Source organism: Aliifodinibius sp. S!AR15-10, from assembly GCF_031569985.1.
Classification (GTDB): Bacteria; Bacteroidota; Rhodothermia; order Balneolales; family Balneolaceae; genus JAMQKA01.
On record NZ_JAMQKA010000041.1, the window covers coordinates 1 to 54,401 of the forward strand.

Annotated in this window: 37 protein-coding genes; 23 read left to right on the top strand and 14 right to left on the bottom strand. The window is 47.8% G+C overall.

Going from position 1 to position 54,401, the window contains the following annotated elements:
• Nucleotides 1-1,113: 1,113 nt before the first annotated feature.
• From NC796_RS19955 to NC796_RS20010, 12 genes are all read right to left on the bottom strand, one after another.
• Nucleotides 1,114-2,004, bottom strand: coding sequence for a carbohydrate kinase (locus tag NC796_RS19955; protein ID WP_310687098.1), 891 nt, complete (start codon nt 2,002-2,004; stop codon nt 1,114-1,116).
• Nucleotides 2,005-2,075: 71 nt separating this feature from the next.
• The gene (locus NC796_RS19960; RefSeq protein ID WP_310687100.1) at nt 2,076-3,431 is read right to left on the bottom strand and encodes a sugar porter family MFS transporter; all 1,356 of its coding nucleotides are present in this window, start codon (nt 3,429-3,431) and stop codon (nt 2,076-2,078) included.
• A gap of 27 nt (nt 3,432-3,458) precedes the next feature.
• A complete protein-coding gene (locus NC796_RS19965) occupies nt 3,459-5,045 on the bottom strand; it encodes a glycoside hydrolase family 32 protein (RefSeq protein WP_310687101.1) in 1,587 nt (528 codons plus the stop codon).
• A 71-nt stretch (nt 5,046-5,116) separates the two neighbouring features.
• A complete protein-coding gene (locus tag NC796_RS19970; protein WP_310687103.1) occupies nt 5,117-6,799 on the bottom strand; it encodes a glycoside hydrolase family 32 protein in 1,683 nt (560 codons plus the stop codon).
• A gap of 133 nt (nt 6,800-6,932) precedes the next feature.
• Entirely contained in the window at nt 6,933-8,651 is a 1,719-nt protein-coding gene (locus tag NC796_RS19975; RefSeq protein WP_310687105.1) for a glycoside hydrolase family 32 protein, read from the bottom strand.
• Nucleotides 8,652-8,799: 148 nt separating this feature from the next.
• Nucleotides 8,800-10,554, bottom strand: coding sequence for a RagB/SusD family nutrient uptake outer membrane protein (locus tag NC796_RS19980; RefSeq protein WP_310687120.1), 1,755 nt, complete (start codon nt 10,552-10,554; stop codon nt 8,800-8,802).
• Between the two features lie 43 nt (nt 10,555-10,597).
• Nucleotides 10,598-13,753 (bottom strand): TonB-dependent receptor, encoded by a 3,156-nt coding sequence (locus tag NC796_RS19985; protein WP_310687126.1) that lies wholly within the window; start codon nt 13,751-13,753, stop codon nt 10,598-10,600.
• A gap of 321 nt (nt 13,754-14,074) precedes the next feature.
• Nucleotides 14,075-15,115, bottom strand: a complete 1,041-nt coding sequence (locus NC796_RS19990) for a LacI family DNA-binding transcriptional regulator (RefSeq protein WP_310687128.1) — start codon at nt 15,113-15,115, stop codon at nt 14,075-14,077.
• Between the two features lie 277 nt (nt 15,116-15,392).
• Nucleotides 15,393-16,373 carry an NAD(P)-dependent oxidoreductase gene (locus NC796_RS19995; RefSeq protein ID WP_310687130.1) on the bottom strand — a complete coding sequence of 327 codons (981 nt, stop codon included), beginning with the start codon at nt 16,371-16,373 and terminating at the stop codon, nt 15,393-15,395.
• A gap of 5 nt (nt 16,374-16,378) precedes the next feature.
• Nucleotides 16,379-17,767, bottom strand: a complete 1,389-nt coding sequence (locus NC796_RS20000; protein ID WP_310687131.1) for a bile acid:sodium symporter family protein — start codon at nt 17,765-17,767, stop codon at nt 16,379-16,381.
• 222 nt (nt 17,768-17,989) lie between these two features.
• Entirely contained in the window at nt 17,990-19,039 is a 1,050-nt protein-coding gene (locus NC796_RS20005; protein WP_310687133.1) for a porin, read from the bottom strand.
• Between the two features lie 341 nt (nt 19,040-19,380).
• On the bottom strand, nt 19,381-20,181 hold the full coding sequence (locus NC796_RS20010; RefSeq protein WP_310687135.1) for a glucose 1-dehydrogenase: 801 nt from the start codon (nt 20,179-20,181) through the stop codon (nt 19,381-19,383).
• A gap of 206 nt (nt 20,182-20,387) precedes the next feature.
• Between NC796_RS20010 and NC796_RS20015 the strand changes: the two genes are divergently transcribed.
• From NC796_RS20015 to NC796_RS20075, 13 genes are all read left to right on the top strand, one after another.
• Nucleotides 20,388-20,834 (top strand): Rrf2 family transcriptional regulator, encoded by a 447-nt coding sequence (locus NC796_RS20015; protein WP_310687136.1) that lies wholly within the window; start codon nt 20,388-20,390, stop codon nt 20,832-20,834.
• A gap of 6 nt (nt 20,835-20,840) precedes the next feature.
• Complete coding sequence (locus NC796_RS20020; protein WP_310687137.1) at nt 20,841-23,288, top strand: heavy metal translocating P-type ATPase metal-binding domain-containing protein; 2,448 nt, start codon at nt 20,841-20,843, stop codon at nt 23,286-23,288.
• On the top strand, nt 23,279-23,470 hold the full coding sequence (gene ccoS / locus NC796_RS20025; protein WP_310687139.1) for a cbb3-type cytochrome oxidase assembly protein CcoS: 192 nt from the start codon (nt 23,279-23,281) through the stop codon (nt 23,468-23,470). The genes NC796_RS20020 and ccoS overlap by 10 nt, the downstream gene beginning before the upstream one ends.
• Nucleotides 23,470-25,671: a cytochrome-c oxidase, cbb3-type subunit I gene (ccoN, locus tag NC796_RS20030; protein ID WP_310687143.1), complete on the top strand. Its 2,202-nt coding sequence runs from the start codon at nt 23,470-23,472 to the stop codon at nt 25,669-25,671. The genes ccoS and ccoN overlap by 1 nt, the downstream gene beginning before the upstream one ends.
• Nucleotides 25,672-25,675: 4 nt before the next feature.
• The gene (locus tag NC796_RS20035) at nt 25,676-25,858 is read left to right on the top strand and encodes a cbb3-type cytochrome c oxidase subunit 3 (RefSeq protein ID WP_310687145.1); all 183 of its coding nucleotides are present in this window, start codon (nt 25,676-25,678) and stop codon (nt 25,856-25,858) included.
• A 9-nt stretch (nt 25,859-25,867) separates the two neighbouring features.
• Nucleotides 25,868-26,485 carry a cbb3-type cytochrome c oxidase N-terminal domain-containing protein gene (locus tag NC796_RS20040; protein ID WP_310687147.1) on the top strand — a complete coding sequence of 206 codons (618 nt, stop codon included), beginning with the start codon at nt 25,868-25,870 and terminating at the stop codon, nt 26,483-26,485.
• 110 nt (nt 26,486-26,595) lie between these two features.
• Nucleotides 26,596-28,062, top strand: coding sequence for a cytochrome c oxidase accessory protein CcoG (gene ccoG, locus NC796_RS20045; protein ID WP_310687148.1), 1,467 nt, complete (start codon nt 26,596-26,598; stop codon nt 28,060-28,062).
• 42 nt (nt 28,063-28,104) lie between these two features.
• Nucleotides 28,105-28,578, top strand: coding sequence for a FixH family protein (locus tag NC796_RS20050; protein ID WP_310687150.1), 474 nt, complete (start codon nt 28,105-28,107; stop codon nt 28,576-28,578).
• 22 nt (nt 28,579-28,600) lie between these two features.
• A complete protein-coding gene (locus NC796_RS20055) occupies nt 28,601-29,251 on the top strand; it encodes a sulfite exporter TauE/SafE family protein (RefSeq protein ID WP_310687151.1) in 651 nt (216 codons plus the stop codon).
• Nucleotides 29,252-29,566: 315 nt separating this feature from the next.
• Nucleotides 29,567-30,988, top strand: coding sequence for a Gfo/Idh/MocA family oxidoreductase (locus NC796_RS20060; protein WP_310687152.1), 1,422 nt, complete (start codon nt 29,567-29,569; stop codon nt 30,986-30,988).
• Nucleotides 30,989-31,253: 265 nt separating this feature from the next.
• Nucleotides 31,254-32,273, top strand: coding sequence for a LacI family DNA-binding transcriptional regulator (locus NC796_RS20065; RefSeq protein WP_310687154.1), 1,020 nt, complete (start codon nt 31,254-31,256; stop codon nt 32,271-32,273).
• Nucleotides 32,274-32,393: 120 nt separating this feature from the next.
• On the top strand, nt 32,394-36,140 hold the full coding sequence (locus NC796_RS20070; RefSeq protein WP_310687155.1) for an FG-GAP-like repeat-containing protein: 3,747 nt from the start codon (nt 32,394-32,396) through the stop codon (nt 36,138-36,140).
• Between the two features lie 17 nt (nt 36,141-36,157).
• Entirely contained in the window at nt 36,158-37,966 is a 1,809-nt protein-coding gene (locus NC796_RS20075) for a hypothetical protein (protein ID WP_310687157.1), read from the top strand.
• Between the two features lie 287 nt (nt 37,967-38,253).
• On the opposite strand, the gene NC796_RS20080 is transcribed toward NC796_RS20075, so the two are convergent.
• On the bottom strand, nt 38,254-40,515 hold the full coding sequence (locus NC796_RS20080) for a c-type cytochrome (protein ID WP_310687159.1): 2,262 nt from the start codon (nt 40,513-40,515) through the stop codon (nt 38,254-38,256).
• Here NC796_RS20080 and NC796_RS20085 point away from each other — a divergent pair.
• Nucleotides 40,514-40,687: a hypothetical protein gene (locus tag NC796_RS20085; RefSeq protein ID WP_310687160.1), complete on the top strand. Its 174-nt coding sequence runs from the start codon at nt 40,514-40,516 to the stop codon at nt 40,685-40,687. The genes NC796_RS20080 and NC796_RS20085 overlap by 2 nt on opposite strands.
• A gap of 217 nt (nt 40,688-40,904) precedes the next feature.
• On the opposite strand, the gene NC796_RS20090 is transcribed toward NC796_RS20085, so the two are convergent.
• On the bottom strand, nt 40,905-41,087 hold the full coding sequence (locus NC796_RS20090; protein ID WP_310687162.1) for a hypothetical protein: 183 nt from the start codon (nt 41,085-41,087) through the stop codon (nt 40,905-40,907).
• A gap of 308 nt (nt 41,088-41,395) precedes the next feature.
• Here NC796_RS20090 and NC796_RS20095 point away from each other — a divergent pair, with 308 nt between their 5' ends.
• From NC796_RS20095 to NC796_RS20135, 9 genes are all read left to right on the top strand, one after another.
• Nucleotides 41,396-44,395: a TonB-dependent receptor gene (locus NC796_RS20095; RefSeq protein WP_310687164.1), complete on the top strand. Its 3,000-nt coding sequence runs from the start codon at nt 41,396-41,398 to the stop codon at nt 44,393-44,395.
• A 21-nt stretch (nt 44,396-44,416) separates the two neighbouring features.
• Entirely contained in the window at nt 44,417-46,108 is a 1,692-nt protein-coding gene (locus NC796_RS20100) for a RagB/SusD family nutrient uptake outer membrane protein (protein ID WP_310687169.1), read from the top strand.
• Nucleotides 46,109-46,224: 116 nt separating this feature from the next.
• The gene (locus tag NC796_RS20105) at nt 46,225-47,589 is read left to right on the top strand and encodes a Gfo/Idh/MocA family oxidoreductase (RefSeq protein WP_310687175.1); all 1,365 of its coding nucleotides are present in this window, start codon (nt 46,225-46,227) and stop codon (nt 47,587-47,589) included.
• A gap of 57 nt (nt 47,590-47,646) precedes the next feature.
• The gene (locus NC796_RS20110; RefSeq protein ID WP_310687177.1) at nt 47,647-48,714 is read left to right on the top strand and encodes a PmoA family protein; all 1,068 of its coding nucleotides are present in this window, start codon (nt 47,647-47,649) and stop codon (nt 48,712-48,714) included.
• 96 nt (nt 48,715-48,810) lie between these two features.
• The gene (locus NC796_RS20115) at nt 48,811-49,266 is read left to right on the top strand and encodes a cupin domain-containing protein (protein WP_310687178.1); all 456 of its coding nucleotides are present in this window, start codon (nt 48,811-48,813) and stop codon (nt 49,264-49,266) included.
• A gap of 30 nt (nt 49,267-49,296) precedes the next feature.
• Nucleotides 49,297-50,457: a Gfo/Idh/MocA family oxidoreductase gene (locus tag NC796_RS20120; protein WP_310687180.1), complete on the top strand. Its 1,161-nt coding sequence runs from the start codon at nt 49,297-49,299 to the stop codon at nt 50,455-50,457.
• Between the two features lie 26 nt (nt 50,458-50,483).
• Nucleotides 50,484-51,875 (top strand): hypothetical protein, encoded by a 1,392-nt coding sequence (locus NC796_RS20125; RefSeq protein ID WP_310687182.1) that lies wholly within the window; start codon nt 50,484-50,486, stop codon nt 51,873-51,875.
• 2 nt (nt 51,876-51,877) lie between these two features.
• Nucleotides 51,878-52,648, top strand: coding sequence for a 3-ketoacyl-ACP reductase (locus tag NC796_RS20130; protein ID WP_310687183.1), 771 nt, complete (start codon nt 51,878-51,880; stop codon nt 52,646-52,648).
• A 54-nt stretch (nt 52,649-52,702) separates the two neighbouring features.
• Nucleotides 52,703-54,280, top strand: a complete 1,578-nt coding sequence (locus NC796_RS20135; RefSeq protein ID WP_310687186.1) for an SLC13 family permease — start codon at nt 52,703-52,705, stop codon at nt 54,278-54,280.
• The last annotated feature ends 121 nt before the right edge of the window (nt 54,281-54,401 follow it).

Consider the following 54,401-nt stretch of genomic DNA (forward strand, 5'->3'; position numbering starts at 1 on the left):
GCCGGACGATCGATGCGTTCACCAAAGCGCACAATAAACAGGCCGCTCCCTTTGAATGGAAAAAGAAATTCGTCAAACCGGGAAAGCTGTCGGATAATTACGCTGATTTATGAATCTAAGTACTAGTATCTAATAATGAGATGCATTTTCTTAGTAGGTGATGCTGGTTATAACAGGTCGTAAAGTTCAGAAAATCCTTGCTGTGGAAGGAGGGTAAGGCTAACAGAGTCGAAAAGCAGTTTGCTGATAGTAGCATAAAAAGGACAATATCTTGGATTTTCTGATGAATTTTTTGGTAGAAGTTCTTCAGTCCGACTCCCGGCGGATTTTCTTCACTGAAAAAATGAACATTCTCTGATCGAGACTAGTGAGGCTTATATCCAGGTCGGCAATACAATTTCCTCCAACTCGTATTTCCAGCTCATTTGAATAGAAATTTTGTGTAAAGATTCAGTCCCCACGTCGATCTCATCGCTGAAGCTAACCCACAAAGTCACCTCGCGACGACAACTATCATTTTGAGTACTTCTTATCTCGAACCAAGGTTAAAATAAGCCAGCTGTAGGGCACGGTGCACCGTGCCCTTACAATAAGGCTTGATATTCAATTAAATGCCAAACCTCAATCGTTCGGTTAAAGGCATCTCAATCTATCGATTCATGAAAAGTCAATAGTACGACTGATAAAGAATCAACCGATCGATTGGTGCTGTGTCAACCGTACGATTGATGGTAAGTCAACCGATCGATTCATGTTGGATCAACCGTACGAAACTGATGGAGAGTTAATCGCACGGTTGGTACTGAGTTAACCGATCGATTGAAGGAGAATCAACCAATCGATTGAATTGGTATCAACCGATCGATGCACAGTTTGGCCTAAACTGGGTATTCGTCATTGAGGCGGTAACAGAATGGAAGGTAAATAGCGGTGTTCTTTGTATTTTCTTATTGCCGATAACCGTTTTTAGGCAAAGGGAATACCTCCAACTACGAAAAAGGGCTACCGTAATTTTTTTTAGGAAGCTCTAAATAAAAGTCCTTTCTGGAGGGCGGTGACAGGCTGCCGCAATACAGTGACCAGCTGCTGCTGGTAGAGGATTTACAGAAGACTCTAACTTCTTATCATCTCATCCAGAATATCCTTTAGGGAATAGGCGGGGGTAGCTCCATCCTTCTGGGCCACAAACGCACCGGTGGCGTTGGCAAAGGAGAGCACTTCACTGCTTTCGTTGCGATTTTTGATGCCGTATAGCAGCGCCGCCAGGAAGGCATCTCCGGCCCCCACAGCGTCCTTTGCTTTTACGGGGAATCCCTTGTGCTCATACCATTCGCCTTCCCGGTAGATGCCGGCCCCGTTGGCACCACGCGTCACACAAACCAGCCAGCAACCGAATTTTTGGGCCATCTGTTCCACCGCTTTTGAGGTATCACCGGACAGATCATACCAATCCTTCAGTTGATTGAGCTCATCCTCATTCATTTTTACGATGTCTGAGACGGCCAGTGAGTTATAGATGATGTCTTTGTCTACGTAGGGGACGCGGAGATTCATATCCAGAATTTTTTTAGCGTCCAATTCCCACAACTTCTGTATCGTTTTTCGGCTAGCTGCATTTCGCTGCGCAAGAGAACCAAAAACTATTCCCCAGCAGTCTTCAACCTTCTTCTGCAGGGGCTGGGTCAGCTCTATATAGTCCCATGCTACCGGTTCCACGATTTCATAACTTGGATCCCCGCTTTTGTTCAGTTCCACACAGACGAAACCCGTTTCGTGATCATCATCTGTCTGGATCCGATCGGTCACAATTCCTTTCCCGTTGATGCGCCGTATCGCCTCTAATCCAAGCCGGTCATTACCAACCCTGCTGGCGATAGTGGCATTAATACCAAATTGATTCAAATGGTAACATACATTTAGCGGTGCTCCTCCCAGGTATAGTCCGGAGGGCAGGGCATCCCACAAAATTTCGCCAATACACAGTATTCCTTGAGGATTACTCATATCCTAAATTCCAAACTTAAATAATTCCGATTCTTACTCAGTTTTCAATAGTCCAAGCCGGGGCAGGAGCTCTATTCCCATTCGCCCTCAAACTCAGCTTCTTCTGGAAGCAGTTCTTTTTCCAGTTCCTCAAGCGTTTTGCCTTTTGTCTCAGGCATCAGTTTCCACACAAACAGCAGCTGCAGGACCATCATCCCGGAAAAGAATGCAAATATGGTTCCACCCGAAAATGTACTCAGTACGGTCGGTGTAACAAGGGTGATGATGGCCGCAAACACCCAGTGCGTGCCCGAGCCGAGCGACATTCCATAATCGCGGACGGAGTTGGGAAATATTTCTGAAATAAATGCCCAGATGACCGCTCCCTGTCCAATGGCGTGTGAGGCGATAAATGCATTGACAAATAGTACTACAATAGCTCCTTCGGCCCCGGTAAAGAAAGCCCATGAAACCCCAGCGAGCGACAGAATATATCCAATTGAGCCAATGTACATCAGTTTTTTTCGTCCCATTTTGTCAATAAGATACATGCCGAAAAGGGTAAAAATAAGATTCACAATCCCGATCGGGACCGAGGCTCCAAGGACTTCAGAGGCCGCCAGGCCAGCCTGTGCAAAAATTCGCGGGGCATAATACAGTACAAAGTTGATGCCAGAGAGTTGGTTAAAGAAAGCTATGAGGAAAGCCAGTAGAATGGGGAAGCTGTATTTCTTTGACAAAAAGGCTTTGCGGGTCGCCCGTTTTGAAGATTTTTTTATCTCACTGAGGAGTTCTTCAATATTAGCTTTGGGATTGAGTTGCTTGAGGATTTGACGGGCCCCTTCATCGTCATCTCTGCGCAACGCCAGCCAGCGGGGGCTTTCGGGGACGCCCAGCACAAACAGCGAGTAGATGGCGGCCGGAATGGCCTCAACTCCCAGCATCCAGCGCCAGGCGTTGACTTCCACCAATTCCCCAATCAAGTAATTGGAGATATAGGCGATCAGGATTCCGAAAACGATGTTGAACTGGTATGACGCCACCAGCCTTCCACGATTACCGGCCGGGGTGATCTCGGAGATGTAGATCGGGGCAGCCACCGATGAGGCACCGACGCCGAGCCCACCAATGAAACGCGAAAATGAAAAAATGTATGGATCGGGAGCCAGTGCTGATCCGAGGGCAGAGAGGAGGTAAAAAATTCCAATCCAGAACAGGGTTCTGCGCCGGCCCAGCTTGTCGCAGGGAATACCTCCAAAGAGCGCCCCGATGACCGTGCCCCAAAGTGCCATCGACATGATGAACGTGCCGTGGAACAGGTCGCTCATTTCCCATAACCGTTGAATGGGCTGGTCAGCGCCCGAAATTACTATAGTGTCAAAGCCAAACAGAAAACCAGCCAGTGAGGCGGCGATAACAGATACCAAGAGTGATCGTTGGTTGCTCATTCCCTAAAATCCCTTTCAATTTTGTGATTAGTTCCAGCTTGAATTGAGCTGCCAAATATCTAAGCTTTGCAGCTCAGCGGATCCCCCGGTAGTAAACAGTGAGATCCCGTCGCTCCCATCCGATGGAAAGATGCGATCGGTGATGACCACCCGTCCGTCGTTGCCGAACACCTCCACCGAAGAGCGATCTATAAATATATGCAGCTTTACCTCACCTTCAACCTGTTTTAACGGTGCCTTGTGAACACCGGCAAAGTTCTCATTAAAATCGGTTTGGCCCGAGTTCGTACGGTCGACAAACAGGTACCCATTAACTGCATCATAAGCTACTACGGTCTCTTCGCTGGTTCCCTGGGCCACTTTAAATCCCACGGTATCGGCTTCATCCACACTAAAACTGGCGATAACCTCCAGTTGATTTCCATTGCTGCTCACTTCTGCCAACAGATCGGACGCACCGCTAATCTCTTGCTGCTCAAATTGATGGTGTTCGCCGCGCAGCTGCTGGAGCTCCTGAACCGGTTGGTGCACCAGGTGGATGCCATCGTCGAAGGTCTGAAGGCTCAGCGAGCGTGGGATGGTCATGGCACTGCGCCATGGACTGGTGGGAATCTGTTCGGCATACTGCCAGTTATTCATCCAGGAGATCCAGATGCGTCGGCCATTATTCTCCGGGATGTTGTCGTACGACTGCACGGCATAAAAATCCTTGCCGTAATCCACCCAACGCGTTTCGCCTTCCGTGTCGGGATCTTGTGCAAAGGTTTTGCCATCAAATTCTCCCACAAAATACTGCGAGCCGGATCCACCAAACGGCCCGCCGGGATTCAGGTCGACTTGAAGCACCCATTTGGATTGGTCGCTGTCGCCATCCACCGCCAGTTCAAAGAGATCGGGGCATTCCCAGATGCCGCCGGTTGCTCCAGAGGGACCAAACTCGCTTAGTAAGTTCCACTCTTTGAGATTTTCCGAACCGTAAAAGCGGACTTTATACTCGGTGGGAAGGGCCACTACCATCACCCATTGCTGAGAGCCTTCGTGCCATATCACCTTGGGGTCACGGAAGTTGGCCATCTCCTCATCCAGCACCGGGTTGCCTTCATACTTCGTCCAGCTGCGGCCGTTGTCGGTGCTGTAGGCGATGCGTTGGTCCTGCAGTTCCTGGTCGGTGTGGTGCCCGGTGTAGATGGCCACCATCGGCGGGTTGTCGGCCGATCCAAAGCCGCTGGTATTGTTGTGATCCACCACGGCACTGCCGGAAAAAATCATGACATTATTCTCCTCTTCCAACGCTACGGGCAGGTGCTCCCAGTGCACGAGGTCGTCACTTACGGCATGGCCCCAGCTCATGTGTCCCCAGGTGTCGCCAAACGGGTTGTACTGGTAAAACAGGTGGTATTCCCCATCATGGTAGACCAGCCCGTTGGGATCGTTCATCCAGTTTTTGGCGGGAGAAAAGTGGAATTGCGGACGGTATTGTTCATTATAAGTAGTGGCTTCTTGGCTGGCGGTCTCTACCCCTTCCTGTCTGTTTTCACTAGATTGACAAGCCGTTATCAAGATCCCGAATATTAACAGCAGCGATAGTGGATTGGTTATTTTTTTGATATTCATTTCTTTTAAGAATTAGTTGTTAGATTTTTTTATTTTTCCATTAGTAAACAGGCTGAACATCTCGCCGATAGTCATTTGCCGTCCCAGATAGAGGAAAGTTCGTGTACCTCGAAGTTCTTAACTAGCAGTGTCGGATTTCCACGGCCCCGGGCAAAAATATTCACAAATTGTTCGGTATCTACTGAATTGTATTCTTCCACATAATACAATTCCCCATCGTTTACAAAAACCTCGATCCCCATTCGGTCGACAATCAGTTCAAGCTTCAGGTTTTCTTCAATGGGGTAGAACGTATCATTGAGTTTGCTTCTGAGGATATCATAGGTCAGTTCATAACCGTTTACATTGATTCCAAACTGCGTAGCGTCACCTTTGTCAAATTCGGCGATGATATGCTGTTGATCACCGCGTATAGGGGATGAAATTGTAGTATCACTGATGGTTTCGTTTTCAAGCTGGAAACTTCTGTTATGCAGCTTCTCGATTTCATCAATCGGCTGGGGATACAGCAGATATCCATCAGCGTTTTTCTTGAGATTTAGTTCGGCGGGGAAGGTCATGCTCTGGTTAAAAGGCATATAGGGCGTTTCGGTCCGGAACCAGCCAATCTGAATTCTACGCCCGTCTTCTTCAGGTACATTGCTATAGGTTTGGGAGGCATAAAAATCACCGCCGTAGTCAAACTTGCGCAATCCCTGTTCAACGCTAAACTTCTTGCCATCGAACGCTCCAACCACGTATTTGCCATCGGCATCGTACATTACCCATTTACTTGTGCCGTTTTCACCGTGTACCGGGAGTTCAAACAGCTCCGGGCATTCAAAAAAATCGGTCACACCAGACTGGTATGTCCAGTCCGTCAGGTTGGGAGAGGTATAGATAGAGTGCTGGTAAAGGCGGACTTCATCCCCGGAGTCTAGTTTTCTAGTATGGGATTCATCATACACAATCATCACCCAGTGACCGCCGGGCTCATACCAAAAGACTTTGGGGTCGCGCCCCCGGTGCTCCACCACGGGATTGCCTTCATACTCCTCGAAGGTTCGCCCGTTGTCATAGCTCAACGCCAGGTGCTCTCCCGAGCCGGTCCGGGTGTAGGTTGCAATGAGCGGATCGACCCCATCACGCCTGAAACCGAAGGTGTTTTCAGGATCCACAACCGCGCCACCGGAAAACGCCATGTGGTCATGGTCCGGGGAATACAGCGCATCCGGAAGCTCCTGCCAGTGCACCAGGTCGGTGCTTACGGCGTGTCCCCAGTGCATATTTCCCCACGCCCATCCGTAGGGATTATGCTGGTAGAATAGGTGCCATTCGCCGTTGTACCAGATCAAGCCGTTTGGGTCGTTATTCCACCCGCGGCGCGAAGAAAAGTGTACCTGTTGTCGATACCGTTCGTTGTAGATCTCTTTTTCACCCGGGAAAGTAGAATCTGCAAATACCTCGTCTAAGCCCGGTTTTCCCGCGGGGTTGTCCACTTCAATGATAAGCGTTTCCCCGCGATGTTTTTCTATGGGGAAAAAAGCCCACCAGTCGGGATCTCCGTTTGCCAAGCTGATGGAAAACTCATCAAGCACATTCCCCTCATGAATGATTCGCATCATCTGTTGTTCTCCATCGAAGTCGCTACTCCAACCAGATACGGGAAAATTCAGGTAACGATCCTGATTATCAACCTGGATTTCCCTGGCATTTTGTGCTACTACAGGAACTGATATAAATATGAGTAGGATAAAAGCTATTGTTGGTTTCATAGGTCCATTAATTAAGAGTACTGAACATTTCCCAATTTAGGGAAGGTGCCGCAGCTTAGGGAAGAAGGGAATGGTTCCTGCGACACCTTGGGATTATATTCTTTGAGAATTTCATTGGCTTACCTTTGAATATTTAGTTTCCCTTCCAAACTTGTTTCTCATGCCAATCATCAAGTGATATCTCCCACGTATTATTCATCTGCCAGGCGTCAAGTGATATCAGTTCGGCCTCGTTACCCTGTGACCGTAATGAAACGCCGGTGCTTTTTTCCAGTCCTGGGTAAACACGGGCAGCTACGCTCTGTTTTTCATTGACGAATACTTCGACTACACTCTTATCAATAAAAATTCTTAGGTTGACATTTTCGTCCTCCCCGAGCTGGAAAGGCGCTGTTTCAGGGGCACGGCTCTCTGCTTCGGCCAGCGTAGAAGAATAGGAGGTTTCCAGCGTGATAACGCTTTCCCTGACCGGGGCTTTATTACTTGGTGGCGACTCTCCCCGTTCCCGCCAATAATCGCGGCCGCTGCTGTATCCGCGGAACGGATGAATGGCAATGCGGGTGTACTCTTCCTTTTGAGGAGAACGCAAGACATTCAATTCGATCATGTTGGCATTTTGTGGGTCAATTTCAGCGTTTATTTCCATGACATTGCCCTCAATACCTTCAAGCACAATTTCTTGATTTGCAGGAAGAGATCTCGACTCGATTCTGCTGTGATCATAACGCAGCGACTCGATATCTCCTGCGGGTTTCATTCGGATTTCACCATCATCAGTAAGTGAGAGTCGCCGTGGAAGGGTCATAATCTGATTCCATCCCTCGGTAGGATATCCCGGATTCATATTGAAAATCACTATTACATCGTCTCCCAGTTGAGTCGCGGAGGGGGCATGCACGCCGGATGGGGTTGAGGGACCAAAATTAAAATGTCCATGATCACTTGCGATAAACTTATCTCGTTCTTTGTCGTATTCGCCAAGCAGATATTGTCCTCCGCTCATATGGCTGTAGAATGGCATGATGTATCGATCACCAATAGGCCAGAAATAGGGACAGGCATAGTCATCCCCGATCATGGTGAAGTGATCGTCTTCCACAAAAGAGTGCATGTACTGCCAGTGTTCCAGGTCTTTTGAACGAAATAGATATCCTTTTGGAATAGGTTTCCCGGCAGGCCCCTCCTTCGCTCTGCCTCCGGAAATGGAATAGTAGACACCATCCTTTTTCCAGATGTTGGGATCATATACAGCATAAGGCAGGGGAAATCCGGTCGAATCATCGAGGGAGATCACCGCTTCGTCGGTAACCTTTTCCCAGTTCAGCAGCAGTGGATCTTCCGAGACGGCTACCATATTCCCGGCTCGGGGCCCATGATACATCACGATTACACGATCCTCTTCCACCAGTGCTGATCCTGAATAAGAGGCTCGTTCCGGTCCCGGGTAAATAGCCAGTGGCAGATCGCGCCAATGGACCAGATCTTTACTTATGGCATGTCCCCAGTGCTGCCGGGGGTCTTCCGGGGGATAAGCTTGGTAGAACAGGTGCCAGTTTCCATTCCAGAAAGCCAGCCCGTTGGGATCGTTTAAATTTCCTTCGGGATTGACAAAGTGGTAGAAAGGTCTGTAGGGATCATTGGACAGCTTTTTCCGCGATTTTGAAAAACGTTGAATCATCGGATTATTTTTCAGCGCTTCCTCCTGTGCTTCCAATGTTATGGGGAAATCATAGGTGGGAAGTGCTGAAGTATAATCCGTTTTTTCTTCCAAATCTTGAGCAAATGTATCATCCAGGGGAAAGAACAGAGCTAATATCAGGTAAACAAAAATAGATTCCTTTTTTAAAAACATCCTGTTACTCCATGATTTGTTGTTTCGACTGCTGAAAGAATAGAAACCTCTTATACTCTTGTAATCCGGGTTTCCCCGCTAAACATGGCTGTTTAAGATTCGCCGGGAGCCCTGTTGCAAGCTCCCGGCGAAAGACAATTAGAATAGACTAGTAACCCGGATTCTGTTCATACAGACCTTCACTTAAAACGATTTCTTGCTGTGGAATCGGCAGGTACTCGTTCTTATTTGCCACGAATTGGGCTTCCCTGAGATATGTTTTTCTCTGTTGCTCCACTGCGAAGTAATCGTTGAGCACCTCTTCAGCAATACCCCACCTAACCAGATCAAAAAAGCGCCAGCTTTCCATGGCAAACTCCAGTCGGCGTTCCCAGCGTAGGGCTTCTCGTGCGTTTTCTTGTGTCCAGTTTATATTGTCACCATCTTGGTATGGTTCAATATTGTAATCGGCTGGAGCAGAGCCATCAGAATATCTGACCATGTCTGTACTATTGGCGGCCCTGTTTCTGATCATGTTGATGAGCGGCAATGCCTCATCTTCACGACCTAGTTCGATGAGTGCTTCCGCTTTCATTAACAACACATCGTCATACCGGATAACGTCCACATTTTTTGCACTGCCCCAGAATGGTCCCCACGACTGCGTGCCCTGCTGGTCGGGGTGTTGCACTTCTTTCATGGTAGAATGGTGGCCGTAGAGCTCAGGTTGTCGTGCCCATCCTTCTTGATAGAGCCAATCTGAATCATATTTGAACGGATGGCCGGGAATGGCAACGGTGTGGCTGAGACGTGGATCAAACGTTTGCTGAAGATAGGCGTCCGGATCCGTGTCACTTACCATCTCATCATTGAAGGTGTCAAACAACGGCAGGCCGGTATTTTCATCGGTCTTAAACGCATTCACCAAATTGTGGCTTGGAATATGGAACCAGCAGCAGCCATATTCCGAGGCCATATTATAATTTAGTCCATGCTCGTAATTCATCCTCCCGCCTTGTGCAGCGCCATCGTCAAAGGAATGTTGAACGGCGAATACTGATTCGGGTCCGTTATCGTATTCGGTGATGAAATTTTTGCCGAAATCATCAAACAACTGATGTTTGCCGGAATCAATAACATAATCGGCTTCAGCGATAACCTGGTTCAATCTTTCCGTATTGATATTGACCACATTGTGATTTTCATCCTGTTCATAGGCCTGGTACAGGCGGGTTCGGGCCAGGTAAGCAGCGGCCGCAACGGCACTGGCTCGGCCGACATCTTCCTGTTCATCGGGCAGGTTATCTTTCGCAAACTGGAATTCAGCTGCAATTTTATCGAGTAATTGATCTCGTGTGAATTCCACGTTAGAGATTTCCTGTACTGCCTCTGTGGAAACCGTTTCATCAATCCAGGGCACCTGTTTGAACAGTATGACCAGGCGGAAGTAGAAATGGGCTCTCAGGAAGCGCATTTCAGCTATACGTTCCTGAAGGGGATACGACTGATCTTGCACCTCCAGCTCATTGATTTTTCGCAGTGCCAGGTTCGCCCGCTCTATTCCTGCAAACAGAGACTGCCAGGCGCGGTGTTGATATCCCTGGTCTTCCCGAATAAAGACAAATCGTTCATACCAGTCCATCTCGGCCTGGTCACTTAACGCTCCACCGCCTTTGTAGGCATCATCTGAACGGACACTTCCGTAAAGCCAGTTCGACTCATAGGAATACAGCCAGTCCGAGTTGCCAAGTGATGCATACGCAGCAGTAGTTAGTCTTTCGATGCCATCCGCACCACTGATATTTTCTTCGTTTACTACTCCCTTGGGTTTGTAATCCAGGAACCCTTCACAGCCCGAGAGCATAACGATACAAACAGCAACAACAATTACTTTTACAAACGATCTAAACTTGATTGGTAACATAACCTCTACCTCATTAAACTTTTAAGAATCTCAAATTCGTTGATTATATAGCCACGTTGAAGCCGAACGTGAATGTCCGGGGCAGTGGATAAAAAGCACCGGGATTTTCAGGATCTCCACCGGTTGAAAAATCACTCGAGGAGATGGTAAACAGCTCTCCACCTGTTACGTGCACCCGTGCGCTACTCAAACCCAGCCTGTCTTGTAAATCTACAGGCAACGTATACTCCAGCCTGAGGTTTCGGAGTTTTAGATACGACATATCCTCAATCATAAAAGTGGACGCCCGGGACTCATTGTTGGCATCGTCGAGGGAGAGAGCCGGAATATCAGAGTTGGTGTTTTGGGGAGTCCAGGCATCAAGCGCCATGGTGAGTAGATTTTCCCCAGAGTGTGTACCGGCACCGTAGAACAACCTGGATTTCACTGGATTAAACCGATCTATGCCATACACTCCCTGGAGATAGAACGAGAGTGTGAATTGCTTGTAACTGAAATTACCCTGAAGCCCGTATTCCAGGTCTGGCGATTCATTTCCAAGCCAATCCTGGTCGAGGGTGTTAATCACCCCGTCACCATTCAAGTCTTTAAAGCGTAGCCGTCCAACACCTTTACCAGGTTGATCGGCGTGGTTGTCCACCTCTTGCTGGCTTTGGAAAATACCGTCGGCCACATAACCAAAATTGGAGGTAATGGAACGGCCGATGATGGTTTTTTCCACATTGCCCGGAAAGTCACGGACTACAGATTCGGGAACAAACGTCACTTTATCGCTGGATGAAGAAAGGGAGGCATTAAGTCCATAGCCGATATCTCCCGAACTATTATTGTAGCCTAATCCAACTTCCCAGCCGCGGTTTTCCATCGTAGCGCCGTTTTCCCACCTGTCGGAGCCTTCCCCGAGTACAGCCAATCGAGGTGGCAGGACCAAAATATCGCGGGTTTCCCGGAAGAAATAATCAAACGAGCCGGTCAGCCTCTGGTCGAAAAAGCCGAGGTCAACGCCCACATTCAGTTCGTCTGTTTCTTCCCAGTTTAGGTTGGGATTGGCTCTTTGAACTTGTTTAACGCCGGATGGAAGTTCCCCGGTTTGCTGCCCTCCAAGGGCGTAAGCTGTACCGGTAGGTCGGCCAAATGCGCCACAGCACAGAAACTCGGCGGTGCCGTAGGCAGGGGTAAAGAAGGCAAAGGGAGCGTTGTTATCGATACGCTGATTCCCCATTTTTCCAGCTCCGGCTCTTATTTTGAGATCGGATATAAAGTCAAGACTCTCACTATTTCTGAAGAACTCTTCATTGGTAATTCTCCAGCCAATGGAAAAGGCGGGGAAAAATCCAAATCGCTTGTCTTCTCCAAAACGGGAGGAGCCGTCATACCGAAATGTTGCCGTAGCGAGGTATCGGTTGGCATAGTCATAATTTACCTTGGAGAAGTAAGAAAACAGCCTGAAGCCGGTGGCAGTGCCAGAGACCGTCATAGGGCCGGTTCCCGCATCAAATTGCCAGAAATCATCGGTTTCCAGCAAAAAATCCTGGCGTTCGGCCATTAAGAAATCAGTGCTACTGCGAGTTGCTTCTACGCCGGCCAGTATTTCGGTGCTGTGTTCTCCAAGATCGAATGAGTAGTTCAGCGTGTTATACCACGTCCAGTTGGAGGTTGTACGGTTATCTTGCACCAATCTATTTGGGTCACGAGAAAGAAATCCAATGTTAAACTCCTCAAGGGTTACGGTCTGGACTTCCTCGTCATAATCGACAGCAAAATTGGAACTGAATTCCAGGTTCTCCGTTATGCTCAAATCCACGTAAAAATTCCCGTAGACTGATCGTACCTCATTTTTGTCATCCCTTTGAAACGTTGAGGTAGCCAGTGGATTCAACCGGTCGGACAAGCCTCCACCAATTGGACCAGCGAAGCTGCCATCTTCAGCATATACGGGTATGATGGGATGGAGCAGAGTAGCTGTGCTTAATGGATTTCCACCGAATACGTAATCTGAAAAAGGCGTTTGTTCACTTCTGGCCAGCTGCATGTTTTCTCCGATCGTCAATTTGCCATCCAGCAGGTCCATTGAGGAGTTCAAGCGGAAGGTATACCGCTCAAAATCATTATACTTAACGACCCCTTCCTGGTAATTATGACCAACAGCGGCCAGTAAACTATAATTATCTCCTCCGCTCGACAATGAGAGGTTATTTTCGGTACTTATCCCGTTTCGGGTAATCACATCAAACCAGTCGGTATCGGCAGCTCGAATACCGCCCTGGACATTTTGGTCTAGCCATTCCACCGTTTGGATGCTGTTAAGCACCGGTTGGCCATCCTGCATTGCCCAGTCATAGTCGTAATGAACTTGATCGTTTGGATTCGCACCGTCGTTTACCGATGCACGCCAAGCCGCTCTCCCTCTTTGTTCGGTATTCATCACATCTACCGTGGGATACTGGCTTTCAAAGGTGGTTCTGGAGTTAACTTCCAGTCTCAACTCCCCAGGTTGCCCTTTTTTTGTGGTGACAATGATCACCCCATTTGAAGCTCTTGACCCATAAATCGAGGCTGCAGACGCGTCTTTCAGCACCTGTATAGACTCAATTTCATTGGGTGATAACAGGTCAAACCGTCTTCTTTCAACGGGTTGATCATCAATGATATAGAGTGGTTCGTTATCTCCGAGCGTACTTCTTCCCCGAATAAGAACCTGCTGGGTACCGCCCCCCGGCGTCCCGTCCCTGGTAATCTGCAAGCCGGCCACGCGTCCCTGTAAGCCCTGCAGTGGGTTATGGGTAGACACCTCCGCTACATCTTCCGGGTCGACGCTCGACACAGAACCGGTCAATTCTCCGCGGGTCTGCGTTCCATAGCCCACCACCAACAGCTCTTCACCGATTACTGTCTGAGAAGCAAGTGCAACGTCAATTGTTGTTCTCCCCTGGATTGGGACTTCTTGAGATTGATATCCTATAAAGGAAAAAACAAGAGTATCACTCAATGAGGATACATTTAAGCTGTAATTTCCCTCTCCGTCCGTTGAAGTACCACTCGTGGTTCCTTTTACCAGAATATTCACACCCGGCAGTGTGCTTCCATCGGTTTGATCCGTTACGGTGCCACTGACGGTTTGCGTATTCTGTGCGAATGCCTGTGTGCTGGCCATAAATCCAGCCAGGCACAGGTATATTGCAATTTTGAAGATATTCATAACTTTCCCCTTAGTAGTTGGCATTGTATATGTGAAATGGAAATGCGTGATTTGTTGAAATCGTAAAAACCCTGTCGTTTCCCGTTCCTTTCTTTTTTTTGTTACTGTTCCCTGTTTATCCCTGGCAAGTAATGTGAAATCTATTACTTAGTATGTAATCGATTACATATTAAGTAAAAAAATAAAAGGTTGTTCGACTTATTTGTTTCCCCAGGTTGATTATTTAATGAAATCGATTACATATAGAAAGGCAAGTGTGTTTACATTTTTTTACAATTTCTTATTGGTGTTGGGACCGCTTAGAAGATAGGTTTCCTTGAATTATTGCTCCTGCCGGTCCTTTTGAGGGGATCCACAGGATTCTCGAATGACCAGGTTTGAACGCAGCTCAATATTTGATACGGTACGGTTGGGATTCTTAAGCCTCTTCAGCAGAAGTTCTGCAGCAGTACTGCCCAGCTCATACCCGGGCTGGCGTACAGCAGTTAGTGGTGGATTGAGCGCGGAGGCCCAGGACATATCGTCAAAACCGACGATGGCCAGATCTTCAGGCACATTTACATCGCGACGGTACATCTCCTCAAAACAACCCAGTGTCATGAGGTTATTTGTAGAAAATACGGCTGTTGGCGGGTTATCGAGTGCCAGTAATTTGCGTATACCCTCCGCTCCGCCGCTTTCTTTGGAGTTACCATAGGTCACAAGCTGGTCGTCAATTTCAATACCGCTTTCTTCCAGCGCTTTTGCATATCCACGGAAGCGTTCATCCGTTGTGTAAATGCCTTTTATTCCACCGATAATGCCAATGCGCCGGTGTCCCAGTTTAATAAGGTGCTTTACAGCATTGTAAGCCCCGGTGACGTTATCAACAGTCACCGTATCAACTTGTAGAGCGTCTATATATCGATCAACAAAGATAATTGGAATATTTTGGTCTATAAGCTGCTGAATATAATCATGATTACCACTTGTGGGAGCCATGATTAATCCCGCTACCTGTTCATCCATCAGCGTATCCAGGTAAAAACTCTCTTTGTCGGTATTTTCATCGGAATTACAGACCATAACGCCATTTTCATTCCGGTAGGCCACATCTTCGACACCCCGTGCAATTTCAGAGAAAAACGGGTTCTGCAGGTCAGTGACGATTAGCCCGATCACCATTGATTCCGTGTTCTTGACTCGCAGGCGTCGCGCTACCCTGCTAGGCCGATAATTTAACTTTTTGGCGGCCTCAATAACCCGGTTGGTGGTCTCTGTGTTAACCTTGGCCGATCCACTAAATACCCTGGAAACAGTTGCTGTTGAGACATTGGCTTCCTCGGCGACATCCTCAACGGTATAGTTTTTATTCTCTTTCATGAGTTGCTGAAAGCTTCTTTCATCGAGTTACGTATTTCAATTAGCCATACTGTAGGTATAGTTTACTATACGAATTTTTGTCTTTTATATCGAAACAGAACTTTAAAAAGTGTTCTATTTAACCTAGAAATTGGTTTGTCCGTAGCGGAAAAACAGGGAGAGCCGGTATAATTTTAACGGCGCTATGTCCTATTTGACGCGCTAATCCAATCATGCCAGGCGATGAGAGGGAAGAGGTTTAGGGTGGCAGGTATATGCCTGGGAGTAGCCGAATTAATTATCCCGAGACAACATCCATCTGGTTATGCTCTCCTTTAACCCAGAGCCGGATGTTTTGGATGACACGTTCCGCCATTCTGCGTGAGCACTCCCCGGTACTGCTGCCTATGTGTGGCGTAAGGACCACATTCTCGAGGTCGCGCAGATCTTTTTGGGGATCCAGTGGTTTATACGGTTCATGCTGGTACACATCCAGGCCGGCCGCTGAAATATGATTCTTTTTCAGGGCGTCATAGAGTGCATTTTCATCAACCAGGGCTCCTCGCCCGGTGTTGATGAGCACGCTGCCTCGCTTTAGCTGCTGGAGACGGGGTTTGTCCATGTAGTGATGCGTTTCTTCATTGGCAGGCAGGTGCAGTGAGATGATATCTGCCCGGGGAGCAATTTCGGAGAATTCAGTTGAAGCCTTTTGCACGCCATATTTTTCTTTTAATTCTTCCGGGTTTTCAATGGTCTTTTTCAGAGCCAATACGGTTACATCAAATCCAAAAGAAAGTATTTGACTCACTTTTTTTCCTATGGCTCCAAGTCCGAGTATAGCGCACGTCTTGCCTCTCAGCTCACGCCCCATTCGTTGGTTCCAGTGCCCCTCTTTCATGTCATGTGTGGAGAGACCTGGCATCCGCAGAACTTCCCCCATGAGGAATACGGTGAATTCTGCTACCGTTGCCTCGAGTACACCCGGGGTGTTGGTGACATAGAGCCCGTTTTCCGCCGCCTTTTTAAAATCGATGTTGTCGCACCCCACACCGTAACGAGCAATCAGTCGCCCTTTTTGCAAGGCATCGTACAGGGGGCCGGTATAGGGGTCCACATTCAGAACTACGGCAATGGGATCTTTTTCACGAACAATCTCTACAAGAGCCATCTCCTCCGTTGGAGCAGGCACAATTTCAAAGTCGCTGATTTCCTCAAACACTGTTTTAACCCGTTCATAAACGGTTTTTACTACTAAAACAATCGGTTTTTTGCTTTTCATACTCATTAAGTAGCCGGAGCTTTTTCAGTTATCGTTTCAATTTCTGTCTTATCTGTGGGACGTTGAATCCAGTAGTTTGCCAGCATCGATCCGGAGATATTCATCCATGTGCCAAAAACGTTCGGCGGAAGTGCTGCAACATGGCTTTCCAAAACGTCAATGGCAAGTCCTGATGCCATGCCACCGTTTTGCATGCCCACTTCAAAGGCGATGGTACGGCATTCAATCTCGGTGATACGCGGGGCCGGCGTGGGAAATAACCCGAGCCGATAGCCAACCTTCCCAAGAAATCGCCCAAATGCACGTGATCCCCAGTATCCCAGCAGGTAACCAACGGTATTGTGAATTACGGCTGCGATGAGGAGTGTCACACCTACAGCGATGAGAACCTCTCGAGTTTGGGCAATGATAATGGCGATGACCATGCAGATGGCCGTTTTGGCAACAAGTGGAAGCACAGTGTCCATCCAGGTGTTGGGACGGTTGAGCCACACGCTCATCACCAGCTTGGTAAAGGTGACCACAGCGATCAGTGAACCGCCCATGGTGATGCCGCTGGAGAGTGGACCCAAGACATCTGGTCCCAAAATAAAAGAACCAATTGCCAGCGCGATGCAGCCCGTTGTTAAGAGGATGAGCTTGGCGGCATTCCCTGACCAGGAGTGGTCACCATACAATATTTCATGGGCCGCCAATCCCGCTACCACCGGAACAATAATCATGTTAAGGATAGAAAACATCATCTGAACGGCATCAATCGGGACGAAGGCGCCTGCGAGGTTACTCATCAGCAACGGGGTGGCGAGTGGTGCCATCAGTGTGGAGACAAAGGTCATGGTTACCGAAAGGGCCACATCGGCGCGCGCCAGATATACCATCAGGTTTGAGGCGACCCCGCCTGAGCAGGAGCCGATCAGTACAATTCCCGCCGCGAGCTCCCCACTGAATCCAAAAGAGTGGGCAATGAAATAGCCGGAGAGCGGCATTATGCCAAACTGCAGAATCATCCCGATGAATACCGGCCACGGCGCTTTGGCCACACGCGCAAAATCAGACAGGCTGAGCGTTGTCCCCATCCCAAACATGATGATTTGCGTAAGCGGGATAATAAGAAGTTCCAGCCTGAATTCTCCCCAGGATATAAATACACTCGGATAAAACATGGCCAGGCCTGCACAGAGAAAAACCCAGGCAGTGAAAGTGTAGCCTTTAAGCTTTTTGTACCCTAAAGCTACAAGTGGAAGCGAGGCAAGCAAAACTACGCCCCCGGGTTTGTATGAGAGGTGTCCCATCCATGCCAAGACCAGGAGGAGAAAGCCTGCTATTGCTGTGATTATAGCTATTCTTCGTACAAAATGGGTTTTGCTGTCCCCGTTTGTCGATAGATCACTCATTGTCCATCCCTTATTTTTTAGACCAGATAAAGTCCATCCGTTGTAAGTGAGTCCCTATCCCGCAATGCTAATTTTCCAATTACGAAATAATCATGGAAAAAGTACAGGAGAGTTGCTGAATGAAAAATTTTATTTGAGTGATGGGCCAAGGGAGGGAAGTGTCCCTACCGGTAGCGTGGACCCAGTTTCCACGCTACGAGATAAGGATTAGTTAAATTTGGTTTAGATGCTAATTTGGAAATTCAGCAGAACCTGGGAGTATTCAATGGAGCGTTGGGTGGGAATGACATAGTTCAGCTGGATTTCAGAAACCTGTGTGGGAAAAATATTCAGTCCTGCCAGGATGGTTTCCGAATTTGGGGTCAGGAGCAGGTCATCGTTTTTAAAATAGTCCCACCGCGCCAACAGTTGTGTTTTTGGGGTAATAAAGTAACCTGCAGTGGCGTGATATCCGAACGGATTGTGCTGCTCGTAGTCGATATTGGAATCGAGCCAGGAATAAATGAACTCACCACCCAGGAACAGGTCGCCCTGCGTAATGCGGACATCGGTACCCAGCAGGGTTTGATCCCCGTTGTGATTTCCAATAAAACCGGTTTGCTCCTTGGTTTCGCGCGAAACATTGACTCCGAATGTGATCTGGTCCTCGCTCTGCTGCTGGTCGGTATGGAACTGGGCTTCGAGTCGTCCGACATATAGCAGGTTATTGTCACTGTTTTGATTTGCGCCAAATCCATTGCCGTTGAACGCCCCCAGCCGATAGCGAAGAATACCGTCGGTGGTTTGACCGGAAATTTGAGCACCGATCTCTCGGTTTGGTGCCAGCCGGTTTACAACCGTGGATCGATTTACGAAATCGATGGCAGCAGCGCCGGTCAGGAATTCATAACTGAAGGGCGATTTAAACAAGCCCGTTTTAATCTGGAATCCCGGCGAAAACTTGTAGTAGACATTGGCATCCAGGATAGGGGATGAGCGCGTAAAATTAGTTTGCAGCTGGTATCCGAATCCCTGGTCAAATTCGCCATACACCTGCAGGCGGGCATTCCCTATCGAAAACCCGTTTTCGCCTGATGTTCTTTCAGGCTGGAAATTGCCAACGGTCTGAAGCAGGGCGCCGACTGAAAAGTAATCATTTTTTAATTGTTCTCGGAACTCGTTGAAGTCAGGTTCATCGCCAAACGTTTGAGCATGCAGGATGGTAGCAGAAATGAGGAATAATGTCAGTGAGAGCGTCACCGCCTTAAATAGTGTTCGGTAGCTATTAATCATAGATCTCTTATTGTTTTAATTTTGATTTAGAGTTAACAAATAAATTTTGATAGTACTTCGTTCAGCAATTTACGCCATCCGAAATATTGTAGCATGAGCTATAGGGAAGGCCGCGAGGATTGGTTTATACATTGTTATGAAATAGATGTTCCTTTAGTTGTGCAGGAGAATCATATTCCGAGTTTCGTATTAAGAACGGCAGGAAAACGTAAACAAAAAATCTTCAGCGAAACGTATTGCATTTAAAGGGGCGATGCCGAAAAACTGGAGTGATTTATTGGTTTCAAAAGAGCAGAGATGACACCGCTATCGAACGCTGCCATCTCTCAATCAGTGAAAATTTATATTGAAGCTACAGAGCCTCCGTCGACACGGTAATCGGAGCCGTTGATAAAGGAGGCTTTGTCAGAAGCCAGGAATGCCACAATAGGCCCAACTTCTTCGATTTTCCCGGGCCGGCCTAACTCAATATTAGGGCGTTTATTGCTGAGAAACTGTTTTACCGCCTCTTCTTTGGTGATTCCCTGTTCCTCAGCAGCCTGCTGCATCATCTCATCCACCAATGGTGTTTCAATAAAGGCGGGACTCACTGTATTCACCAGGATCCCCTGTTCAGCATACTGCTTGGAGAGTCCTTTCGAAAAGTTATCGAGCGCGCCTTTGGAGGCACTGTAATGAATCATGTCGGGGTAGGGCTGAGTTCCATTTTCTGAGGAGATATTGATAATGCGCCCCCAATTCTGTTTCAGCATCACCGGCAGCACTTTCTTCGTGATGGAAACCACTGCGAACAGATTGAGTTCGAAAAGGTCGCGCCACTCCTGCACAGAAACCTCCTCGATCGTTCCGGGTTCTCCGACCGTACCGGCATTGTTCACCAAAATATCGATGGTGCCGAACTTGTCAACGGTACGGTTCACCACATTTTGAATATCGGTTTCTTTTGTAAGATCTGCTTCTACCACCAGCACCTGCACGCCGAGCTTTTCCAGTTCTTCAGCGGTTTCTTCCAGCTCGTCTATATGGCGTGCACAGATTGAGAGATTGCATCCCTCCCCAGCCAGGGACCGGGCAATGCCTTTACCGATTCCTTTACTACCGCCAGTTACAATAGCTGTTTTCCCGTCTAGGTTTAAATTCATGGATGCATTTTTTTAGTTGTGTGGAGATTGAAACGGAAAAACATACAGAGATGAAAAACCGTTTCGTTGGCACGTAGCTGTTATGTTGGCTGCGATCACACGTAAGAGAAAACTTGTTATTCAGATTGAGTCTAAGAAGTAGGATCCTTAAAATCTAATAATCGTATTAGATTATTGGTTTTTAGAATTGTTTAAATAGAAAAAAATTGAAATTAATATCTCAGGGCGCGCAATATGCCATTTCTGCAGTTATCGCTTTATCCAAGCAGCCGAAAGGTACCACCGTCTCTGCAGCAGCACTCGCAGAGCCGTTGAACTGTCCACCAGCGTATTTATCCCAGTTACTCTCAAAGTTAAAACCATCCGGCATATTGAAGTCGCAGCGTGGGCTGAATGGCGGGGTTTACCTGGCACGCGATCCAGCGGAAATCGCCCTGATAGAAGTTATTGAGGCGATTGACGGGATGGATTTTTTCGAAAACTGTTTTTTGGGAATTGAGGGGTGCGGTCGCATTGAGCCCTGTCCATTCCATGATTTTTGGTCCAACGAGCGAAAAAAAATTCAAGACTGGCTGACAAAGACAACCTTCCATGAGTGCGAGCAAAGGATGTCACAGGCCTGGTTTGATCTTAGATTGCAGTATAGTAGCTAGATAAAGATGGAAACAGACATTCTTACAACCGAGGGTACATCATGCTTTCACTGCGGAGAAGAGTGCAGCAGTGATGCCATTCAGGTAGATGAGAAACCGTTCTGTTGCGAAGGCTGCAAGTTGGTGTACCAGGTTTTGGAGGAAAACGATCTGGATAACTATTACCAGCTGCAAGATCAGCCCGGAACTTCTCAGCTGGGCAGCACTGCTCGTAAACGGTTTGATTACCTGGATGATGAATCGCTGCTTGAAAAACTGGCAGATTTTCAGAACGATCACATCACCCGACTCAGCCTATACATCCCCGGCATTCATTGTACCTCCTGCGTTTGGCTTCTTGAAAATTTATACAAGCTGAATGAAGGGATAACTCAATGCAGCGTCAACTTTTTGAAGCGAGAGCTGAGTCTCACATTTGATCACCGGCAGACCAGCCTGCGGCAGATTGCGGAGCTTCTCAATTCCATCGGCTATGAACCTGATCTGCGGCTCGACCGTTTTGAGAAAAAAGCGAAAACCAGACCTGATCACAGGCTCTGGCTAAAACTGGGTGTAGCGGGTTTTGCGTTCGGCAACATCATGCTATTCAGTTTTCCCGACTATCTTGCGGGTACTTCAACGGACCTGGACGGCACTTTCAGCTTTTTCTTCGGATTCCTGAATATTGCACTGGCACTGCCGGTCCTGTTTTATAGCAGCAGCGATTACCTGAAATCAGCGTGGGCGGCTGTTAGGCAGGGAGGTGTCAACCTTGATGTGCCGATCTCAATCGGTATTATGTCGCTATTCGGACGGAGTGTCTATGAGATTGTACTTGGTATTGGTACCGGGTATATGGATTCTTTTACCGGCTTGGTATTTTTTCTGCTCATAGGGCGTATTGTCCAAAAGAAAACCTATGAGCGGTTGGCATTTGATCGCGATTACCGTTCATACCTTCCCCTTTCAGTGACCATCGTTGATGATGAAGAAAAAGAGCACTCAATATCGATCAACAAGATCACCGAAGGTGTACGAATGCTGATCCGTAATCAAGAATTAATTCCGGCGGATGCCACATTACTGTCAGATCAGTGCTTTGTAGATTACAGCTTTATCACGGGCGAATCGGAACCCGTAAAAATTGAGGAAGGCGATACCATCTATGCGGGCGGACGTATTGTCGGTAAATCTGCGTTGATGGTTGCCACGAGGGAGGTCTCAAACAGCTACCTCACCAAGCTTTGGAATGATGCCGCTTTTGATTCTGAATCAAAAGGGATGGATGTCAGTTCGTTGGCAGATCGCATAAGCCCCCATTTTACGCTGGCCGTGCTGGCCATTGCTATGGCTGCTGCACTCTGGTGGCTTCCTGCAGGTGCCGAGCAAAGTATCAACGTATTTACGGCTGTGCTGATTATCGCCTGCCCATGCGCCCTGGCGCTCTCCACCCCCTTTACGTTGGGGTCGGTACTTAACATATTGTCACGTAGTGGATTGTATGTAAAAGGGATTGAAGTGGTGGAAAAGTTAGCGAAAGTGACAGATGTTGTGTTTGATAAAACCGGGACATTGACCCGCTCTGACCAAGCTGACGTCACATTTAAAGGTGATATACTGAAGAAGCAAGATAAGGAGATGATCAAATCTGTCTGCAAACAGTCGGTGCACCCGTTAAGCCAGAAGATCGTGACTTTCCTCGGCGGTATTCCGCTCCGTCCCGTTGAACAGTTCGAAGAGCAGGTTAATAAAGGATTGAAGGCAATGGTCAATGGCCATCATATTTTAATCGGTTCCGCTTCATTTTTGGAGGAGCAATCGGGCGGCAGTTTTTCTGATCAGGAGATTTCTGGACGGGCCGTTTCTGTAGTGCATGTAGCAATTGATGGAAAGTGGAGAGGTTGGTTTGAACTGAGCAGCATGTACCGCAGAGGCATTCCAGAGTTGCTGAGCGGTCTGAAGGAGCAATTTTCAACCTACCTGATTTCTGGAGACAACGATCAGCAGAAACAAGAGCTCGAAGTTTATTTCGATAAAGAATCACTTCTGTTCAATCAAAAGCCGCAGGAAAAACTTGATTTCATAAAGGAACTGCAACATAGAGATCGCCGCATATTGATGGTCGGTGATGGGCTTAACGATGCGGGTGCCCTGCAGCAAAGTAATTTTGGGATCGCCCTAACCGATAACGTCAGCTCGTTTACCCCGGCCTGCGATGCTATCCTTGATGGCGACGCTATTTCCATGCTGGACCGGTTCATCAGTTTCGCCAGGAAGAGCATCCACATTATCCTCTGGAGCTTTGGCATCTCCCTGGTTTACAACATCGTGGGACTCAGTTTTGCCGTGACGGGTCATTTGTCTCCGTTGGTAGCGGCCGTCCTTATGCCGTTGAGTTCAATCAGTATCATGGTATTTACCAGCGTAACTACGCACCTGACCGCTAAGAAAATGGGACTCGCAGCATGGAAGTAATTTTTATGCTTATCGGATTTAGTCTGCTGGTAGCCCTCATTTTCCTTGCCCTGTTTTTCTGGGCGGTAAAATCCGGTCAGTTTGATGACCAGCATACCCCCTCTATTCGCATTCTATTTGACGAAAATAAACCGACACAAAAACAAAACTCATCAACAACCAATAAAAAAGATCAAGATTAATGGCTGTAGAAACGTTTAAATACGATAACGAAATCGTCCGGAAGTTTGGGATCGCGACCGTCTTCTGGGGTATTGCCGGTTTCCTGATCGGTCTTACCGTAGCCTTGAAGCTGATTTATCCCAGCTTTTTAGGTTTTATCCCCGAGCTCTCCTACGGGCGACTCCGACCGCTCCACACCAATGCGGTGATCTTTGCATTTGCCGGTAACGCCATCTTTTATGGGGTATACTATTCGCTGCCCCGCCTGTGCAAGACCCCGATGTGGAGTAATCTACTCAGCAAAATTAACTTTTGGGGATGGCAGGCGATTATTCTTTCCGCTGTCATAACATTGCCTATGGGCTTCAACACGAGTAAGGAATATGCCGAGCTTGAGTGGCCTATCGATATCGCCATCACCATCATCTGGGTTATCTTCGGTATCAATATGCTAATGACGATCTGGAAACGGCGCGAAAAACACCTGTATGTAGCCATCTGGTTTTACATCGCCACCTTTGTTACGGTAGCGGTGCTCCATGTGGTTAACTCGATCGAAATTCCCGCCACCCTCATGAAAAGTTACCCGGTATATGCCGGAGTGCAGGATGCGCTTGTGCAGTGGTGGTATGGGCACAACGCGGTGGCCTTCTTCCTGACGACGCCGTTTCTAGGCATCATGTACTACTTTATCCCCAAAGCGGCTAATCGACCGATTTTTTCCTACCGGTTGTCGATTGTTCACTTCTGGTCATTGATCTTTCTCTACATCTGGGCCGGCCCGCACCACCTGCTCTATACGGCGCTGCCGGGATGGGCACAGGCACTCGGAACGGTCTTCAGTTTAATGCTTATAGCGCCATCCTGGGGCGGTATGCTAAATGGTTTGTTAACGCTGAGGGGAGCCTGGGATCGTGTACGGGAGGACCCTGTGCTGAAGTTCCTCGTGGTTGGGGTTACCGCCTACGGGATGGCCACTTTTGAGGGCCCGATGCTCTCTATAGGAAATGTCAATGCCGTGGCTCACTACAGCGACTATATCATCGGTCACGTGCACCTGGGCGCCCTGCTCTGGAACGGTGGCCTTACGTTTGCGATGCTCTATTACATCACGCCAAAGATCTATAAAACCGAGCTTTATTCAACCAAGCTGGCGAATGTCCACTTCTGGTTTGCCACACTTGGTGCCATCTTCTATGTCATCCCGATGTATTGGGGCGGTATTACTCAAAGCCTCATGTGGAAAGAGTTTACTGCAGAAGGTGTCCTCCAGTACCCGAACTTCCTGGAGACCGTGCAGCAGATCATCCCGATGTACGCACTTCGTGCCGTGGGAGGCAGCCTCTTTATTATCGGGGCGATTATCTCGGTATATAACCTCTGGAAAACAGCAGCTTCCGGGCAGCTTTTAGCTGCTGAGGAAGACCAGGCGCAACCTATCATTGATCCGGCAGCGGGGAGTAATGAAAAATGGCACCGTCGCCTGGAAAGTCGCCCGGTTCAGTTTACCGCGCTTACGCTGGTCGTAATTCTTATCGGAGGCATTGTGGAATATGTGCCGACGGCATTGATCGACTCCAATGTGCCGACAATTGCGAGCGTCAAGCCGTATACACCGCTTGAAGTAGAGGGGCGTGATATCTATATCGCTGAGGGTTGTAATAACTGCCACTCACAGATGATACGTCCTTTCCGTTCGGAGACTGAGCGGTATGGGGAGTACTCCAAAGCAGGGGAATTTGTCTACGATCACCCGTTCCTGTGGGGCTCTAAACGAACCGGGCCCGACCTGCACAGGCAGGGTGGCAAGTACCCCGACTCCTGGCATCTGCGCCACATGCACGACCCGACGTCAACTTCACCCGGTTCCATTATGCCGGCCTATCCGTGGCTGCTAGAGCAGCAGATGGATATGGAGACGATTGATGAACGAATTTCGGCGCTCCGTTCGGTAGGTGTTCCCTACGCTGAAGGATATGAAGATGAAGCGCTGGACGACTTGGAGGCGCAGGCTGAGGAGATAACACAAGGCCTCCATCAGGCCGGTTTTAAGGAGGTTGACGGCATAGAGATTACATCGGATAAAAAAATCATTGCCCTGATCGCATACTTGCAGCGGCTTGGGGTCGATATCAAAGGCAACAATAACCCGTTCGAGGGACTACCATCCAGCAAGGTGATAGGTACGGCAGAACTCGAACAACGATCTGACAATAACTAGGGCTATGTACAAAGAGGTGCTAAGATCAATCGAAGGGGTAGGTATCTTCCCCAGTATTTCACTGGTGATCTTTTTCGGATTTTTTATCTGGCTGGTGTATTACCTGGTGAAAAAAGGAAAAGATCATTTTGAGGATGCCGCCCGGTTGCCCCTGGAGTCGGATCAGGAAATTGAAAACAAGTTATAGGAATGCATTATGAAACTGTTTGATGACGAAAAGGATAAGTTACTGGATCACGAGTACGATGGTATTCGGGAACTCGATAACCATATGCCGGTTTGGTGGCTTTGGCTGTTCTATTTTACCATCGCTTTTTCAGTTGGATACCTGCTCTATTACCAGGTGCTTGGGTGGGGACCCACTCAGCACGAGGAGTACCAGCAGGAAGTGGCCGCTGCGGAAGCTAGATATGGGGCTCCCGAAGAGGAAGGTGATCCTGTAAAAGAGTTTACCTGGACTGTGAGTACTGAAGAATCAGACATCGCAGCTGGAAAAGAGTTATTTATGAATCCTGGTCAGCTTTGTTTCACTTGTCACGGAAACCAGGGACAGGGACTCGTAGGCCCCAACCTGACTGACGAGCAGTGGCTGCACGGATGTTCCCCGAAGGAGGTCGCCGCAAGCATTATTAATGGCTATCCAGATATGGGGATGCTGCCCTATGGCAGTGCCACTAAGATCAGTAATGAACAGGTTCAACAACTGGTTAGTTATATTGCGTCTATACAGGGTACTGAGCCTGCTGATGCCAAGCCAGCTGATATGAGTCGGGCTCAGCCCTGCCAGGAAGGACCACTTAGCTCAGGATCATAAGCATTGTCATTTTCTCATCGGTTGGTTGTTTGCCAACCGATGGGTTAACTTTTCGAATGATATTTAAAATTGAGGATAAATTTTTTTAAGGGTCTTTTAGTTAGCATAGTATGACACGAGATAAAGACATAGAAAATGACAAAGAATCCTTTCGTGATCACTTAACGACAGTGAGCAAAGAGGGCAAACGGAACTGGATATTTCCCCAAAAGCCCAGCGGACGTTATTATGCCGCACGGAATATCGTGGCAGTAATTTTGCTGTTATTCTTTTTCTCTGCTCCATTTATCAAAATTAACGGGCAGCCGCTGCTCTTGCTCAATATTCTAGAGCGGAAGTTTGTAATTTTCGGGATGGCGTTCTGGCCGCAGGATCTTCACTTGCTGGTGTTTGGGGCACTTTCCATTGTCATATTTATCGTTCTGTTTACCGCCGTTTTTGGGAGGCTATGGTGCGGGTGGGCCTGCCCGCAGACGATCTTCATGGAGATGGTTTTCCGGCGCATCGAGTATTGGATAGAGGGCGATCGTGGCCAGCAGATTCGGTTGAATAAAGCACCGTGGAACTGGACCAAGATCTGGAAGAAAACGCTCAAACAAGGCATTTTCTTTGGACTGGCATTTATTATCTCAAACCTTTTCCTGGCCTACATAATTGGGGTTGATGAGCTGTATACTATTGTTACTGATCCTCCCTCAGAGCATTTAGGGGGACTTTCTGCTATGATAATTTTTAGCGGTGTCTTCTATGGCGTTTTTGCTTTTCTGCGCGAGCAGGTTTGCCATTTTATCTGTCCCTATGGACGCATGCAATCGGTGCTGCTGGATAATAATTCCATCAACGTTATGTACGATTACGTGCGCGGCGAACCTCGTGGTAAAGTAGCGGAGCGAAATGATGTGGGCGGGAAAGCCACGCTGGAAGATCTCGGTTTAAGCCCTGAATCTGATTATGGCTACGGCGACTGTATTGATTGCAAGCAGTGCGTTCGCGTTTGCCCGATGGGAATTGACATACGCAACGGCACCCAGTTGGAGTGCGTGCACTGCACGGCTTGTATTGACGCCTGCGATGATGTGATGGATAAGATTGACAAACCTCGTGGGTTGATTCGATACTCATCAGAAGATGCGATTAAAGAGGGCAAGAAGAAAATTCTAACGCCCAGAGTGGCGGGCTACAGCGGCATCCTGGTAGTGTTGCTTGCAATCTTTGTCACACTGCTTAGCATGCGTCCTGATACGGAGACCAGCATTCTGCGTCAGCCGGGCACGCTGTATCAAACCTTGCCTAACAACCAATACAGCAACATCTATGAGATTAAAGCGATCAATAAGACTTTTGATGCGATAGACTACGAAGTGCGTCTGCGGCAACCGGAAGGAGAGTTGGTTGAACTTGGGGACATCAATACAGTTCCCGCCCAGGGTTCTGCACAGGGACGACTCTTGGTAAAGCTTTCCGGAAATCAGCTGACAGAAAGTAATACCGAACTGGTATTCGATATTTATGCAAACGGAAATAAGATAGAAACGGTAACCTCTGGCTTTATCGGGCCGGGCTCCCAGGAGAATTAAAAATGGCGAATGATGAATTAAGAATTATACGGAAATTAACTAATGAGTAACTCATCAAATAAAAACGAAGAAACCGGGTTTTGGGACTGGGGCAAGGGGCTGGCTATTGTGATTGCCTTGTTCGTGATAACCACGCTAAGTGTCGTTTTCTACTTAGTAAGCCTGGACTACTATATGGTCAGCGAAAATCACTATGAAAAAGCTGTCGAGTATCAACAGCAGATAGATCGTATTGAGCATGCCCGAGATCTCGAAAAATCGGTTGAGATAGGCCATGCTTCTCAGGATATCCGGATTCAATTTCCCGACTCCCTGGTTGCCCTGGAACCGGTCGGAACCGTCAGGCTCTACCGGCCCAGTGATTCCAACCTCGATCGTTCATTCAAACTCTCGCTGGATGAAAAAGGTGCTCAATTGATTCCGACAGCAGAGCTTAAACAGGGTAAATGGCTGGTGCAGATCACGTGGGAATCGGATGGCCGTGAGTATTTTGAGGAGGCTGCTGTTTTTCTCTAACTCTTGATCGAGCACTGGAATTATGGAACTGTGGACGGCATTCACAATCGGGCTTTTCGGGAGTTTCCACTGCGTGGGAATGTGCGGTCCCCTTGCCATGGCATTACCCGGTTCAGGAAACGGTGTTGTCCCTGACCTGATCCAAAAAAGTATCTATAACCTGGGACGAATTTTGACCTATAGCCTGCTTGGAGCCATCATTGGTCTGGCAGGTCACGCCGTTTCGCTGGCCGGTCTTCAGCGACCGCTTTCTGTTCTTCTTGGAATGTTGATTATCGCCGGTGCATTTCTCCCCATGATTTCATCAGCCAGCAAACAACGATTTGAACCCCTTCAACATTTTTTTACATGGCTAAAACAAAAGCTGAAGCAGCAACTTAACCGAAAGGGGAAAGGCATGATGCTGATCATCGGCGTGCTGAATGGTTTGCTTCCCTGTGGATTTGTATATGTAGGCTTAGCGAGCTCATTAACTACAGGATCGATTGTTGGCGGTATGAGCTATATGGCCTTGTTTGGGCTAGGCACTTTTCCTGCAATGATGCTGATGGCTATGGCTCCCAACCTGATTAGTCTTAATGCCCGCAGGCGGATAAACCGGTATCTGCCTTTCATGGCTCTCCTTTTGGGCTGTTACCTTGTCTACAGGGGACTTATGATGGCCAATATTTAGTATTGGAAAGACCTTTAAAAATGCCATTCAAAGTAGATAGACTATATATTTACATGATTTTACCCATTCTGATTTCAAGGTCGGTATGCTTAGTAGGTAAAAATTGTCTTTTTAATAATTAACTAATACATTGACAACAGATTAACCGGTTACTTTGCTGTTTTGGTGTAGTGTTATTCACTTCTTTTACAGGGCCGGTTATCTGTTGATGGGATAAAGATTTTGAAAAATTTACAACAAAAATAGTGTTCTGCTGATTGGAAATATCCTTCGGCAGAGGGCTGGGATGTTTTAACTTTAAAACAGGGATAATATATGTCACCAAAAAAGTTCACTCGCAAAGATTTTCTGAAAAATACAACTGGTGCGTTGGCGGGATCGATGCTTGCCAAGCCAGCTGGAGCATTTTCTAAATCTACCCAAACTCAGAAACGAAGGGTTGCCTTGGTTGGGACCGGCATCCGGGGAATAACCTTCTGGGGCCGAACCATCCGTGAACGGTATGGAGATCTCATTGAATTTGTCGGCTTGTGCGATATTAATCCCGGTCGCCTTGAATATGGCAAGGAGTTTATCGGCGCCGACTGCCCAACGTTTACGGACTTCGATGAAATGATGGACACGGTGAAGCCGGATCTGCTTATTGTCACAACGGTGGATGCCACGCATCACATGTTTATTATCGGTGGATTGGAGCGCAATGTGGATGTGCTGACGGAGAAGCCGATGACGACTGATGAAATAAAATGTCAGCGTGTATTGGATGCTGAGGAAAAATCGGAGGCGGACCTTATAGTTGGGTTCAATTACCGATATAGTCCGCATCACACAAAACTAAAAGAAATGCTTGTGAATCGCCGCGTTGGCAAACTTACTTCGGTAGATTTCCACTGGTATCTGAACGTATATCACGGTGCGTCCTACTTCCGGCGCTGGCATGGCGAAATTTCCAGTAGTGGCTCGCTGTTGGTCCACAAGGCTACCCACCATTTTGATCTTCTAAACTGGTGGCTGGATTCCGACCCCGTTGAGGTCTACGCCGAGGCTTCACTGGAACATTATGGTAGTAACCATCCATTCAGAGGCAACAAGTGTCGTACGTGTCCGCACAAAGACAAGTGCCAATTCTATTGGGATATCACCCAGAATGATACCTACATGGACCTGTATGTAGCGAATGAAGAGCATGACGGGTATATCCGCGACAACTGCCTGTGGCGGCATGAGATTGATTCTTACGATAAGATGTCGGTACAGATCCAGTATGCAAATGATGTACAGGTGACTTATTCACTGACCACCTATTCTCCATATGAGGGGATGGAAATTGCATTCAACGGCTTTAATGGCCGCATTGATGCCTGGCATGGCATTCCCTGGAGAGAGCAGGACAAAGTGAACCAGGCCGAACTGCACAGCCAGGAGATGTCCCAGGAAGAGATGGAAAAGGCTACCAACTATGAAGAGATCATGGTGATGGATAACTTCAGCAGCCAGCACGAGCAAATCAAGGTGTTCCAGGAAAGCGGCGGCCACGGTGGCGGCGATGTGCGGCTGCAGGACCAGATTTTCCGTAATCCCGATATGGAAGATCCACTGGAGCATTCGGCCGGAAGTCGTGATGGCGCAATGTCAATCCTGGTCGGTATTGCTGCGCGAAAAAGTATCGAATCAGGTGAACCTGTTCGGGTTGAGGATTTAACATCGATCACCCCTCACCCATCACGAGGTGCCTGAGAATAATCGGTTCGAAATATTTTGAAGTACTTCGAGGCATTGTTCCGGCACGGGGCAATGCCTCTATTTATTAAGAGAATATATTTACAGGGAAATACACTTGCAGCAACCGCAAAGAGGCAGAGGCTGTACAAATAGCAAAAAAAATGGTATTTAAAGCGTTAAAAACCGAGTGCTTAGTAGGGGATCAGCTTCGACAATAGGGTGTTATCTTGCGAATCGTGCTGTAACCTTTCTCCATAGTTATTAATAAAAAAATAACACGATGAAGAATGTAAGATTAAAAGACATCGCAGAACGGCTAAATATTACCAAAGTTAGTGTTTCCAAGGCTTTACGAGATCATCCTGACATCTCGGACGAGACAAGAGAAAAAGTGAAGAAAATGGCGAAAAAGATGGGATATCGACCCAATCTTGTCGCTCGTTCGCTGACTTCTCAAAAAACCAATACTATCGGCGTTATTGTTCCTAAAATAGCGCACACCTTTTTTTCTTCGGTGATCCAGGGGGTTTACCAGGCGGCCCTGGAAACCGATTATGAAGTGATCCTTGGTATTTCTATGGAGGATGACAAGCTTGAAAAAAAACATGTCGAATCTATGCTTAATATGAGGGTGGAGGGCATGTTGATATCGATATCCGAGAAGACAAAGGATATGGAGAACTTTGAGATGGTACGGGATATGGATGTGGACCTGGTTTTCTATGACAGGGGATTTTTTACCGACGATTACACCTATGTGAAGGTGGAAGATCGCGGGGGAGCCCGCAAGGGAGTCCTGCACATGATCAACCGCGGATACAAAGATATCGCCCACCTATCCGGGAAATTGAAGGTAAATATGGGACAGGATCGAAACATTGGCCGGATTGGTCAGGAGCGAAACCTGGGATACCGTGATGCCCTGGAGGAAGCCGGGATGGACATTAATGAAGATGCTATTGTTGAAGGGGGATTTGGCGAACAGGATGGATATAAAGGATTTGAAAAGCTTATGAAGCAACATGGAAAGCCTGAAGCACTGTTCTGTGTTACCTATCCCGTGGGATTAGGGGCCCTTCAGTATATGCTGGATCACGATATTGATCCCGCCGAAATTCCCATTCTTTCATTTGGGAGCAGTGAGTTCAACCAGTACCTGTCGTATCCCTTTATTTGCATCGACCAGCCGTCATTTGGATTGGGACAAAGTGCATTTAAACGACTGGTGTCAGAGATCAGCGCAGAGGAAAAGATGAAGCCTGAACTAATAACACTACCCGCAGATATGATTATTGAGTAGTGGATGCTATGTAATAATTTGGTAAACTAACTACAATTCCATTCGGAATGAGGATTATGTATCCTTTCTTTTTATCCAATTAGTTACCGTTTACTTGATAACTAACCTAATCGATCCTAAGTGAGTGTAAGAAAATCTGGAAATTATATCTCTGAAAAAGCCACCTCATCGGCAATGAACTACCTGTTAATTCCCTTGTTATGTGGATTTATCCTCGGATGCAGCAATTCCACAAAATTGGAGTGGCACCAGGAAGATCAATACCGGTGGGCCGAAATAAAGGAAGGATTTTTCGAAAGTGATGCGACGGGATTTGTCGACCTTTCATCATCTCAAACCAACATTACCTTTTCCAATGATATAACAGAGCAGGAGCTTTCCGACAACCGGCATTACCTAAATGGATCGGGGGTAGCGGCAGGAGATGTTGATGGAGATGGACTTGTCGATCTATACTTTGCCGGCTTGAAAAATTCCAACAAGCTCTACAAAAATCTTGGGCATATGGAGTTTCAGGATGTTACCGAAACGGCAGGAGTGGCCCATGAAAACCATTATTCAACGGGTGCGGTATTCGCAGATGTAAATGGGGATACACACTTGGATCTGCTTGTTAGTTCAATTTACAAGGACATTGCCCTCTATATTAATGATGGGAAGGGTAATTTTGAGATCGATGAGAACAGCGGCCTGGGACCGGGAGAAGGCAGTACCACGATGACGCTCGCTGATATCGATGGAGATAATGACTTGGATCTGTATGTAGCCAAGTACAAGGAGAAATCGGTCAAGGATATCTACACCACCGAGGAACTGGAGTGGAATACCATTTTAAATGAGCCTTATACCGAACAACAACAGACCGGGCCCTACACGCTCATACCTCCATTTGACGAGCACTACGAGATTTTTATGGATGACAACAACCGTTTGGCGGGCCTTGCGGAAACGGGTCAGGTGGACGATCTGTATCTTAATGAAGGGGGAAAGTTTGAAGAAGTTTCTGACACCAAGAATGTATTTCGGGATGAGAATGGAAATCCCTACGGCCTGCAGCCTGACTGGGGGCTGACCGCAAAATTCCAGGATCTGAACGGCGATGGATTGCCGGACCTGTATGTGTGTAACGATTTTTTCACCAAAGACCGGGTATGGATGAACCAGGGAGCGGGCACTTTCCGGTCGATCGATTCACTGGCTATCCGCAATTTGAGCTTTGCCTGCATGGGCGTCGATATGTCTGATATTAACCGCGACGGGCGGCTCGACATTTTTACCGCAGAGATGCTCAGTTCCGAACATGATGAACGTTTGCAGCAGGTGGGGTCAGACGATCCCAATCCAGACCAGTACCGCGAGACCGAGGCGCGTCCAACAAACAACCGGAATTCACTCTACCTTCAGCGAGAGGATCACACCTATGCCGAGATCTCGTACCTTAGTGGTGTGGAGGCCACGGGCTGGTCGTGGGATGCCACGTTCATGGATATCAACTTGGACGGGTTTGAAGATCTGATTGTGAATAACGGCTACCTCTACCATATCCTGGATATGGACGCCCAGATCGGTATGATGCGCCAGGGCCGAAATATGGATGAGCACTTTACGGAGTTTATGCAGAACGCCCCCTCCCTGGATCTGCAAAACCGAGTTTTAATGAATAACGGGGACCTCACGTTCCGCGATCAGAGTGCAGAACTGGGATTTACAGAAAAGGATATTTCACACGGCATGGCCGTAGCAGACCTGGATAATGATGGGGCGCTGGACCTGGCAATAAACCGCATGAACGGGGAAGCCGGAATTTTCCGAAACCGAACGACAAAACCTCGGATTGCCGTCCGGTTAATTGGTGAAGCGCCCAACACCCAGGCGATCGGTGCAAAGGTGAAGCTGGAGGGAGGCCCCGTCGTTCAGCAAAAAGAGCTCTCCTCCGGCGGTGACTTTCTTTCGGGATCAGATCCCTTTGTGGTATTTGCCGCCGATCAGGAAAACCGGAACCACCAGTTAACAATCACATGGCCGGATGGAAGACGAACTCATATTGACAGCCTCCGTTCCTCGCGCATTTACGAGATTCAGGAATCGGAAAGCCAGCGCGTAGAGAACGAATCAGAAACAGCGGTTGCTTCACGTACCCCTATTTTTGAGGATGTGTCCGACCGCATAAATCACCGTCACGATGAAAATGACTTCCAGGATTTCCAGCTTCAGTCACTGCTCCCCGTCAGTATGAGTAAACTGGGTCCTGGCATCTCATGGATTGACCTGGATGGCGACCAGGATGATGACCTGTATATTGGCGCAGGTATGGAGGGTAAGCCCGGTGTGTTTGAGAATATGGGGAAGGGGTCTTTCCGGTCAATGAGCCTTGAAGGTTTAGAGCAAACTACAGCTGGTGATCAAACGGCTGCTGTTGGATGGCATAATGAGGGTAGGACCAACATGGTTGTGGGAAGTGCAAACTATGAGCAGGGGCAGTTGCGCGTTCCTTCTGCCTACCAGTATCATAACGGACAGGGAGGCGGGCAGCTCGATTCTTTAACCAACAATATTTCGACCACAGGGCCATTGTCGGCCGCTGACTATGACAACGACGGAGATATAGACCTGTTTGTGGGAGGACGCTTTATCCCGGGTCATTATCCAATGGATGCTCCCTCCAGGCTATTCACCAATGAAAACGGTTCTTTTGTGATAGATAAAGTGAATTCCCAGAAGTTGCAGAAGGTCGGTATGGTCACGGGCTCCCTCTTTACCGATTTTGATCGTGATGGTGACCAGGACCTGGTGTTGAGTCGGGAGTGGGATTCGGTTATGCTCCTGGAAAATGATGGTGGAATCTTCCGAGACGTTTCTGAGCAGAATGGACTCAGCGATCTAAAAGGCTGGTGGAACGGTATAGCAAGTGGCGATTTCAACAACGATGGATACCCGGATCTCATAGCTACAAACAAAGGACTCAATAGCCCCTACCAACTGGAGATGAACAAACCATTGAGAATGTACTACAGCGATTTTAATGGTGATCAGTGGGTCGAGGTTATCGAAAGTTATGCAGACGGCAACGGGGACTTTGTTCCGAGAAAGCGCCTTTACAAATATGGATCGGTTCCGGTGATTGCAAATCGAATGCGGAGCCATGAGCAGTTTGCCAATACCACATTAAATGAACTGTTTGGCCAGCGTTTGAATAATATCCCGTACAAAGAGGTGAGTACCCTGCAGCATACGCTCTTCCTACGTACAGAAAACGGATTCGAAGCACGTCCACTTCCCCTGGAGGCACAGTTTAGTGTTGCTTACCATGCCGGTGTCGCCGATATGGATAACGACGGGAATGAAGATCTCTTTTTAAGCCAAAACCTGTTTGCCCTGCCGCGACAGGTCCCACGGCAGGATGCCGGGCGTGGGCTATGGCTCAGAGGTGATGGAGAAGGGAATCTCACTCCTGTGCCGGGCAGCATCTCGGGCGTAAAGGTTTATGGAGAGCAGCGCGGAGCCGCATTCAGTGACTTTAACAAGGATGGCAGAGTGGATCTGGCAGTGTCGCAAAATGACTACAATACCAAGCTGTACCTTAACAGGACAGAAAGCAGGGGGTATCGAATTACATTAAGAGGTCCGGCCGTGAACACTGACGCCATCGGATCAAGTATTCGGTTGGTATACGAGGATCAATCAGCGGGACCGGTACGGGAAATACAGGCGGGTTCGGGCTATTGGTCTCAAAATAGCTTTACCCAGGTGATGGGCGCTGGTTCTGACGTCTCACAGATTCAGGTAAACTGGTTTGACGGAAGGCAACAAACGGTGGAGATTGAAAAAGGAAAAATGGATTATGTGATCTCATACCCGGAAAATTAGTTTAGCAAAACGATGTTATGGCCTGTAAAAAAATACTTCCTGCTCTTATAATAACTTTTCTGCTACTAGCCTTGAATGGATGCGGCCAGCGATCTTCGGTGAAAATCGGGCCTCTCTCAATTGATCAGCCGGTCAAGGGCTGGATGATTCTTTCTGACAACGAAGAGGAAGGGTTGCATGTGATTGAAAATGCGGCGCGATACGATATAAATCACCTTCAGATTTCCCACCAGGTCATTCACTCGCTCAGGCATGTCCGCGATAAGGAACGACGAGAGCTTGCCAAGACCTTCACCGATGCGGCCCATGACGCGGGTATCCAGGAGGTCGTCTTTTGGGATCACGCCCTGCACGAGCTGGATTACTATCCCGACCGATTTAAAACGGGGCCAGATAGCACTCTTAATCTGGATAATCCTGATTTCTGGACTTGGTTCAAGAATGATTACCGGGATCTGCTTGACATGGCCCCGGATATACAAGGCCTGATTCTTACATTTATCGAAACCGGTGCGCGTGCAGAGAACCAGTATTCCGAAAAAATGACTACCAATCAACAGAAGTTGGCAGCAGTGGTGAATGCCGTAGCAGAAGTGGTCATTGAAGAGCGCGGCCTGAATCTTTATACACGGACATTCTCCTATACTCATGAAGAGTATGATAACATTGTGGGAGCGATTGAGCTCTTCAAATACCCTGAGATTCGGTTGATGATGAAGGAGACGCCTCACGATTTTTTCCTGACTCATCCCAACGATTTTTTTGCCGGAACGATTGATCATCCCACCATTATGGAATTTGATGCAGCAGGAGAGTTTAACGGGCAGGGCATCATTGCCAATACCTGGCCCGAATATATTCTGCATCGCTGGAGTGATTTTTTGCAACGGGATCACGTAATCGGCTATGTGGCACGAACTGATCGATATGGCGATACCAGGATTATCGACCGCCCTTCAGAGATCAATTTGTGGGCGTTAAAGCGATACGTTGAGGATCAGAGCCTGACAGCGGATGATATTTACAGGGAATTTATTGTTTCAGAATATGGGGAAGATGCGTTTCCGCAAATCAAAGATGCATTTGAAAATTCCTATGACATTGTAACGTCGGTGTTGTACACCCTGGGTACAAACACGGCAAATCATTCCCGTTTGAACTATGATCCCTACAGTTCGCACTGGGCGCGTCATGTCAGCGGAAAGTGGCTGGAACCACCAGTTGGGAAAGTAGGACACGGGGTTGACAAAGAGTTTCACTATTGGAAAGACATTATCAACACGTTGGCGCCAGCCTGGGCTAAAAAAGGGGGGACACAGCTTGAGGAAATACCTGCTGTTATCGAAAATAATTGGCTGGATGAGCAGGAAAATATGTCCGAAGAGTACCTTGATTACGTTATTACAGAGAAGGAGCATGGTATCAAACTGGCCAACGAATCTTTGCAAAAAATTGAAGAAGCAAAGCCCGTTTTATCTGAACAGGATTTCGAAGAGTTACACCAGTATTTTGCACGTACCCTGCTTACCGCCCGGCTTCACCGTGATGTGGCTGCTGCGTATTTCGGATTTCGTATCTATGCCCGGGGAGAGGAATTTCGAACGGAATCTCTAATGGAGAAGACAAAATCCGCTTTACAGCAGATTCCCAAAATTGCCAACCAGATCAAGAATTATCCCCATTACGTTCAAAGCGGCCAATGGAACTGGCGGGCGGATGCCGAGCAAGCTATGTGGTATTACGATAAGATTACGAAGGAAGGATGGCCTGAGGAAAATGACGAAATCCCGGTTACTTTTTCTGGGATAACCTTCCCGCTGGAATAAAGTGGAATGCTTGTTAAAGTTTAATGCGTTTGCGGGTTGAGAAGATCCATAACCGGTAAACGGGTTAAAGTTAACGTCAGTTCGACATAAAGAACTGTCATTGTGAGGGATTCAGTGACCTTTTGGATCCCGACACCTGTCGGGAGGCAATAATCTCCCAATGGGGGAACAAAAAAGACGGGGAGATCGCCGCGTCGACCTCATCGTTAAGCCAAAAAGGGCAACAAAGCCTCCTCGCCATGACAGTTGTTATTTTGAGTTAGTCTTATCTTGAACTCAGGTTAAAATTAATTTTGTAGTTTTTGCAGCTCTTCTTTTGTCCATTCGCCACTGTGCTCCTCTGTAGCTTTTCGAATGCTGGAAACGGTTTCAATGGCAACGGGTGGAGCGTCATTCTCCCAGGACTGCCGGATATAGGTCAGGACGGCTGCAACCTCTTCATCCGTCAGGTAGCTGTGAGAGGGCATCACACCGGCAAATTCAGTATCCCTGTTTGTGTAGCCCTTGAGCAAAATACTGGTCAGTGCCGCAGGATCCTCGCGATTTACCCACCGGCTACCGGAAAGTGCCGGTGCCACTCCTTCGATCCCCCCTCCCTGGTTGCCGTGGCAGGCCATGCAGTTACGGAACTGTTGTTCGCCAAGCTTGTACAAGCGCAGTTCTTCACCGGCCAGTGTGGGACTATCAGTCTCATTATTATTCTCCGCATCCCGCAGTCGTTCCAGTATCCATTTTTTATTTTTGTCATCAGTTCCATCCCAGGAGTAGGCTGTTTTAAGAAGTGCAAGCATGTCAGATTCTTTCCCATGCACCCCGGTCAGGAACTTCTCGCGAAAATAAACACTGTCTAAATTTCTGTTTAAGATATCTGCCATAGCCTCGTTTTGTTCTGAGCCGTTTGTGGCTCCCAAAGTGGCAAGCAGCTGAAGCTGTGTGTAGGGCGCATCCTCATTTTTTGCCGTCTTAACCAGGGAATTACTTACCTCCGGATTACTTCTTACGCCCTGTTCAAGTATACGGACAGCAGCAGCCCGTATCCGGGAATGCGTATCCTGTAAAGCATCAGTAGCGATGGTATAAAGTGCGTCAGGTTTATAGATATTGCGGTCATAACCTTCAAGAGTCCAAAGAGCCTGCAACCGGGTATAAAATACTTTCTGTTGATTTCTAACCAGGTTTTCAAGCTGGGGAATCACTTCTTTCGGGGACCGCTGGACAAGAAGCTGCTGTGCGGCATCGCGCAACTTCCCGTTTTTATGGGATAGGAATTGGAGGAGTTGTTCGGGAGCACTTTGCGTTAGATTTGGAGTGTCGTAATCTATTGGCCGATCATCTCTGACTATTCGGTAAATTCTGCCAAATTTACTGTCACCAGCCGGTTTATGGAGGTCATGTTCAACTGCATAATCTCTTAAATGATCAGTTAAGTAATGGGCATGCTGGAAAATCCCCTGGTACATATCCACCACGTATATTGCCCCATCAGGCCCATTATAGAGATTTACAGGGCGAAACCGCTCATCCGTGGATGTCAGAAATTCGCGACCCTCATAGGCAAATTGGGCCTCGGCAGTAATTGCCTCAGGATCTTTATCCAGGTTAACCAATCGTTTAATCAGGTTGCCCGCGGGTTCCGGGACAAAAGCGTTCCCCCGGTAGGCCTCTCCAAACTGATCTCCCCGATAAATTACCGGCCCACAGGTGGCGGTGCTCCGTTTCAGTGTACCATCTTCACGTACAATCTCGTTGATGCGATAACCCCGGTTTACCCCAGTCGGATGGGCCGGCCACATCGTTTCACTTTCGGCAATACTGCTGTTTATCCCTGCCTCCAGGCTAAATTTTGGATGGCGATGGCTATAGCTGTATGGAACCAGGTGAGAGACCAGGGTTCTTGAGTTATGGGTGGAATAGAGACGTCCCCAGTCGTCTTGGGTAATCCCCCACTGCGTCATCTGTTCAAAAGGGCGTGTTTGCCAGCCACCGTTGACGCGTCTCAGGCTAACGTCGCTGTACACACTGTATATCCAGTTGTCCATCCCCCACATCAGACCATTGTCCATATGCTCAACATTGTCTGATTCTGGATCGCCATACCGGTTGAAGACCAGTTCCTTGGTGTCGCCAATGCCATCACCGGTTGTATCTTGTATGAACCAGGTGTTGGGTGGTTCGGCAATCAGGACGCCATCATCAAGCACCTTTATGGACCGTGGTAAAACAAGACTATCCATAAATACCCAGTTGTGATCGATCTGTCCATCGCCGGTGGTATCTTCGAGGACTACAATCCGGCTTTCCGGTACCTGTTCCATCTCCGAGGTCTCTTCTGCACTTTTATTGTGCACCGGCATATAGGAGCGCATTTCAACGACCCAGAGTCGCCCGTCCGCATCTATGTCCATCGCCACCGGGTTTACAACATCTGGTTCGTGAGCAACCAGTTCGATGCGAAATCCATCTTCCAGTTCAAAAGTTTCAAGTGCTTCGTTGGGAGCTAGTGGTGGTATTTTTAGAGAAGCGTAATCTCCATAATCGGGTGAGTTCATGTTTTTAGTTAGAGAATCAGCCTTGGCTGCAGAAATATTAGCAAATTTCGGGACCGTTGGCCCGGCGTTTGATGCGGTCCTGGATGTACAACCAGTAATAAGCCACATTGCTATCCCTGCAATTGTGATAAATACCAAAGGCCGGATTGATATTAGAACGCTTGTTTTGTAGTTGGGGGATAAAAGAGATTGTCCTTGTTGTACCATTAGATAGTGAACTGTGACTTCGTATAGGTTATTGTATTTTAAATAAAATTACGGAAAGAGGGCTGCTCATGGCTAAGCACTAAATAAAAGTTGTTTTGAATAATTACAAAGAGCTCTTTCTGGAAAAAATAAAGAACGTTTTTACCGGTTAAATCAAGTATGCGTAAAATGTGTGCTATACCCTATACCGTCTTTTCTGTTATTTCGAGTGGAATCCCGATGGTTTTTTCGGGATGGAGTCGAGAAAACTCCGTATCCCAAGAGGTAGATTTATCCATTACGAGTCCCGATGAGCCTTCGGGGCCGCTCTCCAGTCGAAATGACAAAGACAAAGGATAGATTGCATTTTGCTCTTCTATGCTCAATCGATGATCGAGTTATAAAGAGTTCCGGGTTTGTTTTTCCAATATTTAATAGGATTAACAATTTGAATTTGCGAATCCACACAAATTTAATTAACTAATAGTCGGTCGAATAGTTAACGGTTAAGTAAATCGTTAACTGATTAGAATGGGGAAACGACCAATCGGATGCTGCCGGGATGCAGCAGCTATTTTTTTCGATGCTTACTTAACCGGTTAAATTTCTCTGAAAAAGTAAGTACTTAACCGGTTACACTTCTCATTCTACTCAATAAGACGGGATAACTAGAAATAATAACTAAGGTGATACTATGGGAAATAAGAACCAAACAATGCGATTAATATTTGGTTTGCTCATGGGAGTTTTCTTCTGTGCAGCAATGCCAGCGTATGCGCAACAAATTAGTGGAACGGTAACGGATGCAAGCACGGGGGAGACACTTCCCGGTGTGAACGTATTCTTGGCTGGAACGCAAACAGGTACAGCCACAGGTGCCGAAGGTAACTACGAAATAACAGGTATCGATCCGGGGTCCTACACCTTGGTAGCCTCATTTGTAGGTTACGAACGGTATGAAACCGAGGTCAATATCTCCAGCGGTCAAACTCTGAATTTGGATATCCAAATGACTCAGGGTACTCTGTTGGGTGAAGATGTTGTGGTTGTCGGGTATGGTACCCAGCAAAGAAGCGCAGTAACAGGTGCCGTTTCGTCTATATCTGGCGAAGATCTGAATGAAGTTCCGGTAACCTCGGTCGATCAGAGCCTTACGGGGCAGACTGCTGGTGTAGTTGTGTCTTCTGGCGGGACAAAGCCCGGTGATGGTGCTTCAATCAGGATTCGTGGTAACCGTTCAATTAATGCAAGCAACGAGCCGCTGTATGTAGTCGATGGTGTCCCGATATCTGGTGGCATCAGGGATATTAACCCGCAGGACATTGAATCTATTGAGGTGTTGAAAGATGCTTCTGCGACTGCAATTTATGGTGCCAGGGGGTCTAACGGAGTTATTATTGTAACTACCAATCGTGGCTATGACGGTGAGCTTTCGGTTGAGTACAACGGTTCTATCGGTTTTTCTAAAGCTTTACGCCAGGTAGATGTGATGAATGGGGAAGAGTATGCGGAATTAAACCGTGAAGCTCATCGCGCAGCTGGGCAGTATTCAGGAAATGATTCACAATTCCTTGAGCCTGGCGAATTGGAAAACCTGGAGAACGGTGTTTATCAGGACTACCAGGATATGATTCTTCAGACGGGTGTACGCCACAATCATCAACTTGGAATATCCGGTGGTAATGAAAATACGCGATACCACGTTTCCATTGGTGGACTTATGCAGGAAGGGATTCTGGCACCGGAAGATTTCAGCCGTTACACTACACGCCTGAATCTTGATTTTGACGTTAGCGATAATATCAGCATCGGTACCTCGACACTGGCCAGTTACAGTGTGCAGAACGGGGGCGATCAGGGTTTTTATGGTGAGGCTTTAGCAAACAGTCCGCTTGGCGTACCATATGATGAGGAAGGGAATTTACGATTCCAGCCGATCAATGATGGGCAGCGTTCCAATCCACTTATTGAGGTGCTTCCCGAAACGTATGTCGATGAAGAACAAAGACAGCGCATTTTGAGCAATATTTTCGCTGATATTGATTTCACCGACAATTTAAGTTTTCGAATGAATTTTGCACCGGATATCCGGTATGAGCGAGATAACGACTACCAGGCTTCTCGTTCACGTGATCAGTTCCAAGGACCCGCTGCTGCGCAGAGAGGGGAGGAATTCGTTTTTGAGTACACCTGGGAGAATATCGTACGATATCAGCAGGATATCACCGATGTGCATTCCATTGATGTGACCGGCTTGGTTAGTTTTCAGGAGTTTAATGAGGAAACATCATTCACATCAGTTCGGGGTATCCCGGTGGAAACGATGGAGCTTTTCAACTTTGGAGCTGCCGAGGAGATTTTGGGTGCTGATACCAGCTTTGAAAAATGGAGTCTGTTTTCGAGCATGCTTCGTTTAAACTACAATTACGATGACCGGTATTTCCTTACGGCTACAGGTCGAAGAGACGGTTCCTCACGATTTGGTGAAGAAAACGAGTACGGATTTTTTCCATCGGTAGCACTATCCTGGAATATTTCCAACGAGGATTTCTTCTCCACTGAGGGCGTTTTCTCTGATTTGAGAGTTCGAGTGAGTTGGGGCAAAACAGGGCAAACCGGTATTGACCCCTACCAGACGCAGGGACTTCTTGCCAGGACGCAATACAACTATGGCGGAGATGCGGCATTTGGATTCGAACCCTCCCAAATTGCTAACCCTGAGCTGAAGTGGGAGACCACGACCTCAACCAATGTGGGAGTTGAGTTTGGAATACTTGACTCGCGAATCACGGGTAGCATAGATGTTTATCGCCAGGAAACCAGTGACTTGTTGCTGCAACGGCAATTACCCATTACCAGTGGATACTCCAGTATTTTGGAGAATGTCGGTTCTACCCGGAACACCGGTATAGAGGGAACACTTTCCGCCGATATTATCCAGGCTACAGGTAGGGATGCATTCCAGTGGTCGGTTGATCTTAACCTGGCCTCAAATAAAGAAGAGATCGTAGAACTGTACGGTGGTACACAGGATGATGTAGGAAACGAATGGTTCATCGGTGAGCCGATCGATGTGTTCTACGATGTTGATCAAATAGGCGTTTGGCAGCTGGACGAAGAGTCAGAAGCAGCTAATTACGACCAGATTCCAGGTGAGATCAGGGTAAGAGATGTGAATCAAGATGACCAGATTAATGCAGCAGACCGGGTCATCATTGGTCAGGAAATGCCGAAACTGTCGGGTGGCTTGAATACCCGTTTCAGTTATAAAGGGGTCGACCTGTCGGTATTCTTTTACGGCAACTTCGGTCATACCATCGATAGCGGCATACATGACGATGCCATGGTAGGTCGATACAACGAGTTCGATGTGGATTACTGGACTCCGGACAACCCTGTAAACAGGCATCCACAGCCGACCATAAACCGTGAGTTTCCAATTTATAATAGTGCCCGGCACTATTACGATGGCGATTTCATCAAAGTCCGGAACGTCGTGTTAGGGTATAACGTCCCAAGTCATATCCTGCAGGATGCCCTTGGTATCCAGGCACTCAGGGTGTATGCCAATGCGCAACAGCCGTTTATAATTTCGCCTTATGTGCAAAACCATCGCGGTATCGATCCAGAGAATCCAGGAACCGGTACCCCGGCGCAGTGGCAAATGAACTTTGGAATTAACTTAACATTTTAATACAACCAACCGGATAGCATTATGAATAAGTATTTAAGAATATTCACGATTGTAATGATGGCGGGCTTGGTGGCTTCCTGTTCAGACTTTCTGCAGGAGGAAGTGAAAACCCAGGTTAGTAATACCCGCTACAATACGCCTGAAGGTTTTAATGAAGCAGTAAACTCCACCTATTCCTACATCCGAACCTTCTACGGGACGGAAGAGGGAATGACAGCATCCGTATTCGGTACGGACACCTACCGTGAGGGTGCTGATGGTGACTTTAAAGCTATGAACCGCTACAGCAACGAGTTTGACTCCTTTTCTTATCCTATGGAGTCAATCTGGCGAAACATGTACCGGGGCATTAATATTGCCAATACGGTAGTAGCCCGTTCCGAAAGCGTCGAAGGATTGCCCGGCGATGAAGTAACCCGAAGGACGGCCGAAGTTCGCTTCCTGAGGGCCCACTTTTACTTTATCCTGGTTCAGTACTTTGGACCTGTGCACCTGACGACAGAGGAGACCGAAGGAGTTGAGCTCCAGGCGTCTCGTGCACCTGTCGCTGATGTGTATGGCCAGATTATTTCAGACCTGGAATTTGCAATGAACAATCTTCCGGCAGAGCCTGAGCAATACGGAAGAGCAACCAAGCCGGCTGCCGAGCATCTGCTGGCAAGGGTCTATTTAACGAAAGCGACATCTGATGCAGCTGAATCCAGTGATTACCAGATGGCTGCTCAACTGGCGGAAACGGTTATTGACAATTACAGTTTCCAGCTTCTTGATGATTATGCCGATATCTTTGAGGTTGGAAATGAGCAAAATGCCGAAGTTGTATGGGCAGTACAATATTCTGAGAATCCGCTAGTAAACGGTACACCGGACCATGACCTGTTCCGTGGCGGTAACTCTGCACACTTGTATTTCAATTTCCCGTATGACCAGGAACCGGGTCTTTTCAGAACCGTTGAGTTCGGGCGACCTTTCCGTCGTTTCCGTCCCACGCTCTTCACTACCCAAGAGATGTTTAACCTAGATGACAGGGATACCGATTCACGTTACAAGAAGACGTTTAAAGATGCATTCCGCGTGATCGATCCAGGAAACTACTCCAATGTGGATGGTGTAGATGTTACATTTGCTGAAGGTGATACGGCTATTTGGTTCCCTGGATTCAATATGCCGTTATCTGAGCAGCAAACCTACAACATGCAGGTCATCACGCCAGAGGAATATAACTTCATTAACTTTCCCCCACTTTGGAAGTTTATGGATCCCAACCGGGCAAGTGTGAACGAAACGGGCGGTTCCAGGGATTGGATGGCGTTCCGTTTAGCCGAAACACACCTGATTGCGGCAGAAGCCTATTTCTACATGGATGGAGCTAGTTCACCAGATGCCATAGCACACCTGAATGCCGTCAGGGAGCGTGCAGCCTGGCCGGGTGAAGAAAACAATATGACTTCAACCACGGCTACAAGCCTGCAGAATGAGGGCATCGATTTTATATTGGATGAACGGGGTCGCGAGTTGCTTGGCGAGCAGTTACGCTGGTTTGATCTAAAACGGACTGGCAAGCTCGTTGAGCGGACTACCGCCCACAACCCCGATGCCGTTCCACCAATCGGCGGTCTCGAGGAGTTCCACAACCTACGACCAATACCTCAGTCTCAAATTGACTTGACTGAAGGCGGAGAACAATCTTTTCCCCAAAATCCCGGATACTAGTTAACGCGGGAAATACATGACATGAGTGGCAAGTCCCTATGCTTGCCACTCTATGTCATTTTAAGTACATACAAAGGATTGGCAAATCATTTTACACCACGACGGTTTTACAAACTATGAGTAAGTCAGACGACAATCGTATTAACAGAAGGGAATTTTTGACTAAGTCAGCCATTTTATCGGCTGGTATTACAACAGGCATAAGTGCCCAAAGCTATGGCAATATTTTAGGAGCCAATGATAAAGTGCGAGTAGGAATCGTTGGCTTCTCAAATAGGGCCAAAGGCTCACTGATTCCTTCATTCTTGGACCATTCCGGGGAATTGAATTTTGAGATAGTTGCTGTTTCTGATATTTGGAACAAGCGTCGAAATGAAGGCGCGCAATTTATAAAAGAGCAGTCTGGCAAAGGGGTCGCACAAGCCCGTAATAACGAAGAGTTATATGAGAAGCATGATCTTGATGCGGTTATTATAAGTACTGCAGACTTTCAGCATGCCCTGCACTGCAAGCAGGCTGTTGAGGCCGACTGTGACGCGTATGTTGAAAAGCCGTTTGCGGAGACAATGGAAGACAACCGAACAGCGCTTAAGGCCGTTGAGCAAAGTGATAAGATTATACAAATAGGTTCGCAAAGGCGAAGCGGACGCAATTACCATGCGGCAGCCGATTTCATTCATGCTGGGAAATTCGGCGATATTGTAAATGTGGAAATGACCTGGAATGTAAATCAGCCGGGTCGATGGCGGTTGCCTGAGTTAACAAAGCAGATTCGCGAAGAAGATACGGACTGGCAACGGTACTTGATGAATCGTCCGTATGAACCATGGGATCCGCGAAAGTACCTGGAGTATCGCCTGTTTTGGCCTTATTCATCCGGAATTCCCGGGCAGTGGATGTCCCACCAAATTGATACCGTTCACTGGTTTAGTGGACTGCCCCATCCCAGGAGCGTATCGGCCAACGGGGGCATATACCTATGGAAAGATGGTCGTGAAAACTATGATACCATGACTGCTGTATTTGATTACGGTCCCCTGGATGACAAGTCTGAAGGGTTTCAGGTGGTCTATTCTTCACGATTCACCAACTCTGCCGGCGGCGTTAAGGAGATCTACTATTCCAACGGCGGGGAGCTAAATCTTGAAACGAATAAAGTCACTCCCAATGGCGGGTTGACGGAGCATTATGCCTCTGCAATGGGGATGGAACCTAATCTGTTGGAACAGCAATCCCTTTCTGATGCAGCCGAGGCTGCAACCAGTGCCAACACAGGTGTGGATAGTATGACTTCAGCTCACATGAGAAATTGGATGGAATGTGTAAGGAGTAGAAAAGAGCCTAATGCTGGGGTCCGCGCAGGTTATAATCATTCAATTGCCAACATCATGACCACAGCTGCCCTTCGCACGGGTGAGTATGTAGCATTTGATGAGGAAAACCAAGAAGTACTGGCAGGTGGAAATGTGTTCAAATATTAACTATTAAATAAGTCTCTTTCACTGGGTACAGTTAAAAAAATTATAACCAAACCGATCGTGCCTGCGATATCACGCCTCATACATATTAGTCTTGTTTTTATAATCCTATTTTTTGCTGCATTTGCTAATGCTGACTATGGAAAGGAGAACTCAATTAAACTGCTAAATCACCCGGATGAAAAACGGGTAGATGTACTGTTAAACGGTAAGCTTTTTACCTCCTATCTTTATACTGAAACGCTAAAAAAACCCGTGCTCTACCCTCTTAAAACAGAAAGCGGAAACTTTGTCACGCGTGGATACCCCCTTGATCCACGTGCAGGGGAACGAGTCGACCATCCTCATCACGTAGGTTTATGGTTCAATTATGGAGACGTGAACGGACTGGATTTTTGGAATAATTCAAATGATATTCCGGCTGGTGAGGAAGAAAATTATGGCACCATTGTCCATAAAGAAATAAACAAGCTCGAAAGTGGACAGGATGAAGGTCGCCTGGGGGTGACCATGGAATGGAACGGTCCTGATGGAGAAGCGATCCTGCGGGAAAATACGATGTTCATTTTTCGTCATTCCGGTAATAAAAGAATCATAGATCGAATAACCACACTCCAGGCACTTGATAGTGAAGTCTCATTAAAAGACAATAAAGAAGGTCTTTTGGGCATCAGGGTCGCCCGGCAGCTGGAACACCCCTCTGATGAACCGGTGCTTCTGACTGATTCTTCCGGAGAAATAGCCTCACAGTCTAAAGTCAACAATGCAGGTGTCTCAGGAAATTATTTGAGTAGTGAGGGAGCTGAAGGTTTAGATGTTTGGGGTACGCGTGCCCGCTGGATGATGTTATCGGGCCGGGTTGAAAATGAAGAGGTTTCACTCGCCATCCTGGACCATCCCGAAAATGTTGGATTTCCAACATACTGGCATGCAAGGGGCTACGGCCTGTTTGCAGCCAATCCGCTGGGGCAGGAGGCATTGAGTGGTGGAGAAGAGATCTTGAATTTTGGACTGCCGGCCGGAGACCCTGTTACGTTTCAACATCGTATTATAATCTACTCCGGGAAGCAAGCCACAAGCGAACAGGTGGAGGCAGCCTGGAATCAATTTGTAAATGCTCAGAATTAGGTGATGTACTGAAACCACCTGAATTTTCTAAAATGAGATGCGAACCAGGTTCCATCTCAGAATATCAATGTTAAACAACCAAATAAGAGTAAACAGATGGAAATATCAGACTTAAATGAAACTGAAGGCCGTACATTTCCTGCACGACGTCTTACCAAAAATATTGTTGGGGGATCTTCCAATCTACAGGCTGAAAATTTTAGCTTGGGTATTGTAACACTGGAACCCAATGGAGGACAAGTACCCTGGCACAATCACGAACAGGAAGAGATCTATATGGTCCTGGATGGGACCGGTGAAATATGCGTAGGTTCAGAAAGACAAGAAATACATTCAGGGCAAACGGTGTATATCCCTTCTAATGAGTTTCACCAGCTGACAAATATTAGTGACACACCGCTGAAATTTGTCTACTGCTATGGTCCAGCGGGCGATGTAGCTCACTGGAAGCAAGAGCTGAAGGGTACACTCCCCAAGGAGGGAGTAGATGTGCCATCGCTGCCTGAAGGAGCACAACCCCAGTGCACTGAGCCAGCAGAAGAGTACAAATAAAGAATAATATTAAACATTTTAACTGATAAGATGAGCGACGATCTAAAGACACATACCATAGGTATTATAATGAACGGCGTTACTGGCCGTATGGGAATGAATCAACATTTGCTGCGATCCATTATTCCAATAATGGAGCAGGGCGGGGTGAAAATCAGCGCTGATGAAGTAATTATGCCCGACCCGATACTGGTGGGACGAAATGCAGCAAAGCTTGAGAAGTTGTCAGAACAGACCGGGATTGAAAAATGGACGACCGATCTTGACAAGGTGTTGGCAGACGATGATTACCAAATATATTTCGATGCCCTGCGCACCGACCTTCGTCCGGATAATATTAAAAAAGCGGTGGCTGCCGGGAAGCATATCTATTGTGAGAAGCCAACTGCACTTAACACGCCGGATGCCGTAGAACTGCACGAAATTGCCGAAGAAAAAGGTGTAAAGCACGGGGTGGTGCAGGATAAACTCTGGCTGCCGGGCCTGGCAAAACTCAGACAACTCAGGAAGCAGGATTTCTTTGGTAAAATTCTATCTGTAAAAGCTGATTTCGGGTACTGGGTTTTCGAAGGTGATACCATCCCTGCTCAGCGGCCTTCATGGAATTACCGCAAGGAAGACGGCGGGGGCATTATCCTGGATATGTTCTGCCACTGGCGGTATGTTCTTGACAATATTTTTGGGGAAGTGCAGCGCGTTTCTTGCCTGGGTACTACCCATATTGACAAACGGTATGATGAGAAAGGTGAGGAATATGAGGCTACCGCGGATGATGCAGCATACGCCATCTTTGAGCTGGAGGAGGGTATTGTAGCACAATTTAACTCCTCATGGACTACCCGCGTCCGGCGCGATGACCTGGTAACATTCCAGGTGGACGGTACCAAGGGATCAGCCGTTGCCGGCCTGCGAAAAGCTTGGATTCAGCCCCACTCAGCAACGCCAAAGCCTGTGTGGAACCCGGATGTGGATTCCGATCACGATTTCCATGAAGATTGGATCCTCTTACCGGATCAGCAGGAGTTTGACAATGCATTCAAAATACAGTGGGAGCTTTTCCTGCGTCACGTTGTTAAGGATGAGCCATTCCGATGGAACCTTCTGGAAGCGGCCAAAGGCGTGCAGCTTGCTGAAATTGGCTATGAGGCATCCGAAAAGCGGGAATGGATCGACGTTCCTTCACTTACCTGAAAAGATTAAATACAAAAATGGAGTTAATGGATATAAGCGAAAAGTTGGACATTCAAACTCTCAAACAGCCTCTTGAAAATTTTTGGGACCTCTCGGCACAGAAAATACGACTGATCAGGGATGAGTATGATCCATCCCAGGGATCGCCTGTCTTTACTGTGGAGGGGAAGTATACCACCCGCGGTTGGACTGAGTGGACCCAGGGGTTCCAGTTTGGTTCCGAAATTATTCAGTTTGACGCCACCGATGAGGAGGAGTTTCTGGAGTGGGGACGCGAGGCAACGGTACAAAAAATGGCCCCTCACATTACTCATATCGGGGTCCATGATCATGGCTTTAACAATGTTAGTACGTATGGTGCATTGCGCCGTTTGCTCAGCGAGGGGCGTTTTGAAGCTGAAGATTGGGAACAGGAGTTTTATGAGTTGGCACTTAAATCCACTGGTGCGGTGCAGGCAGCACGCTGGACGGAAACAGCAGATGGAGGAGGTTTTATCTACTCTTTTAATGGACCACACTCGTTGTTTGTGGATACCATCCGTACGGTGCGCGCATTGGCACTGAGTTACCGTCTGGGGCATCTGCTCTATGGTGAGCATGATCAACAGATTTCCCTGCTTGAGCGCTTAGTAGAGCACGCCCGGTCTACGGCACAGTACAGTGTCTACTATGGGGAGGGTCGCGATGCTTATGACATTCGCGGACGGACTGTCCATGAGGCCGTTTTTAATACGAATGACGGGCAGTTCAGATGTCCTAATTCACAACAGGGATACTCCCCCTTCACTACCTGGACACGTGGACTCTCCTGGGCGATGTGCGGTTTTGCCGAGCAGCTTGAATTCCTGGAAGAGGTAGATAAGCAAGACTTGGAGCCGGTGGGCGGATATGCAGAAGTGCAAGAGATGATGCTGAAAGCAGCCCAGGCCACCTGTGATTTCTATATTGAGCATACTTCGCTCGATGGGATTCCCTATTGGGATACCGGGGCCCCGTTACTCCATAAACTGGGTGATTATACCGAGAAACCCGCAGATCCCTACAACGAATATGAGCCGGTCGATAGCTCCGCCGCCGCGATTGGAGGACAGGGCTTGTTGCGGCTGGGGCATTACCTGAAAGAACAAGGCCGCGAAGATTCGGGAGAACAATATTGGCAGGCCGGTCTGGCAGTTACACGTACCCTGCTGGATGAGCCTTACCTCAGCACCAGTGAGGACCACCAGGGACTATTGCTTCACTCCGTGTATCACCGACCCAATGGCTGGGATCATATTCCCGAGGGACAAAATATTCCCTGCGGTGAATCGAGCATGTGGGGTGATTACCATATGCGGGAATTGGCTCTGTACGTCACGCGGGTCTTGAGTGATGATCCCTACTACACATTTTTTAATGGTATAAAAAAAAGTGATTGATAATGAAACCAGTTGCATTTGTAACCGGGGGCTCCCGGGGTATAGGACTTGGAATTTCTAAACAACTCTGTGAAAATGGATATGATGTCGCCATCAATGGCGTACGAGGGAAAGATCAGGTTCAGGATGTGCTTGATGAATTGCGGTCTACCGGTGCAGATGCCATTTATTGTCAGGGAGACATACGATCTTCTGACGACCGCGAGGCGATAGTCGACAAATTGCGGTCCCACTACGGCAGGTTGAACGTACTGGTAAACAACGCCGGTGTGGCACCCAAAGAACGTCTTGATCCCCTTAAAGCCACAGAAGAAAGCTACGACCGGGTGATGGGCATCAACCTGAAAGGACCATACTTTTTGACACAACGTATTGCCCGGTGGATGGTAGAACAAAAGGAGGGGGACGACGCCTTTTCCGGTACCATTGTCACTGTAGGCTCAATATCGGCTACGGTGGTATCGCCCAACAGGGGAGAGTACTGCATTTCCAAGGCGGGGTTGGCAATGCACAGCAAAATTTGGGCTGTGCGTCTTGCCGAATACGATATTAATGTGTATGAAGTACGTCCCGGTGTGATCAAAACCGATATGACATCGGGCGTCCAGGAAAAGTATGACCGCCTGATCGCCGATGGCTTGACAGTGCAGCAGCGCTGGGGATACCCTGAAGATCTGGGCAAGGCGGTGCTTTCACTGGCAGATGGTAATTTTGCTTATTCAACTGGAGAGGTAATAATGGTGGATGGTGGTTTAACCATTCCGCGCCTCTGATTTGCTACTCTTAGATGGGATGATGAATTAACTACAGAATAAAACGGGTTTGAAATGAGTAACACATTCGATGAACAAACGGAAAAATTAGAAAAACAAAGTCAAAGCCACGCTTTTGCAGGGGAACCTGAAGAGGCTCCTGTAGAACTCAAAAAATGGATCGGGTTTGTAGGAGGCTTGGTGCTGTTTTTGTTAATGGTACTATCAAGTTCACCTGAAGATCTTAGCCTTGCCGGGTGGCGGACCGCTGCTGTTGCGGTTCTCATGGCAACCTGGTGGGTGACCGAGGTCATACCTATCGCGGGGACGGCGATGATACCGTTGGTGCTGTTTCCTTTGCTTGGGATAACCGGTATTGAAGAGGCCGCAGCTCCCTACGCCGATCCCATGATCTACCTGTTCCTGGGTGGTTTTATTATTGCAATCGCCATGCAGCGATGGGACCTGCACCGGCGCATTGCGCTTAATATTATTAGTGCCATCGGGTCGAAGCCCCGAAATATCATCTTTGGATTTATTGTTGCTTCCGCATTTATGAGTATGTGGGTGAGTAACACGGCGGCCACCATGTTAATGCTGCCGATCGGTCTTTCGGTGATTGCACTAACCAAAACAGGCACGGAGGATCCCAAGGAGCTGGCCCAGTATGGCAATTTTGCCGTGGCCTTGATGCTTGCTATTGCATACGCGGCAAATGTGGGAGGACTTGGTACCGTGATTGGGACGCCCACCAACGCACTGATGATCGCCTTCGTCCAGGACGCCTACGGGATGGAAATCAGCTTTGTTCAATGGATGAGCCTCGGTATTCCGGTTGTGATATTGGGACTACCGGTCATTTTCTACACTCTTTCGAACATTGTATTCCCAATTAAATTTGATACTCTGCCGGGAGGCAAGGAATATATCGAGGAGGAGATGGAGCGATTGGGCAAAATTAGTCGCCCTGAGGTGATGGTGGCTGTAGTATTCGCCATGGTCGCCCTGCTCTGGATCTCCCGTCCACTGATTGAACAGTTTGTACCTGCACTTTCTGATGCTAGCATTGCAATCTTTGGTGCCTTATTGCTGTTCATTATCCCCGTTGATCTGAGCAGCGGAACGTTCCTGATGCGGTGGAAAGAAGCGGAAGAGATTCCCTGGGGGGTGCTCATCCTGTTTGGTGGCGGCCTTTCCCTTGCGGGGGCTATACAGCACACTGGTCTGGCTGAATGGGTTGGCGGTTATTTTGAAATTCTCGGAGGCTGGCCGGTCATTTTGATCTTATTTATTATATCCGGAATTATCATCATGTTTACGGAGCTGGCCAGTAACTCGGCAACGGCTGCTGCTTTCCTGCCGGTGATCGGTTCGGTAGCCATAAGCATTGGGCAGGATCCACTGTTGTTTGCCGTACCGGTAACGATGGTCGCCAGTTGTGCTTTCATGCTTCCTGTGGCAACACCACCCAATGCCATTGTCTACGGTAGTGGTGTCATGAGTATTCCGCAGATGACGCGCGCAGGACTTGTGCTGAACCTGTTTTTTGCTATGCTAATCACCGTGTTGACCTACTTCCTTTTCACTATATTCCTCGGTATAGATATCGGGGTGGTTCCTGAAGGTATAAGTTCACTTTTAACCATTTACTAGTACTTAATTTCAAAAATTATAGTAATTATTAGCTGGGGACATCGTATATTCCCTCCAACCCTCAATTAAACGCTCATGAATGTTGCCCCAACGATAGAACTAACTCCCGACCAGCGTCAGC

Excerpts from the sequence above, each read along its gene's own strand:
- NC796_RS20055 (WP_310687151.1), top strand. The coding sequence starts at position 28,601 with ATGGAACTGTGGACGGCATTCACAATCGGGCTTTTCGGGAGTTTCCAC.
- NC796_RS19985 (WP_310687126.1), bottom strand. The coding sequence starts at position 13,753 with ATGAATATCTTCAAAATTGCAATATACCTGTGCCTGGCTGGATTTATG.
- NC796_RS19960 (WP_310687100.1), bottom strand. The coding sequence starts at position 3,431 with ATGAGCAACCAACGATCACTCTTGGTATCTGTTATCGCCGCCTCACTG.
- NC796_RS20075 (WP_310687157.1), top strand. The coding sequence starts at position 36,158 with ATGGCCTGTAAAAAAATACTTCCTGCTCTTATAATAACTTTTCTGCTA.
- NC796_RS20010 (WP_310687135.1), bottom strand. The coding sequence starts at position 20,181 with ATGAATTTAAACCTAGACGGGAAAACAGCTATTGTAACTGGCGGTAGT.
- NC796_RS20040 (WP_310687147.1), top strand. The coding sequence starts at position 25,868 with ATGAAACTGTTTGATGACGAAAAGGATAAGTTACTGGATCACGAGTAC.
- NC796_RS20060 (WP_310687152.1), top strand. The coding sequence starts at position 29,567 with ATGTCACCAAAAAAGTTCACTCGCAAAGATTTTCTGAAAAATACAACT.
- NC796_RS19995 (WP_310687130.1), bottom strand. The coding sequence starts at position 16,373 with ATGAAAAGCAAAAAACCGATTGTTTTAGTAGTAAAAACCGTTTATGAA.
- NC796_RS20035 (WP_310687145.1), top strand. The coding sequence starts at position 25,676 with ATGTACAAAGAGGTGCTAAGATCAATCGAAGGGGTAGGTATCTTCCCC.
- NC796_RS20000 (WP_310687131.1), bottom strand. The coding sequence starts at position 17,767 with ATGAGTGATCTATCGACAAACGGGGACAGCAAAACCCATTTTGTACGA.
- NC796_RS19970 (WP_310687103.1), bottom strand. The coding sequence starts at position 6,799 with ATGAAACCAACAATAGCTTTTATCCTACTCATATTTATATCAGTTCCT.
- NC796_RS20085 (WP_310687160.1), top strand. The coding sequence starts at position 40,514 with ATGTTTTTAGTTAGAGAATCAGCCTTGGCTGCAGAAATATTAGCAAAT.
- NC796_RS20130 (WP_310687183.1), top strand. The coding sequence starts at position 51,878 with ATGAAACCAGTTGCATTTGTAACCGGGGGCTCCCGGGGTATAGGACTT.
- NC796_RS20120 (WP_310687180.1), top strand. The coding sequence starts at position 49,297 with ATGAGCGACGATCTAAAGACACATACCATAGGTATTATAATGAACGGC.
- NC796_RS20020 (WP_310687137.1), top strand. The coding sequence starts at position 20,841 with ATGGAAACAGACATTCTTACAACCGAGGGTACATCATGCTTTCACTGC.
- NC796_RS20135 (WP_310687186.1), top strand. The coding sequence starts at position 52,703 with ATGAGTAACACATTCGATGAACAAACGGAAAAATTAGAAAAACAAAGT.
- NC796_RS19975 (WP_310687105.1), bottom strand. The coding sequence starts at position 8,651 with ATGTTTTTAAAAAAGGAATCTATTTTTGTTTACCTGATATTAGCTCTG.
- NC796_RS19980 (WP_310687120.1), bottom strand. The coding sequence starts at position 10,554 with ATGTTACCAATCAAGTTTAGATCGTTTGTAAAAGTAATTGTTGTTGCT.
- ccoN (WP_310687143.1), top strand. The coding sequence starts at position 23,470 with ATGGCTGTAGAAACGTTTAAATACGATAACGAAATCGTCCGGAAGTTT.
- NC796_RS19990 (WP_310687128.1), bottom strand. The coding sequence starts at position 15,115 with ATGAAAGAGAATAAAAACTATACCGTTGAGGATGTCGCCGAGGAAGCC.
- NC796_RS20100 (WP_310687169.1), top strand. The coding sequence starts at position 44,417 with ATGAATAAGTATTTAAGAATATTCACGATTGTAATGATGGCGGGCTTG.
- NC796_RS20115 (WP_310687178.1), top strand. The coding sequence starts at position 48,811 with ATGGAAATATCAGACTTAAATGAAACTGAAGGCCGTACATTTCCTGCA.
- NC796_RS20095 (WP_310687164.1), top strand. The coding sequence starts at position 41,396 with ATGGGAAATAAGAACCAAACAATGCGATTAATATTTGGTTTGCTCATG.
- NC796_RS20065 (WP_310687154.1), top strand. The coding sequence starts at position 31,254 with ATGAAGAATGTAAGATTAAAAGACATCGCAGAACGGCTAAATATTACC.
- ccoS (WP_310687139.1), top strand. The coding sequence starts at position 23,279 with ATGGAAGTAATTTTTATGCTTATCGGATTTAGTCTGCTGGTAGCCCTC.
- NC796_RS20105 (WP_310687175.1), top strand. The coding sequence starts at position 46,225 with ATGAGTAAGTCAGACGACAATCGTATTAACAGAAGGGAATTTTTGACT.
- NC796_RS20050 (WP_310687150.1), top strand. The coding sequence starts at position 28,105 with ATGAGTAACTCATCAAATAAAAACGAAGAAACCGGGTTTTGGGACTGG.
- NC796_RS20125 (WP_310687182.1), top strand. The coding sequence starts at position 50,484 with ATGGATATAAGCGAAAAGTTGGACATTCAAACTCTCAAACAGCCTCTT.
- NC796_RS19955 (WP_310687098.1), bottom strand. The coding sequence starts at position 2,004 with ATGAGTAATCCTCAAGGAATACTGTGTATTGGCGAAATTTTGTGGGAT.
- NC796_RS20080 (WP_310687159.1), bottom strand. The coding sequence starts at position 40,515 with ATGAACTCACCCGATTATGGAGATTACGCTTCTCTAAAAATACCACCA.
- NC796_RS19965 (WP_310687101.1), bottom strand. The coding sequence starts at position 5,045 with ATGAATATCAAAAAAATAACCAATCCACTATCGCTGCTGTTAATATTC.
- NC796_RS20005 (WP_310687133.1), bottom strand. The coding sequence starts at position 19,039 with ATGATTAATAGCTACCGAACACTATTTAAGGCGGTGACGCTCTCACTG.
- ccoG (WP_310687148.1), top strand. The coding sequence starts at position 26,596 with ATGACACGAGATAAAGACATAGAAAATGACAAAGAATCCTTTCGTGAT.